This is a genomic window from Arthrobacter sp. AOP36-C1-22 (genome assembly GCF_052377515.1).
Taxonomy (GTDB): Bacteria; Actinomycetota; Actinomycetes; order Actinomycetales; family Micrococcaceae; genus Arthrobacter_H.
In genome coordinates this window covers 1-44,618 of the sequence record NZ_JBQSWW010000028.1, presented here as the reverse complement: position 1 = coordinate 44,618, position 44,618 = coordinate 1, and the positions used below count along the sequence as shown (strand labels likewise).

Genomic DNA, 44,618 nt, shown 5'->3' with positions numbered 1-44,618 from the left:
CTAGGCCAGCCGCTCCTTGACCAGGGTGCTGGTGGTCTTGCCGTCGAAGCGTCCGGCGACTTCCGCGGACACCGTCTTCATGATCTGGCCCATCTGGCGCATCCCCGGCTTCACCCCGTCGACGCTCTGATCGGCAATGGCCCGATCCACGATGGCGACGACGTCGTCCCGGGTCAGCGGTGCCGGCAGATAGGACTCGATGAACGTTGCTTCGGCGATTTCCTTCTCGGCCCGGTCGGGCTGGCCGGCTTCCGTATAGGTCCCGGCGGTCTCGCGCCGGCGGGATGCTTCCTTCTGTAGCAGGGCCGTGACCTGCTGGTCGTCCATCTCCATCGGGGTCTTGCCACCCTTTTCGCGGGTGTTGATTTCGCCCAGGACGTTGCGCAACGTCATCAGTTCCAGCTTGTCGCCGGACTTCATGTGTGCGGTCATATCGAGGCGGAGTTGTTCCTTCAGCGTGCTCATGGGGCGGCCTTTCGTGGCGGTTTGCCGAAGCGGATGCTTCGACCATTATCGCGCATCGGGGAACCGGGGGCCGCATGACGACGCGGCAGGACTCAACGGGGTGCTGGTGCCTCGAGGGTCGGGGCCGGGGGCTACGGGCCGAAATGGTGCCGGCCCAGGGCATCGACCGTGCCGGCCAGACGGTGGAAACCGATGATCGCGATGATCCAACCGGCCAGGACCAGCAGGCCACCGAGGCAGAGCACGACCAGGGCGCCGGTTCCCGGTCCGTCGGTGATGCCGTAGAAGCTGCCGGCCATGCTCGTCACGCCCGATACGGCCGAGACCAGGACCGTCAGCGGTCCCAGGACCAAGGCCAGCAGGAGTCCGCTGGAGATCAGCGCGGCGGAACGGCGGATCACGTGTTCATGGTGGAGGAGTAGTCCATGGTGGCGAAGATCCCGCCGAGGAAGATGATGGCGGCGATGAGCAGCAGCCAGCCCAGCAGCATCAGGCCGTTGAGGATGAGACCGGCGATGGCCATGCCCTTGCCCGCCGGCTCGCGTTGGAGCCCGATGATGCCCAGCACCAGGCCGACGATCGGTACGACGAAGGTGAAACCGGCGAAGATCGAAACGATTCCCAGCACCATGGAGGCAATGCTCATGCCCCGTGGCGGGGGAGCCTGGTACTGGCCATGGGGCTGGTAGGGGTTCTGGCCTGGGTACTGCTGCGGGTACGGCCCCGGCTGGGACATGGGTCCTCCATCGATGCTTGGTGCTGGCATGCCGGTCCCTACGGTAGGTCAGGTCTCCGGCGGGCACCAATGCGTGGCGGGTGGGTACCGCTAGCCCACCGGTACCTCGGCGTCCACCTTCTCTAGCCGGACAAGGACCGCCTTGGAGACCGGGGTGTTGCTGGCTTCTGCCACCAGGGACAGCGGGACCAACACATTGGCCTCCGGATAGTAGGCGGCCACGCAGCCCGGGGTCGTCGGGTATTCGATCAACCGGCAACCGCGCATGACCCGGGACACCCCGTCGTCGTGCACCCCGTGGACATCGGCATGGTCCCCGTCCTTCAAACCCAGCTGGGCCAGATCGGTCGCGTTCACGAAGACCACCTGACGGCCCTTGCGGACTCCGCGGTAGCGGTCGTTGTTGGAGTAGATGGTGGTGTTGAACTGGTCGTGGGAGCGAAGCGTCTGAAGGATCAGCGTGCCGGTGGGACGGGACAGGTATTCCAGCTCGTTGACCGTGAGCATGGCCTTGCCGGTGGGGGTCGGGAAGGTGCGGGTGTCTCGCGGGCCGTGGGCGAGGATGAACCCGCCCTCGCGCCGGATCCGCTGGTTGTAGTTCTCGCAGCCGGGGACCACGCGGGAGATGTGCTCGCGGATGAGGTCGTAGTTCTTCTCGAACCCGACCCAGTCGGCGTCGATCCGCTCGCCCAGGACCGCGTGGGCGAGCCGGCTGACGATCGCCGTTTCGGAGAGCAGCTGATGCGAGACCGGTTCGACGTTGCCCCAGGAGGGGTGCACCGCGCAAACGGTGTCCTCGACGGAGACGAACTGTTCCCCGGACTCCTGGATGTCGATTTCGGTGCGGCCCATGGTCGGCAGGATCAGGGCAGCGGCACCGGTGACGGTGTGGGAGCGGTTGAGCTTCGTGGAGATCTGCACGGTCAGGTCGGTGCCGGCCATGCCGGCTTCGGCCACCCCGGTGTCCGAGACCGCCGAGACCAGGTTTCCGCCGAGGGCGACGAAGACCTTGACCTTGCCCTGCTGCATCGCCTCGAAGGTCTGGACCGAGTCGAAACCGTGGTGGCGGGGAGGATCAAAACTGAACTCGCGGGCCACGGCATCCATGAACGAGTCGGGCATCTGCTCCCAGATGCCCATGGTGCGGTCGCCCTGGACGTTGGAGTGGCCCCGGATCGGGGAGGCCCCGGCGCCGGGTTTGCCGATGTTCCCGCGCAGCAACAGGAGGTTCATGATCTCCTTGATCGTGTCGACCCCCTTCTTCTGCTGGGTGATCCCCATGGCCCAGGTGATGATGACGTTCTCCGCCGCCATGTACCGGTGGGCCAGTTCGTCGATCTCCGCCGATTCCAGGCCGGTGGCCTCCAGCACCGTTTCCTCATCCAGCCCGGCCAGGTGTTCTCGCAGCTCCTCCAGCCCCTGGCAATGCTGGTCCAGGAAGTCATGGTCCAGCACGGTGCCGGGGTGGGCAGCCTCGGCGTCAAGGACCCGTTTGGAGACCGCCTGCATCAGGGCCATGTCCCCGCTGAGGCGGATCTGCAGGAACTGGTCGGCGATGTCGGTGCCCCGGCCGACGATGCCACGGACCTTCTGCGGATTCTTATACCGGCGCAGCCCCGCTTCGGGCAGCGGGTTGATGGCCACGATGTGACCGCCGTTGAGTTTGCAGTTCTCCAATTCGGTGAGCATGCGGGGGTGGTTGGTCCCCGGATTCTGGCCCATGATGATGATCAGGTCCGCGCGTTCGAAGTCCTCGAAGGCCACGGTCGCCTTGCCGACGCCGATGCTCTCGCCCATGGCCCACCCGGAGGATTCGTGGCACATGTTCGAACAATCCGGCAGGTTGTTGGTTCCGAAACCGCGGGCGAAGAGCTGGTAGGCGAAGGCCGCCTCGTTGGAGGTGCGCCCACTGGTGTAGAACACCGCCTCGTCGGGGGAGTCCAGGGACTTCAGTTCGGTCGCCAACAGGTCGATGGCCCCGGACCAGGAGATCGGGCGGTAGTGGTCCTCGCCGGCAGGCTTGTAGACCGGCTCGGTCAGCCGGCCCTGCTGTCCCAACCAGTATTCGGTGCGGGAGCGTAGTTCGGTGACCGAATGCTCGGCCCAGAAGGCGGAGTCGATGAGGATCGGGGTGGCCTCCCAGGTGACGGCCTTGGCCCCGTTCTCGCAGAATTCGAAGGTCTTGCGATGGTGCGGGTCCGGCCAGGCGCAACTGGGGCAGTCGAAACCGTCCTTCTGGTTCAGCTTCATGACGGTCTTGGCGGTCCGCGTCGGCCCCATCTGCGCCAAGGCAGGACCCATGGAATGCGTGACGCCGGGGACCCCTGCCGCCCAATCCTTCGGCCCGTCGTCGACCTCCAGTTCGGATGCCGTCGGCTCGTGTGCTTCCTCGCCATGCTTGGCCACGATGGACCCACCTTTCCGCGACCCATGGGACGGCGTCCGCCGTCGTGGGCTGACACCCTCAGGACTACCAGTGGGGCCCGCGCTTCGCAAGGGGTCATGACCCATTTGACGTCGTCATCTACCGGTGGAAGGGCGCTCAGTTGTTAGGCTCGACGGGTGAGTGAATCCAAGGCGGATGCCGGGCCGCAGATGGTTCCCGGCCGGAGTGTTTCTGATGGTTTCGTCAGGGTCCGCGGGGCCCGGGAGAACAACCTGGCCGAAGTGGACGTGGATGTCCCGCGGGACAGCATCGTCGCGTTCACCGGGGTCTCCGGTTCGGGGAAATCCTCGCTGGCCTTCGGCACGATCTTCGCCGAGGCGCAGCGCCGTTTCCTCGAGTCGGTGGCCCCCTATGCCCGCCGGCTCATCCAGCAAGGCAACACCCCGAAGGTCGAATCGATCACCGGGCTGCCCCCGGCCGTCGCCCTGCAGCAGCGGCGTGGCTCGCCGAGCTCACGCTCGAGCGTCGGGACCCTGACCACGTTGTCGAACTCGCTGCGCATGCTCTTTTCGCGGGCCGGCAGCTACCCCCAGGGTGCCACCCGGCTGGATTCCGACGCCTTCTCACCCAATACCGCCGTCGGCGCCTGCCCGGAGTGCCACGGGTTGGGTGTCTCCCATACCGTCACCGAGGAGACCCTGGTCCCGGATCCGTCGCTGACCATCCGCGAGGGGGCCATTGCCGCCTGGCCGGGGGCCTGGCAGGCAAAGAACCTGCGGGACGTGGCCACCGAACTCGGGTACGACGTCGACTCCCCCTGGCATATGCTGCCGCAGCAGGACCGGGACTGGCTGCTGTTCACCGATGAACAACCCGTCGTCCATGTCACCCCGGAACGCGACCGCATCGCCAAACCCTATAAGGGCCGCTTCTGGAGCGCGAAGTCCCATGTGATGCACACGCTGGCCGAATCCAAATCGGCGACCATGCGGGAGAAGGTCCTGGGGTTCATGGTCTCCGGGCCGTGCCGTGCCTGCGGCGGGACCGGTCTGACCGCCGAGGCGCTCGCCGTCACCTTCGCCGGCCGGTCGATCTCCCAGATCAACCGGCTCCCGCTTGGAGAGCTGGCCCAGCTACTCCAACCCACGGCCGGGCTGACCGAGGAGGATTACGAATCCACCGCGGCCCCGTCCTCGGGGTCCTCGGGCGAGCACAGTGAGGTCGCCGCAACGGTTGCCGCCGATCTGGTCGAGCGGCTCGACGTGTTGATCGGGCTCGGGCTCGGCTACCTGAGCCTTTACCGCGGGACCACCACACTGTCCCCGGGGGAGATGCAGCGGCTGCGGATCGCCACCCAACTGCGCTCCGGACTGTTCGGGGTGGTCTACGTCCTGGACGAACCCTCCGCAGGACTGCATCCCGCCGATGCCGAACCGTTGCTGGCCGTGTTGGAAGAACTGAAGGCCGGAGGCAACTCGGTGTTCGTCGTCGAACACAACATGGATGTGGTCCGCCGGGCCGGGTGGATCGTCGACGTCGGTCCACGGGCCGGTGAAGGCGGGGGAGAGGTGCTCTACTCCGGGCCGGTCGACGGGCTGAAAGCGGTGAAGGGCTCGATCACCAGGTCCTTCCTCTTCGACGCGGAGGACCGGCCCCGTCGGGGTTCCGCCGGGAGGAGGCCCGAAGGGGAACTGGAACTGCAGGGGGTGGGGCTGCACAACCTGGTGGACCTGGATGTGCGCATCCCGTTGGGGGTGCTCACCGCGGTCACCGGTGTCTCGGGGTCGGGTAAATCGACGCTGGTCAGCCGGGTGCTCGCCGATGCGGTCGGTGAACTGGTCCGGACCCCCGCCGTGGAACCGGCCGACGACGATGGCGCCGCCGGGGCCGATGAGGAGACGCTGCATGTGAAGGCCATCCTGGGGGCCGAGCGCATCGGACGGCTGGTCAAGGTCGACCAGAAGCCCATCGGACGGACCCCTCGATCGAACCTGGCCACCTATACCGGCCTCTTCGACGCAGTCCGCAAGACGTTTGCCGCCACCGAGTTGGCCCGGAGCCGCGGCTACGGGGCCGGACGGTTCTCCTTCAACGTGGCCGGCGGCCGGTGTGAGAACTGCCTGGGCGAGGGGTACATCGCCGTCGAACTGCTGTTCCTGCCCGGAAGCTACGGCCCCTGCCCGGTATGCCACGGAACCCGCTACAACCCCGAGACGCTCGAGGTGACCTATCGCGGGTTGAACATCGCCGAGATCCTCGCCCTCAGTGTCGATGAAGCCACCGACGTCCTGGCGGAGGTCCCCGTTGCCGGGCGCAGCCTGGAGACCCTGGTGCAGGTCGGGCTCGGCTATCTGCGGCTGGGGCAACCGGCCACCGAACTCTCCGGCGGGGAGGCGCAGCGGATCAAGCTGGCCACCGAACTCCAGCGGGCCCGCCGCGGCCATACGCTCTACCTGCTCGACGAGCCGACGACGGGACTGCATCCGGCCGACGTACAGCTGCTGTTGGCCCAACTGAACCGGTTGGTCGACGCCGGGAACACGGTGGTCGTGGTCGAACACGAGATGGATGTGGTGGCCGCCGCCGATTGGGTGATCGACCTGGGTCCCTCCGGCGGTGATGCCGGCGGGAAGATCATGGCCGAAGGCACCCCCGCCGACGTCGCGGCGACGCCGGGCAGCCGGACGGCACCCTATCTGCGGGCCCAACTGGACCTGTAGGCCTTGCTGGCCGGTGGGTCTCAGCTGGTGTCTCCGGGCAGCGGTGGTGCCTGGGACCGGTAGTGGTGGCCGGTCGGAGTGGTGACCACCGTGGTATGCCGGGCCCCGGTCACGGTTTCGGTCCTCCACCCGGGCGCTTCCTTGCTGTAATTGCACTCAGCACACAGGCCCGCGGAATTCGCTGCGGTGGTCCTGCCCCCGGCAGCCCACCCCAGCACGTGGTCGTGGTGACGGACCGGGGCATCACACCACGGGCTACGGCAACACTGGTCGCGGGTCTCGATGAAACGAGCCAACCCCGCAGGAAAGATCCGCGTACGCGAGTCCATCGCGACCAGCTCCCCGGTCTCCGGGGCCGTATACAGCCGCCGGAGCCACGCCAACTGCTGTGGGGCGGGAAGATCATCAGCCCCGCCGGTACTGGTCCCGGGGGTACGAAGGCCACCGGCCCGGCGGATCAGATCCCTAGCCACTTGGGCCGGGATGACCCCGTACCCGGGAAGGAACGCCGGTTCGCCATCACCCTGGAATAACGTCCGGTCGGTCATGACCAACTGGATCGCCACCGGCACCGCAGCCGCGCTGGCCCGACCGGTCAGACGCTCGACCAGGGTGTCGGCCATGATCTGCCCGCGGGAGCGGCCATCACCGATACCCACCAACCGGTCAGCTTCCATCGTGAGGGCCTTGAGCACCGAAACGCCCTGGGCCACCGGCAACAACCCGGACAAGATCGACATGGTGTCAGGGGCAGGTCGCAGGGAGACCCTGCGGTCCTTCACCGCCCGGCGGGCCCGGTCCACCACCGCCGACGGTGAGGCCGCGTAGGCTAATTTCCTGGCCCGGGCCACCAAGGCCCGGGTCCCGACGCCTTCAAGTACTGAAGGGTCGGCCAACAGTTGTTCATCGACCTGACGGCGTTGCTCCGCGTCCAGGCAGGCGGTTTCCTGCACCAGCAGGGTGGCCCGCCATTCACTGAGTCGGCCGGTGGCCAGGGAGTGGTGGGCATGGGGCATCTCGTTCACCACGGCCTGGGCCATCCCCACCAGCCGGTGCCCGGCATGCGGGGATTCGGACCGGGCCAACGCGACCTGGGTGTGGACCCCGGCCCCGGCCTTCTCCGCCGGGAGGCCTTCGGCCAGGTGGCGGGTGCGCACGGCCGCGTCCAGGGCCACCGCTGCCCGGGCCTGGAGGCCGGACAGGGCGTTCTTCGCTGCTTCGGCGGTGGCCAGGACGTCGATGAGGTCGGCCTCGTCCAGGCCGGCGGTGTCCATGGTGGGCAACAGGTCCAACAGCGAGGTCAGCACCCCGGGGGCAGGTCCTGCCGTCGGGGTGTTCGGGGTCCTTGGTGATTCGAACATGTCTTCGATTCTATCGAAGGCATCCCACGGAAAGCCCGGGAAACCAACCCTGTGAGGGGCCCGTGGATCACCCAAGAAACCCCCTGCCGAACTACTGGCGGTGCAGGATGTTCTCCTGGACGACGTCGTAGCCCAACCTCAGGATCAGCACCGTCACGACCACGAGGAAGACGATGCGGATGAACCTGCTGCCCTTGCTCACGGCCATCCGCGCCCCCAGATAGCCGCCCACCATGTTGGCCAGCCCCAACACGAGCCCCAGCCCCCAGAGCAGGTGCCCGGTGGGCAGGAAGAAGGCCAGCGCCCCCAGGTTGGTGGCCATGTTCACGATCTTGGCCTTGGCGCTGGAGGCCAGGAAGTTGTATCCGAGGAAGACGACCATCGCGATGATCAGGAATGATCCGGTCCCGGGGCCGATGAGCCCGTCGTAGAACCCGATGACCAGGCCGATGACCGCCGCCACCGCATAGTGCCGGCGACCGGTATGGCGCAGGGTCGTCAGCTCCCCGACCGTGGGTCTGACGGCGGTGAAGATCGCCACGGCGACCAACGCGGCGACGATGATCGGCTTGAAGACCGCCGCGGGCAACAGGGTGGCCACGATCGCGCCGCCGAAGCTGCCGATCAGGGCGATGCCGGCCATCTGCAATGCGGTCTTCAGGTCGGGGTTGGCCCGGCGGTAGTAGGTGATGGCACTGGTCGTCGTGCCGAACACCGAGCCGAGCTTATTGGTGGCCAGCGCCTGGACGGGCGTGATGCCGGGGACCAGCAACAAGGCCGGCAACTGGAGCAGTCCCCCGCCACCGACGACGGCATCGATCCAGCCGGCAGCCAGACCCGCGACGAGCACCAGCAACACGGTGCCCAGCTGGAGGTCCACCAGCCCGGAGCCCTCCAGCAGGGACGCCCAGTCCACCGGGTGACCGCCTAGCCGCGAACGGCGTCGACGAGGTGGCCCACCACATCGGCCACCGGGATGTTCTCGGCGGTCCCGGAGGCCCGGTCCTTGACTTCCACCAGACCTTCAGCCAGGCCACGGCCCACGACGGCGATGGTGGGGACCCCGACCAGTTCGGCATCACCGAACTTCACCCCGGCGGAGACCTTCGGGCGGTCGTCGAAGATGACGTCGATGCCCTGGGCGTCGAGCGCTGCGGCGATGCGTTCGGCTTCGGCAAAGAGCTCGGCGCCCTTGCCGGTCACCATGAGGTGTACGTCGGCGGGGGCGACGTTGCGCGGCCACATCAGCCCACGGTCGTCGTGGTTGGTTTCGGCCAACGCGGCCACGGCTCGCGTGACCCCGACCCCGTAGGAGCCCATCGTGACCGTGACGAGCTTGCCGTTCTGGTCCAGGACCTTCAGTTCCAGTGATTCGGCGTATTTGCGGCCCAGCTGGAAGATATGACCCATTTCGATGCCTCGTGCGGTGCGCAGCGGCCCGGAGCCATCGGGGGCGGGGTCGCCCTCGCGGACCTCCACGCATTCGATGGTGCCGTCCCAACCGAAGTCGCGACCGGCGACCAGGCCGAAGACGTGGCGTCCGGGTTCGTTGGCACCGGTGATCCAGGAGGTACCGGAAACGACGCGCGGGTCCACCAGGTAGAGGACCCCGCTGGCCGCCTCGGTGCCCAGCACCGCATGATCGAGTCCGTTGCCGGGACCTATGTAGCCCTTGACCAGCGACGGGTTCTTCTTCAGGTCGTCCTCGGTGGCTGCCTCGATCTCCACTTCGCCGCCGATCTCCAGGTGGCCGGCGATATTGGCCTCGACGCGCTTGAGGTCCACCGCCCGGTCCCCCGGCAGGCCGATGACGACCAGCCGGCGCTCCCCGGTGGGCATTTTCGCGGCGATGACGACGTTCTTGAGCGTATCCGCTGCGGTCCACTCGCCGGCGTCCCGGGGGGCCACCTCGTTGGCGACGGCCACCAGCGTGTCGATGGTCGGGGTGTCGGGGGTGTCCTTGATCTGGCACGCCGGCAGCGTGGAGTAGTCGATGTCTTCGGGCACGACGGTGGTCACGGCCTCCACGTTGGCCGCATAGCCGCCGGCCGAACGCACGAACGTGTCTTCCCCGACCGGGGTCGGGTGCAGGAACTCCTCGGATTTGGAACCACCCATGGCCCCGGCGGTGGCCTTGACCGGCAGGATCTCCAGGCCCAGGCGGGAGAAGATCTTCAGGTAGGCCTCGCGGTGCTTGGCGTAGGCGGTGTCCAGACCGACGTCGTCGATGTCGAAGGAGTAGGAGTCCTTCATGATGAATTCGCGGCCGCGGAGCAGGCCGGCGCGGGGGCGGGCCTCGTCCCGGTACTTGTTCTGGATCTGGTAGAGGTAGACCGGCAGGTCCTTATAGGAGTTGTAGAGGTCCTTCACCAGGAGCGTGAACATCTCCTCGTGGGTCGGTGCCAGCAGGTAGTCGGCGCCCTTGCGGTCCTGGAGCCGGAAGAGGGCGTCGCCGTATTCGGTCCAGCGGCCGGTGGCCTCGTAGGGTTCGCGCGGCAGCAGGGCCGGGAAGTGGACTTCCTGGCCGCCGATGGCGTTCATTTCCTCACGGACGATCGCCTCGACCTTCGCCAGGACGCGCAGGCCCAACGGGAGCCAGCTGTAGATGCCGGGGGCGGCGCGGCGGATGTAGCCGGCCCGCACCAGCAGCTTATGGCTGGCGACCTCGGCGTCAACCGGGTCTTCGCGCAGGGTGCGCAGGAACATGGTGGAAAGTCGCAGGACCACGCTTGCTGTCCGTTTCCGCGGGCTGGGCCGCTGGTCGTGTGGGTTGATGTCCGGGTCGGGACGCTTCCAATTTACCCGCTGCCCGACGAAGGGCCGAACAGCGTAGGGCCCGCGGGCCGCGTCATTGCGTTCGCAATGCTTCCAGCGCCTCATCGAGCTGCTCGGCCACATCCTCGGGAACGATGTCTTCCTCCTGCTCGTCGCGCGTGGTGGCCGAGACCACCACGGCTCCATCGCTGCCGGAAACGGTGTAGCTGGCCACCCCCTGTTCCCCGGCGGCGACATCCATACGGTAGCCCACGGTGGCTTCGGCATCCGTCGTCGTCTTCTCCCGGTCCACCGTGGCGGTCGCGTCGGTGTCGCCCAGATGCAGGTCGAAGGTCCCGCAGCGGCTGACCAGATCCGTGGTGCGGGAGACGGCGGCGGCGGCGGCTTCGGGATCGGGGTAGGAGGCCAGCGATACGTAGCTTTCCCGGTTGACCGTATCCCCGGGGATGGTCACCGAGGTGATGACCGCCCCGGCGGGCAACGTGGCTTCCTGGTTGTCCATGAACGGCGCACATTGGGCGGGGGTGATGTCCATGTCGTCGAGCAGGGCCTGCCCGGTTTCGGTCTGTCCGGCGATCTCCTTGGCCGTCCGGACCCGGGCCCCGGGATGGTTTTCGGCCAGTTCATGGGCCGCCTCGGCCAATTCATCGGCGGTGAAGGACGGCAGCGGGCCCGTCAGCGGGGGCAGGGCACTGCTGCTCGCGGGAGCTTCGCTGCTGCTCGGGGACGCGGCAGCGGAGGACGACGACGGCGCCGGGTCCGCTGACCCGCTGCCGCCGGCCTCGGACGGTCCCCCCGGATCGCCGCCGGTGCAGGCGCTCAGGACCAATGGCAGGGCCAGAAGCACTGCGGCGGTCCTGCCACCTCTGGCTGCAGACGATGCCCCGTCCATGGGTCCCCCGTTTCGCAGGCCGGAACCGGCCCCGTGGGTGCCGGATGTTCTCCCCCACCCTAGCGAACGTGGAGCCCGCGAGGCAGGACCGCAGCACTGCGGATTCAGAACAGGACCGTGGCGAATTCCCCGACCTGTTCGAATCCGGCGCGGCGGTAGGTGGCCAGGGCCGGGAGGTTGTAGTCGTTCACGTACAGGCTCGTGACCGGAGACAGGGCCAGTGCCGATCCCGCCACCGCGGCCATGGCCGGCCCGGAGATGCCTTCTCCGCGGTGTTCCGGGGAGACCCAGACCCCCTGGATCTGGGTGGCGTGCGGGGAAACGGTCCCGAGTTCGGCCTTGAAGCGGATGCCGCCATCCGCCGGGCGGTCCACGAAGGAATGTCCCTGGCGGATCAGCGAACGAACCCTGGAACGGTAGAAGGGGGCGCCGGCACCCAAGGGCGAGTACCCCAGTTCCTCTTCGAACATGGCGGCACAGGCCGGCAGGACGGCGTCGAAATCGGCCATCGTCGATCTCCGGACGGCGGTGGATGGAAGGATCCGCGGCTGCCGGTCCAAGACCATCAAGGGTTGGGAGGGCCGGACATCGAAGGCGCGTTGCGGGGATTCGGGCCGCAGCGAGTCCCAGAGCGGCAGCACGGCAGAGGCCGGACCGAACATGGAGGAGACCTGGCGTTCCATGCCCAGGACCGCGGTGGCGAAGGCCAGTGCGTCGTCGGGCCCGGCCTGGATGGGGACCAGGTTCGCGCCGACCCAGAGTGCCGCGCTCAGTTCACCGGCGTCGTAGCGTCCCAGCACCAGGGACCCCGTCGGGGTCGGTGCCGCGGAACCGGTGGCCGCCAGTTGGGCGTCCATGAAGATGTTGGACACCGGGTCCCGGGCGACGAGGCCCCGCAGGGCGGCGGTATCCTCGTCGGCCAGGACGCGGACGGTGTCCCCGAAGGGTTCGCCACCGCTGTAGCGCAGCTTCGCCGGAGGGAACCATGGGAGTGCACGGGAGAGGATCCTGGACATTCCTTCCCCTTCCCGGCGCCTGCGGTGGCGGCTTATGCCAAAGTCTTGCAGACTCCGGCCCGTGGCGGAACCAGATGACACCGCATGGTGTTGCTTTGGATCAGGAGACCGAAACACTCGGGACGCCACCGGTGGCATCCCCCGCGGCTTCCATTTCCTCTACGATGCGTCCGGCTTCTTCGATGAGGGTCTCCACGATCTGGTCCTCGGGGACGGTCTTGATGACTTCCCCCTTGACGAAGATCTGTCCCTTGCCGTTGCCGGAGGCGACGCCGAGATCGGCTTCGCGGGCTTCGCCGGGTCCGTTGACGACGCACCCCATGACGGCCACGCGCAGCGGGAACTCCATGCCCTCGAGCCCGGCCGTGACCTCGTCGGCCAGCTTGTACACATCGACCTGGGCCCGGCCGCAGGAGGGGCAGGATACGATTTCGAGCTTGCGGGGACGCAGGTTCAGCGACTGCAGGATCTGGTCCCCGACCTTGATCTCCTCGACCGGCGGGGCGGAGAGGGAGACCCGGATGGTGTCGCCGATGCCCTGGGAGAGCAGTGCGCCGAAGGCCGTCGCGGACTTGATGGTGCCCTGGAAGGCCGGACCGGCTTCGGTCACGCCCAGGTGCAGGGGCCAGTCGCCCTGTTCGGCCAGCAGCTCGTAGGCGCGGACCATGACGACCGGGTCGTTGTGCTTGACGGAGATCTTGAAGTCGTGGAAGTCGTGTTCCTCGAACAGGGACGCCTCCCAGACCGCTGATTCGACGAGCGCCTCGGGGGTGGCCTTGCCGTACTTCTTCATCAGGCTCGGGTGCAGGGAGCCGGCGTTGACGCCGATGCGGATCGAGGTGCCGTGGTCCTTGGCCGCCTGGGCGATCTCCTTGACCTGGTCGTCGAATTTGCGGATGTTCCCCGGGTTCACGCGCACTGCCGCGCAGCCGGCTTCGATCGCCGCGTAGACGTACTTCGGCTGGAAGTGGATGTCCGCGATGACGGGAATCTGTGACTTCCTGGCGATGATCGGCAGGGCCTCGGCATCATCGGGCGACGGGCAGGCCACCCGGACGATATCGCAGCCCGAGGCCGTGAGTTCGGCGATCTGCTGCAACGTGGCGTTGATGTCGGTGGTCGGCGTGGTGGTCATCGACTGCACGCTGATCGGGGATTCCGAACCAACACCGACGGCCCCGACCTTGATCTGTCGGGTTTTCCGTCGCGGGGCCAGAACCGGTGGTGGGGCGGCTGGCATTCCAAGGCTGACCGAGGTCAAATTATCCTCCGGGTTTTCAGGGGTGTTCATCCAGGCCCCATTATCCCCCTTCCGAGGGGAAAATGGGGCCCGATAGTGGATCAGACGTGGTGAGAGAGCTCACCGGTCACGGGGCTCCATTCGGTCAGGCGCAGTGCCGCGACCAGGGAGTTGGCGTTGAACGGGTCTTCGCCGAGCTTCGCGGCGAGGGCCTCCTCGGAGGGTGCCTTGATCAGCAACAGGGCCCCCGAGCCATCCACGTAGGGGCCGGAAGCCACGAGGGAGAACCCGTCGGTCAGGGTCCCCAGGAAGGCACGGTGCGCGGGGCGGTGTTCGTCCCGGGCGGCTTCGGAATCAGCTGCGTATACGTATTCCACGGCAAAAATCGTCATGGGCACCAGTGTACGTTCCCCGCGACAGGCCGGTGGACCGGCTACTGGTAGGAGACGAACCACGGTTTCGGCTCGAGGTCGAAGGTCTGCTCGGGGGTGAAGGTCGGGGAGTCCTCGTCGATGAAGTTCTTCCACGCCATCCTGATGCCGTCGGGCAGGTCCCGACGCAGGTTCTTCCAGGTCGCCAGTTTCATCCCCGGGGTGCCGTGGCCGTCGGCATGCAGGACCATCGCCAACTCGGGGTGGGTGGTGTCCAGCGTGGAACGGTCCGTGATCATGCTCCGCCGGAACTGATGGAGAATGACGACCTTCTGCGGCAGTTCCTTCTTCCGGGTCAGTGCGGCCAGCCAGTCGTTGGTCCGGTTCAGTTCCGCGGCGTCGACGGAACCGATTTGTTCCATATGCCGTTGCCCGGGCTTCAGCCTCCATTCCGGGTCGTAGGCGATGCCCACGTTCGGGTAGGCCAGCAGCTTCTCGTAGTGCTTGGCCTGGGTCAGGAAGTCGTTGCGTCCGGGTTGCAGGTCCAGCACCACATAGATCCCGGCCTCTTGTGCCGCCTTGACCCAGGGTTCCAGGGTGTCCACCGGGGTGTAGCGGGAGTACTTCCCGTCCGCACCGGGGGCTGCGGAGGCGACCGTGGCGATGATCTCGAAGGCGGGCTGGACCTTTTCCTTGCTATGGGGCTGGTATTCGGCGGCCAGTTCCCGGGCCCGTTTGATCGTTCCGTCGAGGTCCTGCTCCCCCAGGGCGCCCAGGGAGGAGGTGCCGGGTGAGCCGTAGAGCCCGATCAGGCGCCGGTCCGGGAACACGAGCTGCCCGCCGCCGGGAAGTTCCTGTCCACCGGCTGCAGTGGCTGCCAGGGCAGAGAACTCTGCCGGTTTGGCGAACCCCTTTCCGAGCGTGAGAAGCTGCGCGCCCGCATGGTCACCGAAGAATTCCCGGTTCGTGTCGGCCCGCGGATCGGGTGATTTCATCCTCGCCCGGTCCGCCCCCGCGGCTTCGGCGGTGGCCAAGGCCGGTCCCGCCGCCGGGTCTGCCTTCTTCCCCGCCCGGACAACGACCGCGAACCCGGGGTCGGTCGCCTTTTCTGCTGCATCGATGGAGGGCGGTTCCGCGTCCGGGTCCTCCCCGTCCACGACGTCCCGGTCCCCCGCCACCGCCTCGGACAGGGGCCCGTAGGCGATGAGGGTGCCCGCCCCCAGACGCTTCAATTCCTCGTCGAAGTCCTTCTGCTCCGAAGCCCCCTCGGGGGCCATGAGCACCGGGATGCCGAGTTCGCCGGCCCGCCCCGCGGCCCGCGTGGAGGAGTCGGCGTCGTCGTTTCCGAGGACGACGACGGCGGGTGCCTTCGCGAAGAACGCCTCGCTGGCTTCCAGTGCCATATCCCCGGTGTCCCCACCCAGGTGGCTGATGCCCGGCTCCGGCTCGGCCAACACGACGCGGTCGGGGTTCGCCCCTGACGACGCCGCCGTGTTTCCGGCGTCGTTCCCCGGGGCGTTCGCGGTGCATCCGGCCACGAGGAGCCCCAGGGCCAGGGTGGCCGCGACGAGGGCGCTCCCGCGCAGCGTGGTGCCGGTGGTGCGTCGATCACCCAAAAATATTCACCGGTTTGACGATATCCGCATAGATCAGCAGCGCACCCATACCCAGCAACAGGACGCCCACCACGTAGGTCAGGGGCATGAGTTTGGCGATGTCCACCGGCCCCGGGTCCCGACGTTTGAAGACGCGGGCGACGAAACGGCGCAGGCCTTCCCAGAGGGCGCCGACCACATGGCCGCCGTCCAGGGGAAGCAATGGAATGAGGTTGAAGACGAACAGCGCGACGTTCAGGCTGGCGACCAGACCGAAGAGCGTGGCGATGCGGTCCTTGATCGGGATTTCGTCCATGGCGCTGACCTCGCCGGCGATCCGGCCGACTCCGACGACCGACATCGGCCCGTTCGGGTCACGTGGGGCCGAGGAGAACGCCGCCTGACCGACGGCAACCAGCCGAGCCGGTAAGTCCACGACAATGCCGGCGACGGCCCGCACGTTCTGACCCACCGCAGGTGGCACTTCGGACAATGGCAACGTCATCTGCACGTTTTCGGAGCCCATGCCCACGAAGCCGACGTTGACCAGTTCGGTATTGCCGTTGGCGTCGGTTTTGATCCTCCCGTTGATGTCCAGGGCAGGTTGCTGCGATAACCGCGGAGTGATCGTAGTCTGATGTTCCGATCCGTCACGCAGGTAGGTAATCGGAACAGTTTTTCCGGCGTCGGCCCGGATGAGTTCGGAGAGATCGTCCCACTGCCACTCCTTGACCTGGTGGCCGTCGAAAGAGGTGATGCGGTCCCCGGGGCGCAGTCCAGCTTCGTAGGCAGGTGCCGCAGGATCTCCCGCCTGGCAGTTGGCAGCAGCGTCGTCGCCGCCGCGGGCCTTCTGATCCGCCTGGCTGACCACGCACTGGTAGACCTCTGAGATGTTGGTGGTGTGCTGGATGGAGCCGAAACCGCTGATCAGCACGGCGAAGAGCACGAAGGCGATGACCAGGTTCATGAACGGGCCGCCGAGCATGATGATGACGCGTTTATATACCGGGAGTTTATAGAACATCCGGTGCTCATCCCCGGGGCGCAGTTGCTCCGCGGCCGCTTGACGGGTCTCATTGGCCAGCTGGGTGAACATTCCCGTGCTGGCGGCCTTGACCTTGCCCTCCACCGCTGTCGCCTCGGCGGGAGGGAACATCCCGATCATCGAGATGTAGCCGCCCAGAGGGATCGCTTTGACCCCGTATTCGGTTTCTCCGCGCCGGCGCGAGAAGATCGTCTTGCCGAAGCCGATCATGTACTGCGGCACACGCACGCCGAAGAGCTTGGCCGGGACCAGGTGGCCGACCTCGTGCAGGGCGATGGACACGGCAACACCGATCGCAACGATCAGGACGCCGGCAATGAAGAGGATGACTGTCACAATTGTCCCCAACGATCCTGGGCGCTCTTTCGTGCCCACGCTTCGGCCACGAGTACCGACTGGACACTGAGTTCATCGCCGACGATGGCCCCGGCGTCGTATTTGCCCACCACATCGGCGACGGCGTCCACGATCTCGGGGAACCGGATGCGTCCTGCGTGGAAGGCCGCGACGGCTTCCTCGTTCGCCGCGTTGTAGACGGCCATATGGGTGGCAGAGGTCTTCGCTGCCTGCTTGGCCAGGCGGATCGCCGGGAAGGCCTCCTCGTCCAGCGGTTCGAAGGTCCAGGTCGAGGCGGTGGTGAAGTCACAGGCCGCCGCCGCGCCGGGGACCCGGGCCGGCCAGCCCATGCCCAGGGCGATCGGCAGGCGCATATCCGGCGGAGAGGCCTGGGCGATGGTGGAGCCGTCGATGAACTCGACCATGGAGTGCACGATCGACTGCGGGTGGACGACGGCGTCGATCTTCTGAAGCGGGACGTCGAAGAGCAGATGGGCTTCGATGACCTCCAACGCCTTGTTGACCATGGTCGCCGAGTTGGTGGACACAACCTTGCCCATCTCCCAGGTGGGGTGGGCCAGCGCCTGGGCGGGGGTGACGTCTTCCAGGGCGTCCCGGCCCATCCCGCGGAACGGGCCTCCCGAGGCGGTGACGATCAGTCGGGCGACTTCCGCGGTGGTGCCGGCACGCAGGGCCTGGGCCAGAGCCGAATGTTCCGAGTCCACCGGAACCAGCTGGCCCGGCGCGGCGGCCTGCTTCACCAGGGCGCCACCGGTGATCAGCGATTCCTTATTCGCCAACGCCAGCAGGTGTCCCGCCTTCAGGGCCGCCAGCGTCGGGGCCAACCCGATCGAGCCGGTGACGCCGTTGAGGACGACGTCGGCTTCCGGGTAGCCGGCGATGCGTGCCGTCGCCGTGGGGCCGGTGAGCAGTTCGGGGCGGTAGGAGCTGTGTCCGGCAAGCTCGGCATGGGCGTGGATGCGCGCCTTGAGCTCATCGACGTCCCCCTCGGCGAGCGCGACGACCTCGGCCCGGGTGTGCACCGCCTGCCGGGCCAGGAGTTCGAGGTTGGAGCCGCCGGCGAGCGCGACGATGCGGAACCGGTCGGGGGCTGCATCGGCGACGTCGATGGCCTGGGTGCCGATCGACCCGGTCGAACCGAGCAGGACGATGCGCCGGGGGGCATCCGGGGCGGGGTTGATATGTGGCGGTTCGCGAAACTCCATGCCTCCAGTATCGCGCACTCGGCGGCGGGGGTGGACATCCCGGCGGCCGGGTCAGGAGGACTCGCCGTCGTCCTCTTCCCCTTCGTCGTCCAGGTCGCTCCAGTCGGCGTCGAGCCCTGAGGCGTCGGCCGCATCACCGGGGAATTCGAAGGGGTGCCGGAGCATCCAGATGAGCCGCCGGGTGACCCCCGGGCGCACCGGGAAGGTGTCCACATGGAAGATCTCGGGGTCCGCCAGCGAGGGTCGGTAGGTCCCCAGGCTGTCGGAGCCCCCGGCCTCCTCGGGCGAGGCCGGGGCATAGTGTACGGCCAACGGCGAGCCGAGTTCGGCGGCCAGTTGTGTGGCCAGCAGGATCCCCTCGGCCCGGTGGCGTCGAGACAGGACCCCGGTGGACGCGGTGTCGATGTCGTGGTCGGTGAACTCGGTTTCCCAGGCACGCATCCTGGCTTCGAGTTCGGCCGGCAGCGCCAGTTCGTCATAGGCCACGGGCTCCCACGTCCAGACCGGGCTCTCCCCATTTTCGACGAAGAGGCGCACATAGGGCACCCCTTCGATCGTGGTGTAGCTGGTATCCGGCTCCATCTCCTCCATGGGGACAGTGTGCCAGTGTTCAGTCGTCGGAGACGCGGAGGTCGACCTCGATGTTGCCTCGGGTGGCATTGGAATAGGGGCACACCTGGTGGGCCGCCTCGGCCAGCTCGCTGGCCACGGTCGCGTCCACAGCGGGCAGGGTGACTTCCAGGGTCACTGCCAGGCCGAACCCTCCGGACTCGAGCCCACCGAGGTGGACCTGGGCGCCGACGCTGGACCCATCGACGTCGATCTGGCGTTCGCGGGCCACCATCTGCAGTGCACTGTGGAAGCACGCGGCGTAGCCGGCGGCGAAGAGTTGTTCGGGGTTGGCACCGGCACCTGAACCGCCCATGGATTGCGGGATGGCCAGATCGAGGTCGACCCGGTTGTCGGTGGAGGTGACATGCCCGTCGCGGCCGCCACCGGTGGCGAGTGCTTCAGCGGTGTAGAGAGTCTTCATGATGGATCCTTGGGGTTGTCGGTGCGGGCAGGCGTTGCCTGCCCGGTGGAACAGATCTTGGCCAGTAGCCGGCGCAGCTCGACTGCTTCCGCTGCCTCTAGGCCCAGCTGGGCGAACAGACGTGCTGGAATCCCAACGGCGTCCTCGCGCAGGGCCGCGCCCTCGGAAGTCAACTGGACCGTGACCACGCGCTCATCGGCAGTGCCGCGATGCCGTTGGATGCGGCCGGAGGCTTCCAGCCGCTTCAGCAGCGGTGACAGGGTCCCTGAGTCGAGACCGAGCCGCCGTCCAAGCGTGGAAACCGGTTGACCGTCCTGCTCCCACAGGGCGAGCATGACCAGATATTGCGGATAGGTCAGGCCCAACGGCGCCAACAACGGGCGGTAGGCAGCCACGACGGTCTTCTCACTGGAATAGAGCGGGAAGCATAATTGCTCGTCGAGAGCCAGCGGGTTGATCTGCATAAATTAAGAATAGTGCACAATTTAGTTGTGGGCAACTCATCTAACCTGCCATCCATTAGCGTTCCACTGAGCCCGGCTGTCGTTTTCCGAAGACGATCGCTCGGAATGCCGGCCAAGCTGATGAATCGTTAGCTCCTGTTGACTCGGCCTAGTACTTCTCGTGGGATGAAGCGTCGGGAGACAAAGCCAGCACGCCATGCCAGACTGACGTGATGCCCCGCCAGTACGAGCCTCCGGCGCGAGAGGTCTTGGAGTGGGTTCGGCGCCATGTGCATGCGCATGCCCGGGTAACCGCCGTCGCGCGCCTGCAGGGCGGAGTCACCGCAGACATGGACCGAATCACTGTCGAGGCTCCGAGTGGAGCCCGGGATGTGGTGCTGCGCCGCTGGCAGTTCGATGACGAGGCTGAGGCCCAGGTAACACGCGAAGCGTCCGCGCTGACGGCGATACGTGGTCACGGGGTGCCTGCACCTCAACTCCTCGCAATGGACGCGGACGGCGTCGAGACCGGGGTGCCCTGCACACTCACGTCCGCCTTGACCGGGCAGCCGGACCTGGCTCCGGCAGACATGCGTTCCTGGCTGGGCCAACTCGCGACCACTCAGGCGGCGATCCACGCCGTACCCGACCGGCCACGAACCTCCGCGGACGCCGGGAACGGTGACGGCGAGCCTGTGCCCGTGCCGGACCGCTACGGCGGGCGCCACCGCCCCACTGGACTGGTTGTCTGACCGTGGTCTGCGCGATGCGGCCCGCGAGGCTGCGTCGGGACCGCTGGGCGGCGAAACGGTCTTTGCGCACGGCGACTACCAGCACTTCAATGTGTTGTGGGATGACAGGCGACTCACCGGCGTTGTGGACTGGCCCGACGCGGCGACCGGCAACCGGGGCAGCGACGTCGGCCACTGCAGGCTCAATCTGGCCGTATTGTTTGACGCCGAGACGGCTGGTGCCTATTTGACGATGTACGAGCGTGCTGCGGGCGTACGGGTGGATCGGCGGGCCGACTTGCGGGCGTTGCTCTGTTTTGACCTCGGGTGGCAGCACTTCGTCCCGCACCAAGTGGCAGGTCGGGCTCCGCTCGACCTGGCCGGGATGCCTGAGCGGGTTGCTGCCGCAATCCGCGATGCCCTGAACGGGGTCCATTAGCCTGTCTGTTTACGGTCAACGGCGTATCCGGATTTTCCGCAAGTGGAACCCAAACGGGCGTCCCGGAGTGGGATGACCGCGGCTCTCAGCTAGCGGCTGTTGTCCGCCAACTTCTCCAGCCCGACCACTCGGCCGCCTCAATGACGCAGAACCGGTTTCCCTCGGGGTCTTGCATGATGACGTAATCTGCATCGTCGGGGCATCGACCCCAATCCACCTTGGTGGCACCGAGAGTCGTCAGTCGGTGAACTTCAGCCGCTTGGTCCTCTGCGTACAAGTCCAGATGCATGCGCGGTGGCAATATCCGCTCAGAGCGGTGCGCGTCGAGGGAGACATTCGGACCAGTTCCATCGGTGGCGAATAACAGTGCGAAGTCATCATCAATCGGCTCACGCACAGCGTAATTGAGAGCATCAGACCAAAATTGAATCTGTTTTTGCAGGTCGCTCACACGAATGACTATGGACCCAACAACAAGCATTCCATAACCGTAGGTTGAGTGGAGTGACGCCACAAGCGGAACCCCATGGGAGGCAACTGTTCCCGTGTTGAATAAGGCCTATCGTTGTTGAATGGCGATGAAAGACAAGTTCGGGTATCCGCTCAAAATCGAGGCTATTGACCGCTACATGCCCCCGGTTGAGCTCCCTCCTTCGACCACACCTGAGGAACACGCTCGCCATGCAGAGGCCTATTCTGCCTACCAAGAACGCTTCCTTCAGGCGTCCAAGGAACGCCGCAACAACAAGGAGTGAATTCGACTCTTCGAATCCTCGCCTCCTGCGCCTCAATAGCCGAACCTCCACCGGACATCGGCCGAGGTGTCCCGTGCATATGTGTGGAGCTTGGCGCTCTTTGGTCGTGTTCTGTGACCGATACTTCTCCTCACGGTGGCATTGAGGTCAAGGATCAGCGAAGCGGTCTCTGTTGCGGAGAATGAGGGTCGTGGTAACGGTCACACCTCCGCCCGCAGCCTTCGTGGGGTGGTTAAGGCCGTTCTGCGCTCATCGAATCGATGCTGTTCACCGCATCGTGGGAGCTCGGGCTACCTGAGCAGGGGGGCGAGATAGCCGCCCTCGTCTTCAAGCAGGGCGGTGAGCAGGCGGTCCGGTCGCCAGTTCTGGAGTCGTTCCTCGTCGCTGCCAAGGGCCAGCCAGATCTCAAGGTCACGGAGCTGGTCGAGAATCGCTGCGCCACGGATAAGCGTACGACCATGAATCAGATCCATATGACGAGCGGCAATCTCAACCGCCGCGTTGCCTGCCGCCGAATCAACGCAATGGCCCTCCTCGGATATGCGGGCCTCGTAGACCAGCCGGCACAGGTCGATCTCGATCGGAGCGAGCACGGCGAACTCAAAGTCCAGCAGGGCGACGACTTCACCGTCCCATAAGGCATTCATCAGCGCGAGGTCGCCATGGTTGACGGTTTGCTCTACTAAGGGTGCAGCCCGGAAGTAGTCCTCGATGACTTCGTGGAGCTGCGCCTGCTGGGCGCTGGACAGTCCCAGCGCGACTTCGGCGTGTTTAGCCGACGCGGTGGCAGCGTCAATCGTTGCTGGCACGAAACCACCGTGCGACGCGACAAGCGTCCTGAGGTACGGGCTCGAGTCGTGCACGCTGTGGGCGCGGGCCCACAGCTGACGCACTGCTGATTCCTGCTCAGCAGGCGTCAGTGTAGGCCATGCCTCTTGGAGATTCTGACCGGGGATCTCTGCACTCACGATCCAGCCGTGGCCTGCGATAGTGCCCTCGCCGAGGATCTCTGGGTGTCCGACCTCTCGCGGCAGAGCCCGCACGAGCGCAACCTCTCGAGCCATGTCGACGGGTGTATGCGCGATTCGTACGGCGATGCCGTCACCGACCCATGTCGCGTTTGAGGATCCGTTTGCTCGCTGCATCCGCGTGAGTGTGCCGCCGTAGCGGGTTGCGACTTCAGCGGCCAAATCCTGGACGAAGGCTGCGCTGATCTGGTCGCGATCTTGGTCCAGTGGGTGGATATTTGCAGAGGGCTCTTTCATAGGGCTCTCATTTTGGCATATCCGTTTAAGCGCCGATTCAGTGGCGCTACCTCGATCCTTCTCTACACCCTCGACGGGGAAGAGAGTTGCCTTACCCATCGGGTCTGAGGATGATCCGTGCGGAAATCCACCCGAGGGGGTGTGTCTAGGGCAGATCGACTTTGGTTTGAACATATCAATGCCCGCAAGTGGAACCCACTGCGGGATGGTGCTCGCGGGCGCCACACGTCCAACAATTTCGATTCAGCTGCTTGTCGTCCAATACACGAATTCCCAGCGGGCGAGCAGCAAGGATCAGTTTGTTCCGACCGGATGACGGTCTCTTCTGGGCATACTCTTCAGCGCGCTCAGGGGAACCGTCGCAAGGATCAATCCAGCAAAGACAGAAACGGCAGCCAGAACTATACCGTTGGCCAAGAGCTGGTACGAAGACCACGCGATCTGGAGCACACAAGCCGTGGCTGAAACCCAAGCAGTGCCCAGGATAGTCGGGCCAGCGTGGACCGCACCAGAGTCCCGTGACACGGTTCTTGCAACAACCGCAATCTGAACCGATAAAGCGACAGCGACAAGGGCAATGACGATCCCGACAATGATTGCTGGTATCCAAGTGCTGAACAGAGCAAGGGCAGCGGATCCCACCAAGGTACCGACTAGAACCCTTAGCCTTGGGTTAGTGGTTTTTCGTTCCATGGTTACTCCCAGCCCTTCTTCCCACTTGATACCGCCTGTGGGGCTAGTCTACAAATGCTTCATGACCTTGAGCTACGGCCTAGAGAGCTGCATTCCTGTCTGCGGCTCGGCGCAAGCATAAGGGGCTCATCGTTTTCCAAAGTCGATTGCGCGGAGTGTCCTAAGACCTCGGGACGGCGGCCCCGTGCCCTCAAGCGGGTCCGGCGACGGCCGGCCGGATCGCGCAAAGCAATGTCAGCTCCGACGTTGATGGGGTGTCCAGAGGGGAACGCTAAACGGGACAGCAGATACCTCCGCATTGGGTATTCCCCACGACAGTTTTCCTCACAGGCCGGCCGGAAGTGTGCTCGGAAGCTCCTCCGCATACTCCCTCAGAGCTCTCTTATACCCATCGAGTGGGGAGCGTGACACCAGTCACGCTCCGTCTGGATTGCTCACAAATGACTTCCGTGGTGGAATAGAGTTGCTTGCCTACCTATCGGTAGGTAGGCAAGTAAGTGAGTTCATTCGACTTTTGAGGAGATCCCTACAGTGACTACTATTCAGCGCCAACGGAAGGTGGGTGCGTGGTTCGCGGTGTCGCTAGCACTGGTAACCATCCTGGGCCCTGCCGGCACCGACATGTACCTGGCCTCCCTGCCCGACATCGTCCAGCAACTCAACGGAACCGCAGCGTCAGGCCAGTTGACCCTCACGGTTTACCTGCTGGCGATGGGTGCGGGGCAACTAATTTTTGGCCCACTCACCGATGCATTCGGACGACGTCGGCCCCTCTTGGGCGCCCTAGTGGTATTTCTTCTGGCGTCTCTCTGGGCGGCAGCCAGCCCAACCATGGGAACCCTTCTAGCGGCTCGCACCTTGCAAGGGCTCGCGGCGGCGCTGACTCTCGTCGTGGCCTTGAGCATGGTTCGAGATGCCGCTCAGGGAGTGCGCGCCGCTCAGCTCTTCGCATTGTTGATGACAATCGAGGGCCTTGCGCCGGTGCTTGCACCGACCCTTGGCGGGTTCGTTGACCAGCACTTTGGCTGGCGTGCAGTGCTGCTGGTTCTTGCAGGTCTGGCTGCCATCGCACTGGCCAACTCGACAGCCAACCTGCGTGAGACCCTCCCGGTGGAGACCCGATCCTCCCTCCGGCTGGGAATGGTGCTTAGCACTTACAAGCGAATCGCAAAGGATTCCGGATTCTTGCTTCCCGCCTTAGGGCTGTCCGCGGTGTTCTTTTTCCTCTTTGGCTACATCGGAGGTGCACCATTTATCTACCAAGGTCATTTTGACCTTGACGCCAACACCTTCGGGCTCGTGTTCGGAGGAACAGGACTTGCCGTTATGTTCGGTGCCATTGTCGCTGGGCGCACCGTGACACGATTCGGTGCTGGTGCACTAGGAATGGCTGGGACGATCATCGTCGCGCTCGGTGCCGCGGTCGGTTTCGTGCTGACGCTGTTGGGAATGGGTCTACCGGGTATCGTCATTGGCATGTTCATTTCCCTTTTCGGCATTGGTATCGCGGAAGCGACACTTATGGCACTGGCCATGGCTTCCCAGCACACGTCCCTGGGTTCTACCGCAGCCCTGCTAGGAGCATTCCAGCTCATCATCTCCTCGGCCGCTACCCCCATCGCAGGAGTAATGGTCGAAGCAGGGCCACTGGCCTGGCTGGCATTCCTGATGGTGGTCGGTGCGGTTGCCATTGCTATCGTGGCAGTGAGCGTCAAACGAGCACCTGCCGTGACCGATCTCGGCAGCCACTAATCGTTTCGAACCAAAGAATACGGAGCATCAGCACCCAATGTCATTGTCCCCATCGGCAAAGAAGATTTGCACCGTTGCTGTTGACCACTTCGCAGAATTCGGTTATGACGCGTCCTCGCTCACGGTGATCGCGGAACAGGCCGGGATGCGAAAGGCTTCCCTCTATGCCCACTTTGCCAACAAGGATGCGCTCTTCAACGAGGTCATGGACATCGCCCTGCGGGAGGAACGTCTCGCTGCAAGCAATGCCTTCGCCGCAGAATCAGGTGTACCTTTGCCCGGCGGTGAGTATCTAAACGCCCTGCACCCCAGATACGCATCGTCGGCGGACTTCCGTTTTTTGCTGCGCACCGTCTATGCTCCGCCGCTCGCGCTCCGCGAGGAAGTGATCACCAAGTACCGACTCTTTGAGGCTGACCTAAGATCACTGTTCATAGCAGCTCTGCCCAGAAGTCTCGACCCGCGCAATGCCACAACGCTAGTAGATGCATACCTTGGCATCGTCGACAGCCTGCAGGTAGAACTTATCTACAATTCACCAGAGAATTACGAGGCCCGACACCGGGCCCTCTGGGAGATACTTCAGCGATATCCAATCTCATAGCAGGTGGTGAGCCCTAGGGTGGGCGTGGTTCTCACGGACCACGCCCACCCTGGGGCTTACTGACAGCTCGGATCGTTGCATTGGATGTCAAAACTTCAAGACGTTGAGGACTCCGGCCTCGACTACGCTGAAAAGGCCCGGCTCAAAACCGATCTTTACAGGCCGCGGAGCTACGGCGGTAACCGCCATTTTTGGGTTAAAGAAGGACTTCCATTACCCACTAACAGTCGTAGTTCACTGTCGAATTTTGGTGCTCCGGTATCGCGGTAGCGAACGGGAAAGAGTGCTTTTCGTCGTCGACGGAGCTGCATCGTCCCGTTTGGGGATCTGTCCGAATTGACAATTTGAACCGTCCCGATAGGGGGTCCTCCACCGGAAACGACCGCTCGAAATAGGAGTTACCGAGAGCGCCAAGCCTGTGAATCGCAACGATAAGTGGCGGCGAATTCTTAGCGGTAAATGGCGCTCTCGGCGCCTGCTAGGGGAACCTTCAGCGGATATCGTCTTGGATGGACTCGCACGCACAAGGGGGCGACGTCGTCTCAGGTACGGCGTCTCCTATCACCGACCTCTGGTGAGCATTCTCGGCCAGCCATCCCTAACACGTGGTGTGAGGCTACTCTGCTCTTCTGGATCAAGGCCGCAATCATCCGCTGTCAAATTACGAGCCGGTGGAAGGCTCCGAGACGTTCTGCCGCGTTGTCCCAGGCCAAGTGACTTTAGGCGATGAGGTCTAGTTAACAACCGACTTCTTGGACTCGAAACACGATATCCAAGATGTCCATACGCCGGAGTACCAATCGGTAGCGAAGATTATCCTCCGGCGGGCCAGCAGGTCGCTTAGCGCCGGGTGGGGGATCTTTTTCCGGTCCTTTAATTCGAGCAAGGTTTCGGTCAAGGTAGCGACCACCATTAAAGTCGCAATCGTCGAGACCAGGAGTGCCGTAATCAGGGGCGGGTAGCCTGATACGGCTGCAGCGAGAACAATGAAAAGGCTGTTGCGCACAAAGACCCACGCGCCAGCCGCCGAATCAGCTGCAACCGTCGCCGTTCGGCCTAACCTGGCTAGAAACCATGGTTTTGATAGTGAACCGAAGCAGGCGCACTGCAGGTTACGAAGTCTAGTTGCCCGGAGGATGTACGAGGCCGTAAATGCGATCACAAGTGACGCCGAAAAGGGGCCGCCCGCTTTCGAGAAGCCGAAAAACAACATGGCACTGGCTGCGATCTCCATGCCGATCACAAAGACCCCGATGGAGCGACCGGAATGTCCACCAAGCAGGGCCTCCACGTCCGCGCGAAACTGGGCAAAGGACAGGGTTTTTAGGCTGCTACTTACGAGCCAGAGAAAACCGAGAATCACCGAGGCCAATTGGACTACTGTCGGCGAGTCCACGGTTCACTCTCCAGATACTCGTCGAAATTCGGCGCGGATGCCTTGTAAAACGGCCTTGACTAGAGCCTCTCGCGTTGCCGGGGAAAACTCGCCGTTGTATGACCAACGCAGCTCGATATCTGCGGGGTTTTCCCCATAGGCCACTGCCTGAAGTGTTAGCTTCTCAACTCGCTTTTCCTGCTTAGGCGGGGAAAAGTCTTTGTGGTTGGCTGTCCCTACGCCTTGCGCGGGAGAACCTGCATGCCATGTCATCTCTACCTCCTAGGTCATTCGATATCACTAGCAGTAAACGCCGCAGCACCATCCAGTCTGGAGGACGGGATCGCACTTGCCGAGGGGTTTCGCCCCAATATCGGGATTCGGGCTTGTGTTGTAGACCGTGCACGAGTCCACTGATCTCGGCCCGAACTGACACTCACTTATTGTGTCCGTGCAATAGCCGATGCATGTGCAGGGGTACTGGTAGTTTCCTGGACAGTCGCAGCCATAGAGGCGTTGTGTGCCGAAGTCGCAGGCGCTGGGCGGTGCTGCCGCGGCCGATGGGGCAAACCCAACCAGAGAGCCGATGCTTCCTGCCGCGAGGACGGTCAGTCGCGTGAATGACCGCCGATCAAGAGCGATTCCCCCGCTCCGCGGGGATGGGCGTTCCCCCGTGCCTTTCATACCAACTCTCCTTTTTGGGCTAGCTGCTGGACAACCCAATTCACATCGGGGGCAGGCTCGTAGTCCTTTGCTTCTAGACGGTCCATGACGATTGCAGTGGGCGTTCCGTGGACGCCAGCGGCGAAAAGAATGTCGCTTCCCGCATCGGCGTGAAGAGTCCAGCCAGCACGTTCGATGGATTGCATCATGGCGGGATTGCCGGAAGCCGAGGGCGCCGTCGGCGTTGTGACGAAGAGCAGATTCTTATTGCCGCTGAGATCGGCTTTCCGGAGCAGATCATCGACTAGCTTTCGGCAGCCCGGGCAGCCGCTAGAAACGAACATGACGACGAGCATGTCGTGTGCGGAGCGGGAATAGAATTCGTGGAGGTCTGCAAGTTCGCGTGGCATGCGCCCCTTCCTGAACCACTCGGGCTCCGGTGGGATCGTCACCAATTCGCGAAAAGAAGTCAATTCACTGCGAAGGATGGCCACTTCCCGCATGGTTCCCAGAATTGCTAATAAAAGGACCGCTACAATGAAAGCCAGCACCCATACCATTTTATTTCCCCCAACTGAAATCGTATGTCGTCGCCAATGTAACAAGTTTCCTGTTTGCCGACAAGGTTTAGCTTTGGCCCATAAAGTTACAGTTTTCCAAGACACTCCAGGCCCATCTCGAACTGTGGAGAAGAGTGGCTACATTCCGGAGCGTGGCCTGTCTCGGAAACATGCCTTGCGGCAAACCGTCTTGATCCCTCCGCATCGAGGGGTTTTTGGGGCAGAATGACCTGGTGAGACATCTCGGATATACACGGGTCAGCACCAAGGGCCAGGACGCGCAGCTGCAGGTCGACGCCCTCGTCAAGTCGGGCGTGCAGGAGCGGGACATTTTCGCCGATGTCACATCAGGCAGCCGGACCGCGATCTCGCGCCCCGGAATGAAGAAGCTCCTCGAATACGCCCAGCCCGGTGACACCGTCGTGGTGTGGCGGGTCGACCGGCTCGGGCGGTCCCTGATCGACGTACTCAACACGGTCAAGCTCCTCCGGGAGCAGGACGTGCAGGTGAAAAGCATCTCGGACGGCATCGATCCATCGACGACCTCGGGCCGGTTGATGCTGAACATGCTCGCCACGTTGGCCGAATACGAACGCGAACTGATCACCGAACGCGTGAACGCCGGCATCACCGCCGCGCGGAAAAGCGGAACCAGATTCGGCAGACCCCTGTCGGATCCCGTCGTGGTCGCCGACAAGCTCAAGCTCGTCGCCGAGGCGAGGGCGAAGGGCCGCACCGCGGAGGACGCGGCGAAACTCGTCGGGTGGAGCCGGGCCACCCTGTATCGTCACCAGCAGGCCTTCGCGGCTCGCGAGGGCACCACCGTGTAGGTGTCTCGTGGACGCGGCGGAGCGGTGGCGTGTTCTTCGGCTTCATGTCGAGGACCAGATCCCGCTCGCTGTCCTTGCCCGGGAGACCGGAATCTCCGTCCGGGCGCTGCAACGTTGGAACCGGCTCTACCGGCAAGGCGGCATCTCGGCCCTCGAACCCAACCCACGCAGCGACAAAGGCGTCCGCCGAACGTCGAGCGAGACGGTCGCGTTCATTGAACGTTTGGCACTCACCCGGCCACGCCCAGGCATCTCCACGTTGCATCGCCTTGCCGCCACCGATGCGCAACAGCGCGAGCTGCCGGCGCCGAGCTATGCAACTGTCCGGCAGATCGTGCAGGCCCTCGATCCGGCCATGGTCACGCTGGCGCTTGAGGGGCCCGCGTCGTATCGGGACAAGCACGAGCTGGTCTTCCGCCGCCGCGCGGAACATCCGAACCAGACATGGCAGTCAGACCACACCGAGCTCGACATCCTCATCGTCGGGGCTGATGGGAAACCCGACCGGCCTTGGCTGACCACCGTGATGGATGACTACTCCCGCGCCATCTGCGGATACATGGTCTTCACCGACACCCCGTCAGCGATTAACACCGCCCTTGCCCTCCGGCAGGCAATCTGGCGGAAAACGGACCCCACCTGGGCGATGTGCGGGATCCCCGACATCCTGCACGTGGACCACGGCTCCGACTTCACCAGCCACCATCTTGAGAGAACTGCTATCGCCCTGCATATCAGGATCATCCACTCAACCGTCGGCCGGCCCCAGGGGCGGGGGAAGATCGAGCGGTTCTTCGGCACCATCAACACCGAGCTTCTGGCTGCGCTACCTGGCCATCTCGGCTCCGGCAGCCGGGCACCAACACCCGTCCTCGATCTTGCAGGGCTCGACGGAGCGGTCGGCGACTTCATTGGCACCTATAACGACAGGGTCCACAGCGAGCTGGGGATCTCGCCGCGCGACGCGTGGGTTGGCGATGGCTGGCTTCCCCGCATGCCGCAGAGCCTGGAAGAACTCGACGGGCTGCTCCTCACCGTTCCGAAGAGCCGGGTCGTGCAACGCGACGGCATCCATTTCCAAGGCCAGCGCTACCTCGCCCCGACCCTGGCCCCCTTCGTCGGACACACCATCACAATCCGGTACGACCCGCGCGACATCTCCGAGATCCGCGTATACGACCGGGACACGTTCATCTGCACCGCCATCGACGAAGCCCACCCCAACCTTCGCCTCAGCCTCCGCGATATCGAAACCGCCCGCCGGGCCCGCCGCAAACAACTACGCCGCGCCATCAACGACCGCATCCCCACCGTTTACACCCGCGAAGAACCCCGCAACCCCGAAACCACGAAACGGCGGCCACGGCTGCGCACCTACGAAGAGGACGAGTGATGAACCAGGCATTCATCGTCACCAAAGAGCACCGGCGCTTCACCGAGTTCGCCAACGCCGTGCGGAAAGAGAAGACCATCGGGATCTGCCACGGCGCGGCCGGCGTCGGGAAAACCAACTCCGCCCGCCGCTACGCGAACTGGGACGCGCTCGAGGCCTACATCAACGAGTGGGGACCCCGCGGAGACCACGACGCAAAGCACTATGCCCTCGCGAACCGATCCCGCACCGTCTTCTACACACCCGAAGTCCTCTGCCGGCCCAGGGATCTCATGGCCGAGCTCGCGCACTGGCAGATCAAAGTCGGGATCTGCGTCGAAGAGCACCTCCAGTCCCTCAAACCCGAAGTGGTGACGGTAAAACAAGGAGACCTCACTCGTCTCGTCGAGCTGCTCATCGTCGACGAAGCCGAACGGCTGACCCCCACTGCCCTGGAACTTCTCCGCGACCAACACGACCGGACCCATCTCGCGATGATCCTGATCGGCATGCCCGGCATCGACGAACGATTCCGTCACTACCCGCAGCTTTACAGCCGGCTCGGATTCTCACACCAATACCGCACCCTCGGACGCGAGGAGCTCCTGTTCGTCCTGGACCGTCACTGGAAACGGCTCGGAAAAACCCTCGACCCCGATGACTTCACCGACGCGCAAGCCATAGCGGCGATTGAACGGATCACCCGCGGCAACTTCCGGCTCCTCGAACGGCTCTTCCCCCAAATAAGCCGGGTGCTCAGGATCAACCAGCTCGACACCATCACCGACGACGTCGTCGAAGCCGCCGCCAGCATCCTCGTCATCGGCAGCTAATGACTCAGAGCGATCACAAAACGCCGCCAAAGAGCGCCAAACTCCACAGCCAAGCCATCACCGTCCCGTAAGACCCGTCCGGCGAGTCGTCCGGTGACGGGTCCTTATGTGACACACTGATCTGCATGTCTGAGATCATCATCGGCTATGCACGCGTGTCCACGGAAGAGCAAGACCTCACCGCGCAGCGTGATGCCCTAGCAGCCCTGGGCGTCACCTCGGAACGCATCTATGTTGATCATGGGTTTACCGGCACCAACAAGAATCGTGCCGGCCTACGCGAAGCCTTGGCCGCATGCCGAGCTGGGGATACCTTCGTCGTTACCAAGCTGGATCGCCTAGCCCGCTCCGTCCGGGACGCCCACGAAATTGCCGATGACCTCGCCAGACGCGAAATCAAACTCAGCATCGGCGGTTCCGTCCATGACCCTACCGACCCAATGGGCAAACTCCTGTTCAACGTGTTGGCGATGATCTCCGAGTTCGAAGCTGACCTTATTCGGATGCGCACCCGCGAAGGAATGAAGGTTGCCAAGGCCAAGGGCAGGCTGCGGGGCAAGCAGCCCAAACTCTCAGCGAAGCAGGAAGAGCACCTCCTCGAACTGCACGCCGCTGGGGAACACAGCAAGGCGGAGCTAGCTGAGCTGTTTAGCGTCGGTCGCTCCACTGTCTATCGAGCCATTGAACGCGGGCGGCTGCGGAACTTAAAGGAAGACAACCGCTGACACTGCTGTCCTGCCCGTGCAGTCGTATTCGAAAAACGACACCGGCCCGCTAGCCGTCGATACGGGCCACCAGACGGCGGGCATGGCGCAGCAAGGGCTCGTCGACCATCTGTCCCTCGAAGGAGAAGACCCCCGAGGCGGTGCGTGCCGCCTCCAGAATGGCCCGGGCCCGCTGCACCGCTTCCGGGTCGGGGGCGTAGGCGGCCCGGATCACCGTCATCTGGGCCGGGTGGATGCTGGCCTTGGCGGCGAATCCGCTGGCGACCGCGTCACGGGTCTCGGCGGCGAGACCCTCGGTGTCGGGGATGTTGATGTAGACGGAGTCGATGCCGGCCTTCCCATAAGCCCCTGCGGCCAGCAGGACGGCTGCCCTGGCATGGACGGCGACGTCACGGTAGGAACCGTCGTCGTGCCGGCTGGAGGTCCCCCCAAGGGAGGCGACCAGGTCCTCGGCTCCCCACATGAGCGCCACGACGTTGGGCTCGGCGGCGATGGCCGGCGCGTTGAGTACACCCAGCGCCGTCTCGCACAGGGCGATGACCCGATAGTCGGCCAACTGCCTGAGCTGTTCGACGGTTTCGGTCTTGGCCAGCATCACGGTGCTGTAGGCGGTCTCCCCCACAGCCGCCAGGTCTTCGGCGAAGTCCTCGGTGTCCACGGGGTTCACCCGGACGATCGTACGTCCCGGATCCAAGGGCGTGTCCACCACCGATCGTCGGGCCGCCGGCTTATCGGTGGGTGCCACGGCGTCCTCGAGGTCGATGATCACCGCGTCGGCCCGGGCGGAGGCCTTGGCATAGCGTTCGGGCCGGTCTGCGGGGCAGAAGAGGATGGCCGGCCCCATAGTGAAGGCCGGTGCAGAGGTATCGCTCATGACTGCTTCTTCCCGGCATCCAGGTGTCCGGCCTCGGTCCACATCAGCACGGTGCGCGAAGCCTCGGCCACCACCTCACCGTCCTGGTTGTGCCCGGTGTGCTTCATGGTGGCGATCCCCTGCCCGGGCCTGGACTTCGAGGGACGCAGCCCGGTGATCTCGGTTTCGGTATACAGCGTGTCCCCGTGGAAGAGCGGGTGGGGGAAGTTCACGTCGTTCAGACCCAGCTGTCCGATGATCGTGCCCTGGGTCAGCTGTCCCACCGACTGGCCGACCAGGGTGGCGAGGGTGAACATCGAGTTCACCAGGCGCTGCCCGAAAGGCTGGGTGGCGCTGAAGGCCGCGTCCAGGTGCAGGGCCTGGGTGTTCATGGTCATCGTGGTGAACAGGACGTTGTCCGTCTCGGTCATCGTCCGCCCCGGGCTGTGTGCGTAGACGGTCCCGACCTCGAGTTCATCGAAGTAGAGCCCGCGTTCGACCACGCGCCGCCCCGGAGCCGGGGTGCCGCCGTCGTTCGCTGCATCGGCGTTCATATCCTTCTCCTAGAGTCCGAGTTCGCGGGCAATGAGCATCAGCTGCACCTCGGTGGTGCCTTCACCGATCTCGAGGATCTTCGAATCCCGGTAGTGACGGGCGACGACGAACTCGTTCATGAAGCCGTAGCCGCCGAAGACCTGGGTCGCGTCCCGGGCGTTGTCCATCGCCGCTTCGCCGGCGATCAGTTTGGCCATCGCGGCCTCGGTGGTGAACGGCTTGCCGGCGAGCATCTTCGAGGCGGCACCATAGTAGGCCAGCCGGGCGCTGTGGGCGCGGGCCTGCATGCGGGCGATCTTGAATGAGACGGCCTGGAACTTTCCGATGTTCTGGCCGAATGCGGTGCGCTCCTTGGCGTAGCGGACCGATTCGTCCACGCACCCCTGGGCGGCGCCGGTGGCCAGGGCGGCAATGGCAATGCGCCCCTCATCGAGGATGGACAGGAAGTTAGCGAAGCCTCGGCCGCGCTGACCCAGCAGGTTCTCCTGCGGGACGGTGACGTCCTTGAACGTCAGCGGGTGCGTATCCGAGGCGTTCCAGCCGACCTTGTTATAGGCCCTCTCCGCGGTGAAGCCCTCGGTGTCGGTGGGCACCAGGATGGTGGAGATCTCCTTCTTCTCCGAACCGTCGGCCCGCGTCGAGGTCCCGGTGACGGCGGTGGCGGTGACCAGGCGGGTGATGTCGGTGCCGGAGTTGGTGATGAACTCCTTATTGCCGTTGATCACCCAGTTCCCGTTCTCTTCACGAGCCGTGGTGCGGGTTCCACCGGCATCGGAGCCTGCCTCGGGTTCTGTCAGGCCGAAACCTGCCAGCGCCTGCCCGCTGGCCAACTGCGGTAGCCACTGTTCCTTCTGCGCGTCGGTGCCGAAACGGTAGATCGGCATGGCGCCGAGCGAGACCCCTGCCTCCAGGGTGATCGCGACCGACTGGTCGACCCGGCCCAGCTGTTCCAGGGCCAACGACAGGGCGAAGTAGTCCCCGCCCATGCCGCCGTGTTCTTCGGGGAAGGGCAGGCCGAACAGGCCCATCTCCCCCATCTGGGAGACGACGTCGTAGGGGAAGCTGTGCTCCTCGTCGTGTTTGGCGGAGACGGGGGCGACGACGTTGTCGGCGAAGTCGCGGACTGTATCGGAAAGGTCCTGGTAGTCGTCGTCGAGTTCGAGGTTCGGCATGGAGGGGTCCTTAGCTGGTGGTGGTTTCGGTAGCGGGCGCGTCGGCGCCCGTGGTCTCGGGGGTCACGGTGGCCACCGAGGCCCCGGCGGAGACGTGGTCCCCGACGGCGACATGGATGGTGGCGGTGCCGGTCAGGCCGGCGACGAGGGGATGTTCCATCTTCATCGCCTCCACGGCCAGCAACGGTTGGCCAACCTCGACGTGGTCGCCGGTGGAGACCAGCACCGAGACGACGGTGCCGGGCATCGGTGACCGGGATTCGGGGTCGCCGCCGGCTTCCTCGCGTTCGAGGCTGGCCAGTCGGCGGTGCACAACGGCGCGGCGGTCAAGCCAGCGCACATGGGCGCCATAGCCGCCCGAGGCGATCCAGGCTTCGCGTCCCGCACTGGCCGGGACTTCGGCGAAGGCGGGGACGACGTCGGAGGCCGTTGCCCCGTCGGCGCCGTCGCCCTCCGGAGGCAGGGTCACCATATGCAGTTCGCCGTCGATCTCCAGGGCCAGGGTCCGTTCCCGGTGGCTGCCCAGGCGCCAGCCATCCGATGCCCAGGCTCCGAAGCGTGGGATGGTGGCCGGTTCCACGGCCAGGAAGCAGCGGGCGATCGACCGCAGTTCGGCCGGGCCCGGGCTGCGTTTGTCCTGGATCCCCCACCGGTCGATGAAGGTGGTGTCCAGACGTCCGGCCTGCACATCGGGTTCGGCGATCAGCGCCCTGAGGTATTCGAGGTTGGTTTCGACGCCGAGGATGACGGTTTCGGCCAGCGCCGTGTCAATCCGGGCCAGGGCCTGGACCCGATCGTCGCCGTGGGCGATGACCTTGGCCAGCATCGGATCGTAGTCGGGGGTGATGTCGGAGCCGGTGGCGATGCCCGAGTCGACGCGGATGCCTTCACCGACGGGGTCTTCGGCGCGCAGGATCGTCCCGATGGAGGGCAGGAACCCCTGGGCCGGGTCCTCGGCGTAGACGCGGGCCTCGATGGCGTGGCCTTCCAGGGACAGGGCCTGCTGATCGAGCTCGAGCACCCGGCCGGCGGCGACCCGGATCTGCCATTCGACCAGATCCACCCGTGCGCCGTTGAAGCGCACGACTTCCTCGGTCACCGGGTGCTCGACCTGCAGACGGGTGTTCATCTCCATGAAGAAGAATTCGTCGGGGTTCTCGTCCGAGACCAGGAACTCCACGGTGCCGGCCCCGACGTAATCCACCGAGCGGGCCGCATTCACTGCCGCCTGGCCGATCCGCTCGCGGATCCCGGCGCCACCGTCCTGCATCTGCAGCAGCGGTGCGGGCGCCTCTTCGATGACCTTCTGGTGCCGGCGCTGCAGCGAGCACTCACGTTCGCCCAGGTGGATGGTGTGCCCGTGGGTATCGGCCAGGATCTGGACCTCGATATGCCGGGGGCTGCGCACCAGGCGTTCGAGCAGCAGCGTGTCGTCGCCGAAGGAGCTTTTCGCCACCCGGCGGGCGGTCTGCAAGGTGGCGGGCAGCTCGGCCGCGGACTCCACCGCATGCATGCCCTTGCCGCCGCCGCCGGCGGAGGGCTTGATCAGCAGCGGGAATCCGACGTCGGCCGCCGCCGCGATCAGGGCCGCATCGTCCATCCCGGGATCGGCGACCCCGGGGACGACGGGGACACCGTGGCTGGCCACATGGTTCTTGGCCCGGATCTTATCGCCCATGAGGTTGATGGAATGGGCGCTGGGGCCGATGAAGGTGATCCCGGAACCCTCCAGTGCGCGCGCGAACTCGAGGTTCTCGGACAGGAACCCGTAGCCGGGGTGGACCGCCTGGGCGCCGGAAGTGCGGCAGGCATTCAGCACGGCGTCGATGTTCAGATAGCTTGCGGCGGCGGCCGCCGGGCCCAGGCAAACGGATTCATCGGCCTCCCGGACATGGCGGGCCCCGGCGTCGGCTTCGGAGTAGACGGCGACGGAACGGATCCCTAGCCGGCGCAGCGTCCGGATGACCCGGACGGCGATCTCGCCACGGTTGGCGACGAGCACGGTATCGAAGAGCGGTGACTCTACGTGGTTTTCGGTCATCGGGGGATCACATCCTGAAGACGCCGAACGAGGTGTCCGGCAGGGGTTCGGTGGCGCAGACGTCCAGGGCGAGGCCGAGCACCCGGCGGGTGTCGGCGGGGTCGATGATTCCGTCGTCCCAGAGGCGCGCGGTGGAGTAGTAGGGGTTGCCCTGGTCTTCGTATTGTTCGCGGATCGGCTCCTTGAAGGCCTCTTCCGCGTCCTCGCTCCAGGATTCGCCGGAGCGTTCGATCCCGTCGCGTTTGACCGTGGAGAGCACCGAGGCGGCCTGGGCGCCGCCCATGACCGAGATGCGGGCCGCAGGCCACATCCACAAGAAGCGCGGCGAGTAGGCCCGCCCGCACATCGAGTAGTTCCCGGCACCGAAGGAACCGCCGATGACGACGGTGAGTTTCGGGACCCGGCAGGTCGCCACGGCGGTGACCATCTTCGCGCCGTTCTTGGCGATGCCGCCGGCTTCGTAGTCGCGTCCGACCATGAAGCCGGAGATGTTCTGCAGGAACACCAGCGGGATGCCGCGCTGGTCGCAGAGTTCGATGAAGTGGGCGCCCTTGAGCGCGGATTCGGAGAAGAGCACGCCGTTGTTCGCCACGATCCCGACCGGGTGGCCGTGGATGCGGGCGAAGCCGGTGATCAGCGTGGTCCCGTAGCCGGATTTGAATTCGTGGAAGCCGCTGCCGTCGGTGATCCGGGCAATGACCTCGTGGACGTCGTAGCGGCCGTTGACGTCGACCGGGACCGCCCCGTAGAGCTGCTCGGGATCGGCGACGGGGTCCTTGGATTCGATGACGTCCCAGGCCGGTTCGGCCGGCGGCGGGAGCGTTTCGACGATGTCCCGGACGATCTGCAGGGCATGGCCATCGTCCTCGGCGATGTGGTCGCTGACCCCCGAGGTCTTCGAATGCAGTTCCGCCCCGCCGAGCTCCTCGGCCGTGACGACCTCGCCGGTGGCCGCCTTCACCAGCGGTGGTCCGCCCAGGAAGATCGTCCCCTGGTTGCGGACCATCACCGTCTCGTCGCTCATGGCCGGCACGTAGGCGCCCCCGGCGGTGCAGGAGCCCATGACCGCGGCGATCTGCGGGATCTTGCGGGCCGAGAGGTTGGCCTGGTTATAGAAGATGCGCCCGAAGTGGTCGCGGTCGGGGAAGACCTCGTCCTGGCGGGGCAGGAAGGCGCCTCCGGAGTCGACCAGGTAGACGCAGGGAAGGTGGTTCTCCAAGGCGATCTCCTGGGCCCTGAGGTGCTTCTTGACCGTCATCGGATAGTAGGTGCCGCCCTTGACGGTGGCGTCGTTGGAGATGACCAGGATCTGGCGGCCATGGACCACACCGATCCCGGCGATGACTCCGGCGCCGGGGCAATCGCCGTCGTACATCCCCTCCGCGGCCAGCGGGGCGATCTCCAGGAACGGTGATCCCTCGTCGAGCAGCGCGTCCACGCGTTCGCGGGGAAGCATCTTTCCGCGGTCGATATGCCGGCGGCGGGATTTTTCGCTGCCGCCGCGGGCGACGGTATCCAGACGGTCACGCAATTCGGTCACGAGGGCGCGCTGGGCGGCGTCGTTCTCGGCGAAGACGTCGGCCGCCGGGTCCAGGTGGGAGGCCAGGGTTTCCATCGGTAGCTCTTCCTCGGCGTCGGGGGTGGTTGCCGTTCCACACGGAGACAACCAATAGTTTGAGTTAATAGGTACTAACTGAAATAGACGTTAGTATTCATTAACTGAAATGTCCAGCACCTCTTGTGGGCCAACTCACGCTAGCGGATGGAGTAGCGCCGTGCAGCAACAACCCGAGCCCCTGGCGGCGCCCGACGCGGTTAACGCCACCGGTGAAACCACGGGCCGCAGCCAGGCCAAGGCCTCACGCCGCTCCACCCTGCTGGCCGAAGCCGCCCGGCTCTTCGCCACCCACGGCTACCACGGGGTCTCCATCGAGGACCTCGGCTCGGCGTCGGGCATCAGCGGCCCGGCCGTCTACCGCCACTTCCCCGGAAAGGCGGCGGTGCTCGGTGCCCTGCTCACCGAGGTCAGCCACGACCTGCACGACGGCGGAAGCGCCGTGGCCCGGGCCGGTGGCAGCCCCGAGGAGGTGCTCGGTGAGCTGGTGCGCTTCCATGCCGACTTCGCCCTGGGCCACCGCAACGTGATCCGGGTCCAGGATCGGGACATGGCCAGCCTCTCCGAGGCCGACCAGTCCACGGTGCGGCGTCTACAGCGCTCCTACATCGAGATCTGGGCCGGACAATTGCGGCTGCTCCACCCCGGGGAGGGCGAATCGGCCGCTCGCTTCCGGGCCCAATCGGTCCTGGGGCTGATCAACTCGACCCCGCACTCGGCCCACCGCTCCGATGCCGATCCGCTGACCCGGCGACGCCGTCTGGTCTCCATGGCGCTGGCGGCGCTGAAGGCCCCGGTAGGCTAGGCCCGCATCACACCGGTAGGCTGGGAGGAATCGTGTCCACCGGCCGGCCGGACCGAGAAAGAACACCGTTGTCGTAGAGAGGTACTGACCGTGAAGCTTCGCCCAGTTGAGCCAGCGGACCTGGATTGGTTCTTTGAACACCAGCAGGATCCCCAGGCCAATGTCATGGCCGCATTCACCGCCAAGAACCCCGCGGACCGAGGGGTGTTCGACCATCACTGGTCGCTGATCCTCAACGACCAGAAGGCCACCGTCCGGGCGATCGAGCAGGACGGCCGGGCCGTCGGCTACGTCATGGCAGACTCCCACGACGAAGTCATCGAGCTGGATTTCTGGACCGACAGGAAATACTGGGGGCAGGGGGTGACCACCGCCGCCGTGGACGCCTTCCTCAGCGAGATCACCGAACGCCCGATCCGGGCCCGCGTGGTCACGGACAACATCGGCAGCCAGAAGGTCCTGGAACGTCGTGGTTTCACGATCATCGGCGAGGTCGATGGTTTCGCCAACGCCCGGGCCGCGGTGGTGAAGGAATACATCATGGAACTGGCCTGAGGCCGCTTCCCTCCTGAGACGAAAAAGGGGCTGCCCCGCCGCGGATCCGCGGCGGGGCAGCCCCTTTTTCGGGCCCGGTCCGGTTAGAGCATCGTGATGAGCATGCCCGGATCGGACATGATCGTGCCCACGTCGGCCAGGAACCGCGATCCCTGTTCCCCGTCGACGACGCGGTGGTCGAAGGACAGGCTCAGCGTGGTCAGCTGACGCAGCACCACCTCCCCGTGGTGGCCCCACGGCTGCTCACGGACCTGCCCCAGGGCCAGGATGGCCGCCTCGCCCGGGTTCAGGATCGGGGTGCCGGCATCGATGCCGAAGACCCCGATGTTCGTGATCGAGAACGTTCCCCCGCGCAGATCCTCCGGTGCGGACTTGCCGGCCTTGGCCGTGAGCGCCAGATCACGCAGGGCATCGGCCATGGTCCTGAAGTCCAGGCCCTGGGCGTCCTTGAGGTTGGGCACCATGAGACCACGGGGGGTGGCCGCGGCGATGCCGAGGTTGACGTAGTTCTGCTGGACGATCTCCCCGGACGCGGCATCCCAGCGGGAGTTCAGCGTCGGCTGGCGTTCGAGGGCGATGCAGACGGCCTTGGCAGCGATCGTCAGCGGGGTGAGCTTCGCGTCCTGGTAGGCGCGGTCGGCACGCAGCCGGGCCAGCAGTTCCATCATCGGGGTCACGTCGAGGGTCAGGAACTCGGTGACATGCGGTGCGGTGAAGGCACTGTCCACCATGGCCTGCGCCGTATGCTTGCGCATCCCCTTGATCGGGCTGCGCACCTCGCGCGGCTGCCCGCCCAGGGTGCGTACTGCCCCGGCCGCCATTGCGCCGGACGGCAGGCCGGTCTCCCCGGTCGCGGAGGGGGAACCCGTCCCGGCCGGGGCCCCGGCAGCATGGGCTGCGTTGACGTCATCCCGGGTGATCAGTCCGCGCGGGCCGCTGCCGTCGAGCCGCTCCAGGTCGAGGCCCAGATCGCGGGCGAGCTTGCGGACCGGAGGCGTGGAGCGTGGTCGTTCCGCGGCAGCTTCCGACACTGCGGGGGCCGGCTCCGCCGGGGCCGCCTCGGGGGCGGGCGCTGCGGCACGAGGCGGCGCACCGGCCGTCCCCTGGCGACGGGCCTTGCGGGCCGGGCGCTTCCCGGTCTCGACCTCGGCGCCATAGCCCACCAAGGTGGGTTCGCGCTGGGCGGGAGCCTCGTCGGCGCCCTCCGGGGCCGCCGGGCCCACGGGTGAATCCCCGGACCCCGCCTCGCCGGGAACGTCGAAGGACACGATCGGGTTGCCGACCTCCACCACGGTACCGGGCTGTTCGTGCAGCTCGGTGACGACCCCCGAATAGGGGCTGGGCAATTCGACGACGGCCTTGGCGGTTTCCACCTCGGCAATGATCTGGTTCAACTGGACGGAATCGCCCACGGCGATCTTCCAGTTGACGATTTCGGATTCGGTCAGTCCTTCGCCGAGATCGGGAAGCTTGAAAACCTTCAGCACTGTACTCATCTAGCCTTCCAGACTGCTCAGGGAGTTGGGACGGTCCATCACCCGGTCCACACCATCGAGGATGCGGTCCAGGTCGGGCAGGTGGTGCATTTCCAGCTTCGAATACGGGTAGGGGATGTCGAAGCCCGTCACCCGCACGGGGGCATGCTCGAGCTGGTAGAAGCAGCGTTCGGTGATCCCCGCGGTGATTTCGGCCCCGAGGCCCAGGTTCTGGCTGGCCTCATGGGTCACCACCAGGCGGCCGGTCTTCCTCACCGAGGCCGCGATGGTGTCGAAGTCGATCGGCGAGATCGACCGCAGATCGATGACCTCGACGGAGATATCGTCGTCCTCCGCTGCGGTGGCTGCCGCAAGTGCCGTCTTGACCTGGGCTCCATAGGCCACCAGCGTGACATCGGTGCCCGGACGGCGCACGGCGGCGCTGCCCATTTCGGGTCCCGTCAGGGCCGCCTCGAGATCGACGTCACCGCGCTCGTGATAGCGGCGCTTGGGCTCGAAGAAGACCACCGGATCATCACAGGCGATCGCCTGCTGCATCATGACGTAGGCGTCCTGCGGGGTCGAGGGGCTGACCACGCGCAATCCTGCCGTATGGGCGAAATAGGCTTCCGGGGACTCCGAGTGGTGCTCGGGGGACCCGATGCCCCCGCCGAAGGGGATCCGAATGGTCAGCGGCATGGAGACCATCCCGTGCGTGCGGTAGTGCAGTTTGGCGACCTGGCTGACGATCTGGTCGAAGGCCGGGTAGACGAAACCATCGAACTGGATCTCCACCACGGGCCTGAACCCGCGGTAGGCCATGCCGACGGCGGTGCCGACGATCCCTGATTCGGCCAGCGGGGTGTCGATGACCCGGTGTTCGCCGAAGTCCTTCTGCAGCCCGTCGGTGATGCGGAAGACCCCACCGAGCTTGCCGATGTCCTCCCCCATGAGAACGACCTTCGGGTCCGCTTCCATGGACTGGCGCATGCCCGCATTCAGGGCTTTGCCGAATGTCAGCTTGCTCATCGGGCACCCTCTTCCGTGGCCGACGAAGCGTCGGCGAATTGTTCCCGGTACAGCGCATAGTGTTCGCGCTGGCGGTCCAGGGCCGCATGCGGCTGCGAATAGACGTTCTCGAAGACCTCCATCGGCTCCGGGTCCTGAAGGCCGATGATGCCCTGGCGCAGGCTGGCGGCCACCGAATCGGCCACCTCCCCGGCGGCTGCCTTCAGTTCGGCCTCGTCGACGCCGAGGTCCACCAGATGCCGTTCGAGGCGTTCGATCGGGTCCTTGGCGGCCCAGAGGTCCAGTTCGTTGGCATCGCGGTAGCGCGTGGGGTCATCCGCCGTGGTGTGCGGGCCCATCCGGTAGGTCACCGCCTCGATGAACGTGGGGCCGTTGCCGCTGCGGGCCCGATCCAGGGCGATCCGGGTGGCCGCCAGGCAGGCCAGCACGTCGTTGCCGTCCACGCGCAGCGAGGGGATGCCGAAACCGGGTGACCGGTCGGCGATGTTGGTCAGGCTCTGGACCCCGACCGGTTCGGAGATGGCCCAATGGTTGTTCTGGCAGAAGAAGACCACCGGCGCCTGGTAACTGGCGGCGAAGACCATGGCCTCGTTGACGTCGCCCTGGCTGGTGGCCCCGTCACCGAAGAAAGTGATGGCCGCCTGCGACCCGCCGTCGTATTTGATGCCCATGGCATAGCCGACCGCATGCAGGGCCTGGGCCCCGATGATGATCTGCGGTGTCGCCATGTTCTTGCCGAAGGGGTCCCAGCCGCTGTAGGCGTTGCCGCGCCAGACGCGCAGGGTGTCCTCGGCGCTGATCCCGCGGCAGTAGGCCAGCCCGGTTTCGCGGTAGGAGGGGAAGATGAAATCGTCATCCTCCAGGGCCCGGCCGGCGCCGATCTGTGCTGCTTCCTGGCCCAGCAACGGTGGCCAGAGGGCGAGTTCGCCCTGACGCTGGAGCGCCGTGCCTTCCTGGTCGACACGGCGGATGGCCACCATGTCGGTATGGAGGCGGCGCAGGGCCTCCACCTCGATGTCGTCGACCCAGGGATCGAATTCCCCATGCGGGGTGCGGCGTCCGCTGGGGTCGATGAGCTGGATCAGCTCCTCGCCCCGCTCGCCGGCTGCCTGTGGATTAGTCATGGTCTGCGCTGCGTCCTTCGTTGTTCGTCGGCCGACTCGCTGGTTGCCGGATGGGTGATCCGGTGTCCGAACGGCGGGGCGGACTTCATCGTCGTTCCCTACCTGTGACGGTACTCACAAGACGCACTGCGCACAACCATCAATATATCTACTGAGCACTCTGCACGGTAACCACCCGGTAGTACCTGATAGCGTTGCGCACTATGGCTGACTTGGATGAGGTTGATCACAGACTGTTGGGGGCCCTGGCCCTGGACCCGAAGGCAACCACCGTGGCCCTGGCGACGACGCTGGGTCTATCGCGCAATACGGTGCAGGCGCGCTTGAACCGGCTGGAGAACCACGGGGCCTTCCTTTCCTTCGAACGCCGGGTCAACCCCGCGGCCCTGGGCTATCCGTTGACCAGCTTCGTCCACATCCACGTCCAGCAGAAGAAGCTCGGTGAGATCACCGCCGCGCTGGCCCGCATCCCCGAGGTCGTGGAAGCCCACGGGCTCAGCGGGACGGCCGATATCCTGGCCACCGTCGTGGCCCGCGGCGCCGAGGACCTCTTCCGGGTCAACGGCGCGATCCTGGACATCGACGGCATCGAACGCGCGGACACCTCGCTGTCGATGGCAGAACTGATCCCCCACCGGATGCGCCCGCTGCTGGAACGCGGGGCCGAAGGAGGCCCCTCGGCGACCGTCCGGAACTAATGGCGGATGCGCCCGGCTCCCCAGACGGCCACGGCGCACGCTCCGGCGATCAGGACCGACTGGAGCACCGCGTGCGGGACCGGCCGTCCGGCGACGGGCGCTCCCATGACGGTACCCAGGCCCGCGGAGGACATCACCGTGCCCACCCCGAGCCAGGACATCGCGGAGCCGGCGCTCAGGGAACTGGCCATGCTGAACGCCGAGACGGCACTACCCACCGATCCGATCGACCCGATGCTGCCCACCGAGCAGATCGACAGCACGGACCCGGCGCTACCGATGCTCAGGAACGAATCCTGCGAGGCGATGGACCACGAACTGGACATGGCCCCAGCGTAGTCCGGCGGGACCGCCCGGTGAAGGCCCTTCCCCGGTACACGGCAAGGAAGCCGGGTCCGCACTGGCGAACCCGGCTTCCGCCGTCGTCCCGGATCCGCGACCCGGGCTGGATGACCTAGT

General features: G+C 65.4%; 44 protein-coding genes. 13 read left to right on the top strand and 31 right to left on the bottom strand.

All coding sequences use genetic code 11. The annotated features are described in order from the left end of the window. The 4 genes from ACT3S6_RS13660 to ACT3S6_RS13645 form a co-directional block, all read right to left on the bottom strand. The gene (locus ACT3S6_RS13660; RefSeq protein ID WP_444555404.1) at window positions 1-465 is read right to left on the bottom strand and encodes a GatB/YqeY domain-containing protein; all 465 of its coding nucleotides are present in this window, start codon (window positions 463-465) and stop codon (window positions 1-3) included. A gap of 131 nt (window positions 466-596) precedes the next feature. Further along, a complete protein-coding gene (locus ACT3S6_RS13655) occupies window positions 597-866 on the bottom strand; it encodes a hypothetical protein (protein WP_444555403.1) in 270 nt (89 codons plus the stop codon). Further along, window positions 863-1,201: a DUF4190 domain-containing protein gene (locus ACT3S6_RS13650; protein WP_444555402.1), complete on the bottom strand. Its 339-nt coding sequence runs from the start codon at window positions 1,199-1,201 to the stop codon at window positions 863-865. The genes ACT3S6_RS13655 and ACT3S6_RS13650 overlap by 4 nt, the downstream gene beginning before the upstream one ends. A gap of 90 nt (window positions 1,202-1,291) precedes the next feature. Further along, the gene (locus tag ACT3S6_RS13645; RefSeq protein WP_444555401.1) at window positions 1,292-3,607 is read right to left on the bottom strand and encodes an FdhF/YdeP family oxidoreductase; all 2,316 of its coding nucleotides are present in this window, start codon (window positions 3,605-3,607) and stop codon (window positions 1,292-1,294) included. Between the two features lie 189 nt (window positions 3,608-3,796). Between ACT3S6_RS13645 and ACT3S6_RS13640 the strand changes: the two genes are divergently transcribed. Beyond that, complete coding sequence (locus tag ACT3S6_RS13640) at window positions 3,797-6,307, top strand: ABC transporter (RefSeq protein ID WP_444555407.1); 2,511 nt, start codon at window positions 3,797-3,799, stop codon at window positions 6,305-6,307. 20 nt (window positions 6,308-6,327) lie between these two features. Here ACT3S6_RS13640 and ACT3S6_RS13635 read toward each other — a convergent pair whose 3' ends face one another. The 13 genes from ACT3S6_RS13635 to ACT3S6_RS13575 form a co-directional block, all read right to left on the bottom strand. Then, window positions 6,328-7,668, bottom strand: coding sequence for an HNH endonuclease (locus ACT3S6_RS13635; protein ID WP_444555400.1), 1,341 nt, complete (start codon window positions 7,666-7,668; stop codon window positions 6,328-6,330). Between the two features lie 91 nt (window positions 7,669-7,759). After that, a complete protein-coding gene (locus ACT3S6_RS13630; protein ID WP_444555399.1) occupies window positions 7,760-8,584 on the bottom strand; it encodes a sulfite exporter TauE/SafE family protein in 825 nt (274 codons plus the stop codon). Window positions 8,585-8,595: 11 nt separating this feature from the next. Continuing rightward, the gene (locus ACT3S6_RS13625) at window positions 8,596-10,395 is read right to left on the bottom strand and encodes a proline--tRNA ligase (protein ID WP_444555398.1); all 1,800 of its coding nucleotides are present in this window, start codon (window positions 10,393-10,395) and stop codon (window positions 8,596-8,598) included. A 121-nt stretch (window positions 10,396-10,516) separates the two neighbouring features. Continuing rightward, window positions 10,517-11,335 (bottom strand): hypothetical protein, encoded by an 819-nt coding sequence (locus tag ACT3S6_RS13620; RefSeq protein ID WP_444555397.1) that lies wholly within the window; start codon window positions 11,333-11,335, stop codon window positions 10,517-10,519. Between the two features lie 104 nt (window positions 11,336-11,439). After that, a complete protein-coding gene (locus ACT3S6_RS13615) occupies window positions 11,440-12,351 on the bottom strand; it encodes a GNAT family N-acetyltransferase (protein WP_444555396.1) in 912 nt (303 codons plus the stop codon). A 100-nt stretch (window positions 12,352-12,451) separates the two neighbouring features. Then, complete coding sequence (gene ispG / locus ACT3S6_RS13610; RefSeq protein ID WP_444555406.1) at window positions 12,452-13,612, bottom strand: flavodoxin-dependent (E)-4-hydroxy-3-methylbut-2-enyl-diphosphate synthase; 1,161 nt, start codon at window positions 13,610-13,612, stop codon at window positions 12,452-12,454. Window positions 13,613-13,692: 80 nt separating this feature from the next. Continuing rightward, window positions 13,693-13,983, bottom strand: a complete 291-nt coding sequence (locus ACT3S6_RS13605; RefSeq protein ID WP_444555395.1) for a YciI family protein — start codon at window positions 13,981-13,983, stop codon at window positions 13,693-13,695. Window positions 13,984-14,024: 41 nt separating this feature from the next. Next, window positions 14,025-15,578, bottom strand: a complete 1,554-nt coding sequence (locus ACT3S6_RS13600) for a hypothetical protein (RefSeq protein ID WP_444555394.1) — start codon at window positions 15,576-15,578, stop codon at window positions 14,025-14,027. After that, window positions 15,571-16,941 (bottom strand): M50 family metallopeptidase, encoded by a 1,371-nt coding sequence (locus ACT3S6_RS13595; protein ID WP_444555405.1) that lies wholly within the window; start codon window positions 16,939-16,941, stop codon window positions 15,571-15,573. Before ACT3S6_RS13595 ends, ACT3S6_RS13600 begins: the two co-directional genes overlap by 8 nt. Further along, window positions 16,935-18,164, bottom strand: a complete 1,230-nt coding sequence (gene dxr / locus ACT3S6_RS13590) for a 1-deoxy-D-xylulose-5-phosphate reductoisomerase (protein ID WP_444555393.1) — start codon at window positions 18,162-18,164, stop codon at window positions 16,935-16,937. The genes ACT3S6_RS13595 and dxr overlap by 7 nt, the downstream gene beginning before the upstream one ends. Before the next feature lie 51 nt (window positions 18,165-18,215). Then, window positions 18,216-18,755 (bottom strand): hypothetical protein, encoded by a 540-nt coding sequence (locus tag ACT3S6_RS13585; protein ID WP_444555392.1) that lies wholly within the window; start codon window positions 18,753-18,755, stop codon window positions 18,216-18,218. Window positions 18,756-18,774: 19 nt separating this feature from the next. Beyond that, window positions 18,775-19,197, bottom strand: coding sequence for an organic hydroperoxide resistance protein (locus tag ACT3S6_RS13580; RefSeq protein ID WP_444555391.1), 423 nt, complete (start codon window positions 19,195-19,197; stop codon window positions 18,775-18,777). Continuing rightward, window positions 19,194-19,661 (bottom strand): MarR family winged helix-turn-helix transcriptional regulator, encoded by a 468-nt coding sequence (locus tag ACT3S6_RS13575; RefSeq protein WP_444555390.1) that lies wholly within the window; start codon window positions 19,659-19,661, stop codon window positions 19,194-19,196. The genes ACT3S6_RS13580 and ACT3S6_RS13575 overlap by 4 nt, the downstream gene beginning before the upstream one ends. A gap of 329 nt (window positions 19,662-19,990) precedes the next feature. Between ACT3S6_RS13575 and ACT3S6_RS13570 the strand changes: the two genes are divergently transcribed. Beyond that, a complete protein-coding gene (locus ACT3S6_RS13570; RefSeq protein WP_444555389.1) occupies window positions 19,991-20,392 on the top strand; it encodes a phosphotransferase family protein in 402 nt (133 codons plus the stop codon). Beyond that, entirely contained in the window at window positions 20,385-20,810 is a 426-nt protein-coding gene (locus tag ACT3S6_RS13565; RefSeq protein WP_444555388.1) for a phosphotransferase, read from the top strand. The genes ACT3S6_RS13570 and ACT3S6_RS13565 overlap by 8 nt, the downstream gene beginning before the upstream one ends. A gap of 85 nt (window positions 20,811-20,895) precedes the next feature. On the opposite strand, the gene ACT3S6_RS13560 is transcribed toward ACT3S6_RS13565, so the two are convergent. Beyond that, window positions 20,896-21,291, bottom strand: coding sequence for a VOC family protein (locus tag ACT3S6_RS13560; RefSeq protein ID WP_444555387.1), 396 nt, complete (start codon window positions 21,289-21,291; stop codon window positions 20,896-20,898). Between the two features lie 91 nt (window positions 21,292-21,382). On the opposite strand from ACT3S6_RS13560, the gene ACT3S6_RS13555 reads away from it, so the two are divergent. Continuing rightward, on the top strand, window positions 21,383-21,565 hold the full coding sequence (locus ACT3S6_RS13555) for a hypothetical protein (RefSeq protein WP_444555386.1): 183 nt from the start codon (window positions 21,383-21,385) through the stop codon (window positions 21,563-21,565). A 290-nt stretch (window positions 21,566-21,855) separates the two neighbouring features. Here ACT3S6_RS13555 and ACT3S6_RS13550 read toward each other — a convergent pair whose 3' ends face one another. After that, window positions 21,856-22,830, bottom strand: coding sequence for a phosphotransferase family protein (locus tag ACT3S6_RS13550; protein ID WP_301422373.1), 975 nt, complete (start codon window positions 22,828-22,830; stop codon window positions 21,856-21,858). A gap of 1,224 nt (window positions 22,831-24,054) precedes the next feature. Between ACT3S6_RS13550 and ACT3S6_RS13545 the strand changes: the two genes are divergently transcribed. Together ACT3S6_RS13545 and ACT3S6_RS13540 are read left to right on the top strand one after the other, a co-directional pair. Beyond that, window positions 24,055-25,275, top strand: a complete 1,221-nt coding sequence (locus ACT3S6_RS13545; RefSeq protein WP_301422374.1) for a multidrug effflux MFS transporter — start codon at window positions 24,055-24,057, stop codon at window positions 25,273-25,275. Window positions 25,276-25,312: 37 nt separating this feature from the next. After that, complete coding sequence (locus ACT3S6_RS13540) at window positions 25,313-25,879, top strand: TetR/AcrR family transcriptional regulator (RefSeq protein ID WP_301422375.1); 567 nt, start codon at window positions 25,313-25,315, stop codon at window positions 25,877-25,879. Between the two features lie 733 nt (window positions 25,880-26,612). On the opposite strand, the gene ACT3S6_RS13535 is transcribed toward ACT3S6_RS13540, so the two are convergent. The 3 genes from ACT3S6_RS13535 to ACT3S6_RS13525 all read right to left on the bottom strand — a co-directional run bounded on the left by ACT3S6_RS13535 (window position 26,613) and on the right by ACT3S6_RS13525 (window position 28,468). Then, the gene (locus tag ACT3S6_RS13535) at window positions 26,613-27,251 is read right to left on the bottom strand and encodes a MauE/DoxX family redox-associated membrane protein (RefSeq protein WP_301422376.1); all 639 of its coding nucleotides are present in this window, start codon (window positions 27,249-27,251) and stop codon (window positions 26,613-26,615) included. Between the two features lie 27 nt (window positions 27,252-27,278). Further along, window positions 27,279-27,527: a hypothetical protein gene (locus tag ACT3S6_RS13530; protein WP_443390562.1), complete on the bottom strand. Its 249-nt coding sequence runs from the start codon at window positions 27,525-27,527 to the stop codon at window positions 27,279-27,281. Between the two features lie 407 nt (window positions 27,528-27,934). Then, window positions 27,935-28,468, bottom strand: a complete 534-nt coding sequence (locus tag ACT3S6_RS13525) for a hypothetical protein (protein WP_444555385.1) — start codon at window positions 28,466-28,468, stop codon at window positions 27,935-27,937. 242 nt (window positions 28,469-28,710) lie between these two features. Here ACT3S6_RS13525 and ACT3S6_RS13520 point away from each other — a divergent pair, with 242 nt between their 5' ends. The 4 genes from ACT3S6_RS13520 to ACT3S6_RS13505 all read left to right on the top strand — a co-directional run bounded on the left by ACT3S6_RS13520 (window position 28,711) and on the right by ACT3S6_RS13505 (window position 32,237). Next, window positions 28,711-29,307 (top strand): recombinase family protein, encoded by a 597-nt coding sequence (locus ACT3S6_RS13520; RefSeq protein WP_301422378.1) that lies wholly within the window; start codon window positions 28,711-28,713, stop codon window positions 29,305-29,307. A gap of 7 nt (window positions 29,308-29,314) precedes the next feature. Beyond that, window positions 29,315-30,700: a Mu transposase C-terminal domain-containing protein gene (locus tag ACT3S6_RS13515; RefSeq protein ID WP_301422379.1), complete on the top strand. Its 1,386-nt coding sequence runs from the start codon at window positions 29,315-29,317 to the stop codon at window positions 30,698-30,700. Then, window positions 30,700-31,512 carry an AAA family ATPase gene (locus tag ACT3S6_RS13510; protein ID WP_301422380.1) on the top strand — a complete coding sequence of 271 codons (813 nt, stop codon included), beginning with the start codon at window positions 30,700-30,702 and terminating at the stop codon, window positions 31,510-31,512. Before ACT3S6_RS13515 ends, ACT3S6_RS13510 begins: the two co-directional genes overlap by 1 nt. 125 nt (window positions 31,513-31,637) lie before the next feature. Beyond that, window positions 31,638-32,237 (top strand): recombinase family protein, encoded by a 600-nt coding sequence (locus ACT3S6_RS13505; protein ID WP_444555384.1) that lies wholly within the window; start codon window positions 31,638-31,640, stop codon window positions 32,235-32,237. A 49-nt stretch (window positions 32,238-32,286) separates the two neighbouring features. Here the strand turns inward: ACT3S6_RS13505 and ACT3S6_RS13500 are convergent, their stop codons facing one another. Genes ACT3S6_RS13500 through ACT3S6_RS13480 form a run of 5 tightly spaced genes read right to left on the bottom strand, consistent with a single transcriptional unit; the run spans window position 32,287 to window position 38,473 of the window. Further along, window positions 32,287-33,111 (bottom strand): HpcH/HpaI aldolase/citrate lyase family protein, encoded by an 825-nt coding sequence (locus ACT3S6_RS13500; RefSeq protein ID WP_444555383.1) that lies wholly within the window; start codon window positions 33,109-33,111, stop codon window positions 32,287-32,289. Further along, window positions 33,108-33,644, bottom strand: coding sequence for a MaoC family dehydratase (locus ACT3S6_RS13495; protein ID WP_444555382.1), 537 nt, complete (start codon window positions 33,642-33,644; stop codon window positions 33,108-33,110). Before ACT3S6_RS13495 ends, ACT3S6_RS13500 begins: the two co-directional genes overlap by 4 nt. Window positions 33,645-33,653: 9 nt before the next feature. After that, a complete protein-coding gene (locus ACT3S6_RS13490; protein WP_444555381.1) occupies window positions 33,654-34,817 on the bottom strand; it encodes an acyl-CoA dehydrogenase family protein in 1,164 nt (387 codons plus the stop codon). 10 nt (window positions 34,818-34,827) lie between these two features. Next, window positions 34,828-36,858: an ATP-binding protein gene (locus ACT3S6_RS13485; protein WP_444555380.1), complete on the bottom strand. Its 2,031-nt coding sequence runs from the start codon at window positions 36,856-36,858 to the stop codon at window positions 34,828-34,830. A 7-nt stretch (window positions 36,859-36,865) separates the two neighbouring features. After that, the gene (locus ACT3S6_RS13480) at window positions 36,866-38,473 is read right to left on the bottom strand and encodes a carboxyl transferase domain-containing protein (RefSeq protein WP_444555379.1); all 1,608 of its coding nucleotides are present in this window, start codon (window positions 38,471-38,473) and stop codon (window positions 36,866-36,868) included. Between the two features lie 160 nt (window positions 38,474-38,633). On the opposite strand from ACT3S6_RS13480, the gene ACT3S6_RS13475 reads away from it, so the two are divergent. Together ACT3S6_RS13475 and ACT3S6_RS13470 are read left to right on the top strand one after the other, a co-directional pair. After that, window positions 38,634-39,278, top strand: coding sequence for a TetR/AcrR family transcriptional regulator (locus ACT3S6_RS13475; RefSeq protein WP_444555378.1), 645 nt, complete (start codon window positions 38,634-38,636; stop codon window positions 39,276-39,278). Between the two features lie 90 nt (window positions 39,279-39,368). Beyond that, window positions 39,369-39,833, top strand: coding sequence for a GNAT family N-acetyltransferase (locus ACT3S6_RS13470; RefSeq protein WP_444555377.1), 465 nt, complete (start codon window positions 39,369-39,371; stop codon window positions 39,831-39,833). An 83-nt stretch (window positions 39,834-39,916) separates the two neighbouring features. Here ACT3S6_RS13470 and ACT3S6_RS13465 read toward each other — a convergent pair whose 3' ends face one another. From ACT3S6_RS13465 to pdhA, 3 genes are read right to left on the bottom strand one after another with little or no spacing between them, the layout of a single operon-like run. Then, window positions 39,917-41,329, bottom strand: a complete 1,413-nt coding sequence (locus ACT3S6_RS13465; RefSeq protein WP_444555376.1) for a dihydrolipoamide acetyltransferase family protein — start codon at window positions 41,327-41,329, stop codon at window positions 39,917-39,919. Then, window positions 41,330-42,337 carry an alpha-ketoacid dehydrogenase subunit beta gene (locus ACT3S6_RS13460; protein WP_444555375.1) on the bottom strand — a complete coding sequence of 336 codons (1,008 nt, stop codon included), beginning with the start codon at window positions 42,335-42,337 and terminating at the stop codon, window positions 41,330-41,332. After that, window positions 42,334-43,461, bottom strand: a complete 1,128-nt coding sequence (gene pdhA / locus ACT3S6_RS13455) for a pyruvate dehydrogenase (acetyl-transferring) E1 component subunit alpha (RefSeq protein ID WP_444555374.1) — start codon at window positions 43,459-43,461, stop codon at window positions 42,334-42,336. Before pdhA ends, ACT3S6_RS13460 begins: the two co-directional genes overlap by 4 nt. Before the next feature lie 203 nt (window positions 43,462-43,664). On the opposite strand from pdhA, the gene ACT3S6_RS13450 reads away from it, so the two are divergent. Continuing rightward, window positions 43,665-44,159 (top strand): Lrp/AsnC family transcriptional regulator, encoded by a 495-nt coding sequence (locus ACT3S6_RS13450; protein WP_444555373.1) that lies wholly within the window; start codon window positions 43,665-43,667, stop codon window positions 44,157-44,159. On the opposite strand, the gene ACT3S6_RS13445 is transcribed toward ACT3S6_RS13450, so the two are convergent. Then, window positions 44,156-44,485 (bottom strand): hypothetical protein, encoded by a 330-nt coding sequence (locus tag ACT3S6_RS13445; protein ID WP_444555372.1) that lies wholly within the window; start codon window positions 44,483-44,485, stop codon window positions 44,156-44,158. The genes ACT3S6_RS13450 and ACT3S6_RS13445 overlap by 4 nt on opposite strands. Between the last annotated feature and the right edge of the window lie 133 nt (window positions 44,486-44,618).

Excerpts from the sequence above, each read along its gene's own strand:
- ACT3S6_RS13635 (WP_444555400.1), bottom strand. The coding sequence starts at position 7,668 with ATGTTCGAATCACCAAGGACCCCGAACACCCCGACGGCAGGACCTGCC.
- ACT3S6_RS13560 (WP_444555387.1), bottom strand. The coding sequence starts at position 21,291 with ATGCTTGTTGTTGGGTCCATAGTCATTCGTGTGAGCGACCTGCAAAAA.
- ACT3S6_RS13660 (WP_444555404.1), bottom strand. The coding sequence starts at position 465 with ATGAGCACGCTGAAGGAACAACTCCGCCTCGATATGACCGCACACATG.
- ACT3S6_RS13580 (WP_444555391.1), bottom strand. The coding sequence starts at position 19,197 with ATGAAGACTCTCTACACCGCTGAAGCACTCGCCACCGGTGGCGGCCGC.
- ACT3S6_RS13510 (WP_301422380.1), top strand. The coding sequence starts at position 30,700 with ATGAACCAGGCATTCATCGTCACCAAAGAGCACCGGCGCTTCACCGAG.
- ACT3S6_RS13555 (WP_444555386.1), top strand. The coding sequence starts at position 21,383 with ATGGCGATGAAAGACAAGTTCGGGTATCCGCTCAAAATCGAGGCTATT.
- ACT3S6_RS13485 (WP_444555380.1), bottom strand. The coding sequence starts at position 36,858 with ATGACCGAAAACCACGTAGAGTCACCGCTCTTCGATACCGTGCTCGTC.
- ACT3S6_RS13490 (WP_444555381.1), bottom strand. The coding sequence starts at position 34,817 with ATGCCGAACCTCGAACTCGACGACGACTACCAGGACCTTTCCGATACA.
- ACT3S6_RS13550 (WP_301422373.1), bottom strand. The coding sequence starts at position 22,830 with ATGAAAGAGCCCTCTGCAAATATCCACCCACTGGACCAAGATCGCGAC.
- ACT3S6_RS13460 (WP_444555375.1), bottom strand. The coding sequence starts at position 42,337 with ATGAGCAAGCTGACATTCGGCAAAGCCCTGAATGCGGGCATGCGCCAG.
- ACT3S6_RS13450 (WP_444555373.1), top strand. The coding sequence starts at position 43,665 with ATGGCTGACTTGGATGAGGTTGATCACAGACTGTTGGGGGCCCTGGCC.
- ACT3S6_RS13620 (WP_444555397.1), bottom strand. The coding sequence starts at position 11,335 with ATGGACGGGGCATCGTCTGCAGCCAGAGGTGGCAGGACCGCCGCAGTG.
- pdhA (WP_444555374.1), bottom strand. The coding sequence starts at position 43,461 with ATGACTAATCCACAGGCAGCCGGCGAGCGGGGCGAGGAGCTGATCCAG.
- ACT3S6_RS13570 (WP_444555389.1), top strand. The coding sequence starts at position 19,991 with ATGGACCGAATCACTGTCGAGGCTCCGAGTGGAGCCCGGGATGTGGTG.
- ACT3S6_RS13505 (WP_444555384.1), top strand. The coding sequence starts at position 31,638 with ATGTCTGAGATCATCATCGGCTATGCACGCGTGTCCACGGAAGAGCAA.
- ACT3S6_RS13540 (WP_301422375.1), top strand. The coding sequence starts at position 25,313 with ATGTCATTGTCCCCATCGGCAAAGAAGATTTGCACCGTTGCTGTTGAC.
- ACT3S6_RS13480 (WP_444555379.1), bottom strand. The coding sequence starts at position 38,473 with ATGGAAACCCTGGCCTCCCACCTGGACCCGGCGGCCGACGTCTTCGCC.
- ACT3S6_RS13585 (WP_444555392.1), bottom strand. The coding sequence starts at position 18,755 with ATGGAGGAGATGGAGCCGGATACCAGCTACACCACGATCGAAGGGGTG.
- ACT3S6_RS13615 (WP_444555396.1), bottom strand. The coding sequence starts at position 12,351 with ATGTCCAGGATCCTCTCCCGTGCACTCCCATGGTTCCCTCCGGCGAAG.
- ACT3S6_RS13640 (WP_444555407.1), top strand. The coding sequence starts at position 3,797 with ATGGTTCCCGGCCGGAGTGTTTCTGATGGTTTCGTCAGGGTCCGCGGG.
- ACT3S6_RS13465 (WP_444555376.1), bottom strand. The coding sequence starts at position 41,329 with ATGAGTACAGTGCTGAAGGTTTTCAAGCTTCCCGATCTCGGCGAAGGA.
- ACT3S6_RS13500 (WP_444555383.1), bottom strand. The coding sequence starts at position 33,111 with ATGAGCGATACCTCTGCACCGGCCTTCACTATGGGGCCGGCCATCCTC.
- ACT3S6_RS13650 (WP_444555402.1), bottom strand. The coding sequence starts at position 1,201 with ATGTCCCAGCCGGGGCCGTACCCGCAGCAGTACCCAGGCCAGAACCCC.
- ACT3S6_RS13495 (WP_444555382.1), bottom strand. The coding sequence starts at position 33,644 with ATGAACGCCGATGCAGCGAACGACGGCGGCACCCCGGCTCCGGGGCGG.
- ACT3S6_RS13530 (WP_443390562.1), bottom strand. The coding sequence starts at position 27,527 with ATGACATGGCATGCAGGTTCTCCCGCGCAAGGCGTAGGGACAGCCAAC.
- ACT3S6_RS13605 (WP_444555395.1), bottom strand. The coding sequence starts at position 13,983 with ATGACGATTTTTGCCGTGGAATACGTATACGCAGCTGATTCCGAAGCC.
- ACT3S6_RS13575 (WP_444555390.1), bottom strand. The coding sequence starts at position 19,661 with ATGCAGATCAACCCGCTGGCTCTCGACGAGCAATTATGCTTCCCGCTC.
- dxr (WP_444555393.1), bottom strand. The coding sequence starts at position 18,164 with ATGGAGTTTCGCGAACCGCCACATATCAACCCCGCCCCGGATGCCCCC.
- ACT3S6_RS13445 (WP_444555372.1), bottom strand. The coding sequence starts at position 44,485 with ATGTCCAGTTCGTGGTCCATCGCCTCGCAGGATTCGTTCCTGAGCATC.